Raw genomic sequence first — 54,603 nt, forward strand, 5'->3', positions numbered from 1 at the left:
GCTCAACGGTCCGCGCTTCTACGGCCTTCCGCTCAACGAAGACTTCATCGAGTTGCAGCGCGTGCCGACCACCCAACCGGAAGAGATCGCCCTGGGCAATGAATCCGTAATCCCCTTCCTCGCCGGTGAAACCCTGAACTGGTCGCTGAAAGACTGATATTTTTGTTTCGCCCTCTTGCCCCCGAGCCCGATTAACTGTATAAATAAACAGTAAATCGCTTCGGGGGCAATTATGCGTGTTGAAGTCACTATAGATAAAACCCGGCCGCTGCCGGCGGGCGCCATTGAGGCGCTGACCGGCGAACTGGGCAAGCGGGTCAATCGCCAGTTTCCAGACGCCGTCGTGCAAGTACGTTATGCCGGCGCCAACGGCCTCTCCGTGCTGGGGGGCGCCAAAACCGACCGGGATCTGATCGAGGAAATCCTTCAGGAAACCTGGGAAAGCGCGGACGAGTGGTTCAGCGCAGAATAACACTGCAATGCTGTTTTTGCCGGGGGTCGCTCTCCGGCTTTTTTGTTTCTGGCGCCCTGCCCATTCATCGCTTACCCTTACTCTGGAACAAAATGCGCCTCAGCGCTGTACTTAACGCAAAGGAGTAAGCATGGCCCCGGACAAGGTGAAATCCGAAGACGCAATGACGTTTGGCGAACTGCTGGCGCTGATAGCCGATCAGAAAAGGCGCTTGAACGTATTGGAAGTGGCTTTCTCTTATCTGGCCTTCAGCCTGGATGATAAAGCCAATCAAAGGCTGATCCACAGCCTGAAGCTGGAATCGCACAGCCAGAATCGCGACGCCGAAACGCAAAAGCATTTCGCCCATTTGGCCGAAGAGCTGGAAAAATGTCTGCATGGCGCATCGCCACCTGCCGACGCGGAATAACGCGCTGCGCGTTACTCATCCACCGCTGCACATACAAATTTGTAGAATAATTGTTCAAATAAATATTTATTTTGCAAATTTCGGTGACAACCCCCTCCACCGATGAAAGCGGATGCGTATACTGTAATTGCTCTCATGATGATGAGCCGCATTGATCCTCGTTAGTCACTCACGGTAGTTACTACTCAATAAGGGGTCTTTATGGACAGAAATGATGAAGTAATTCAGACGCACCCGCTTGTCGGTTGGGATATCAGTACTGTCGACGTTTACGACGCCATGATGATACGCCTTCATTACCTGTCTTCACTAGACCAAACGCCTGAAGAAGCCCAAGTAGACAGAACGCTTTGGCTGACCACAGATGTCGCCCGTCAATTAATCAATATCTTAGAGGCCGGCATCGCCAAGATTGAAGCTACGGATTACCAGGATCTTGATCGCAGAAAACATTGATTCATCGTCCCCTAACCCCTAAGGCGCCGTGGCCCATTCCCGGCGCCTTTTTCTTTGCCTTTCGCCGTTCAATCAGTGCATTGCGCTCGGCAACCTTTTATCATGGGGCGATAAGAAATCGCTATCAGAGAGGGTGGGCACGTGGAATATGATTTGATTGTGGTGGGCAGCGGTTCAGTCGGCGCGGCGGCAGGGTATTACGCTACCCGAGCCGGCTTGAAAGTGCTGATGATCGACAGCGCCATTCCCCCGCACCGCAATGGCAGCCATCACGGCGACACCCGCATCATCCGTCATGCTTACGGCGAAGGTGAAAAGTACGTGCCGCTGGTGCTGCGCGCGCAGGCGTTGTGGAATGCGCTGATTCAGCAATCCGGCGAGGAACTGTTCCAGTCGTGCGGCGTGCTCAATTTGGGGCCGCTGCACTCCGAATTCATTCGTAATGCTCAGCAGAGCGCGCAGAAATTCCGCCTGAACGCGCAAACCCTCAGCGCCGAACAGATCGCTCAACGCTGGCCGGAATTCCGTGCGCCGGATGGTTACGTCGGCGTTTTCGAGCCGGACGCCGGCTTCCTGCGCGCCGAGCTGGCGGTTGCCAGCCTGATCAAGCTGGCGAAAGAGGCCGGCTGCAGCCAGCTGTTCAATTGCCCGGTCAGCGCGGTGGAACCTATCGATGGCGGCGTTGCAGTCGTCACCGGCGAAGGGCGTTTCACGGCGCGAAAAGCCGTGGTCACCGCAGGCACCTGGGTGAAAGCGCTGTTGCCGCAGTTGCCGATCGCGCCATTGCGCAAGGTATTCTCCTGGCATCAGGCGGACGGCCGCTACAGTGTGAACAACCGCTTCCCGGCCTTTACCGTCGAAGCGCAGGACGGCACGCACTATTACGGCTTCCCGGCGGACAACGACGGCCTGAAAGTGGGCAAACACGATGGCGGCCAGCCGATGGATGCCCCCGAGCAGCGCAAGCCCTTCGGCAGCTACGCCAGCGACGGCACCGAAGTCTTCACCTTCCTGCGGCAGTTTTTGCCAGGTGTAGGCGTATGTTTACACGGCGAAGCCTGCAGTTATGACATGAGCCCAGACGAAGACTTTATTATCGATACCCTGCCGGAGTGCGATCGCCTGATGGTCATCAGCGGATTGAGCGGCCACGGCTTCAAGTTCGCCAGCGCGCTGGGTGAGATTGCCGCGCTGTTTGCGCAGGACAAAGCGCCGCCGGTCGATGTCGCCAGCTTTGGTCTGAAACGATTTAGCTAAGCGAAGGATTTCGCTGTCCAGGTTGCCACCGCGCCCTGGACAGCGAATTTGGCGGTTACAATTCATTAACATGCTAACTCTTTTAAATACCAAGTAAAAATTCTGATAACGGAAATTTCTTGTATTCAGCATTTGAATTTCCGAATTGAACACTTGCAGTGTAAGTCCTATTTTACAGAAGATATGCTCCATCGGCTTTCAACAAGGACGTCACCATGAAACTACTTGTCGTGGACGAATGCTGCTTCACCCGGGTCGGTATAGCCAGCTACTTTGCTGATAGTGGGATTACGACGATCAAGTGCTGCCACAGCATTGAGTACGCTACGCCACTGTTGGCCAGCTTTCAGCCGAGCCACATTCTGGTGAACCTCAGCAACCAGTGCCGCTATAACGAAGCGGACGCACAGCTGCTGGCGTTTATGGAAGCCAGCCAGTCTGCTTTGCTGTTTATCTATCTCGACACGCCTTACCCCTACAGCGAAGCGCCAATGCGCATCGCCGATAACGCGTTTCTGTTCAATAAAAGCATTCTGCCGCTCACCTTGCGCACGCTGCGCGAAAATCCGCTGGCGCTGGCCGATGACGGCGAAGAGCGTTCCCTGTTCAGCCCGCAGGAACTGACGGTGATGAAATATTGGATGGCGGAAATGCCCAACTACCGCATCGCGAAAAAGCTGCAGATCAGCTCGCATACGGTGTACGTGCACAAGCGTCACATCACGGAGAAGATCAACGCGCGCAACCGGCTTGAGTTCTACTCGCTGTATAACGTGCTGCGTTATTTCTACCCGCCAAGCGCACCAACGAATTCGACGCCGCTGGCGCTGCTGGCGGTGTAATATCAAGCCTGCGATAACGCAGGCTTTTTTATCGCCACTCTTCCAGCGCTCACGCGCGGCGCGCTATAAAAGACGCCAAGAAAAGGACTATAATCAAAGGTCTCTTTCTTCAGGCGGCTGAAATGTTAAACCGAATACTGGCGGCTATCGTCAACAACGTGCGTGAGCACCTGGTGCTGTACCTTTGCCTGTGGCTGATACTGCTGGCGCTGGATGTTTATTTTTTCTTCGTGATGTAACCCATGCCGTCGTCATTTCCCCGCTTGAGCTTCAGCCGCTTCGGCGATCCCACCCAGGTGCTGGCGCTGCAGCAGGTGAACAGGCCGACGCTGCGCCCCGGCCAGCGGCTGCTGCAGATGCGCTATGCCCCGATCAACCCTTCTGACCTGATCCCGATTCACGGCCAATACGCGCACCGCATCGCCCTGCCGCAGGTGCCGGGCTATGAAGGCGTAGGCGTCATCGTCGATCCGCAAAGCGGGCGCTCGACCGGCCGACGCGCGCTGGCGGTAGCGGGTGACGGCAGCTGGCAAACCTTCGTCACGCTGCCTGAGGATCGGATGGTCTGGGTGCCGGACGACATCGACGACGCCGGCGCGGCGCAAATCTATATCAACCCGCTCACCTGCTGGGTGCTGCTGACGCAATGGCTGCCGCTCAACGCCGGCGACGTGCTGCTACTCAACGGCGGCGGCTCCGCCGTTAGCCTGCTGTTGGCGCAGATGACGGCACTGCGCGGCATTCGTCTGGCGGTGGTGGTGCGCAACGTCGCTCATCGCCCGGCGCTGCTGGCCGCCGGCGCCTGGCGCGTTATTGAGGCGCCGCAGCTGGCGCAAATGACCCACTTTGGCGCCCGCGCCGCTATCGACTGCATCGGCGGAGAAGACGGATTGCAGCTGGCGCGGGCGGTTCGCGCCGGCGGCGACTTTGTCGCGCTGGGCCTGCTGGGTGGGCGCCAGGTGAATTGGCGGCGCGTGGTGGACGAATTGAAGCTGCGCGCTTCGCTGTTCCACTTGCGCAAATGGAATGCGCAGGCGGCGCCGGCGCAGTGGCAAACGGCGTTTTATCAACTATTCCAGCTGCTGCGGCGCGGCCAGCTGGCGCTGCGCCAACCCGCCGCGATTTACCCTTTGCAACAGTACGCAACTGCTCTGCAACACGCTGCGCAGCCCGGTGTGAACGGCAAAATCTTTCTTAAGCCGACGGCATCGGAGATGGTTGCGGTGGATTAACCATTATTCAACGGAGTTCCCAATAAATAAAATGAAATGGAGGAAAAGGCGCTTTTTCCATTAATGCAAATTTATTAGTGGTGAGATGCCCTTTTATTAACACATCGGACATTCTGTATTTATCTGAATTGTCTTAATGCCATCTTTACCAAACCAAATATAACCAAGGCATAGAGAACCACAGTGAATATCAGCGTGCTGAATGTCAGTGGATCTGCGTCCATTTCATAGAAACCTGTTTGATACCTGCCAAAGAGTTGTTGAGAGGTATCGATGATGAGTGACGTTAAGCCATACAGTGGCATCCCATAGCGAGAAAAATAGAAAGCAGTAATGAAACATGCAATATACAGTACTATATTCTTAACGAGCGATGCATTTTTCAAACTTGCTCTCCCCTTGCACATCAACAAAACCATAGGTCATCAACGTACTGCGTGACCCAGGAACTCTAATAAGCTTCATTCCAAGGATGAAGCGACGAACCTTGTAAAACTCCAGACGACTCACAAACGTAATGCACCCTTCACTATAACCGCGGCCATCGGGTCTGAGCGGATGCAATCTAAAACTACCACGTGCGATCTTATTTACAAACATGCTGTCACTCATTGTTTGAGCACTGAACAGAGCTAACCAGTCGCTATGATCGTTTCCTGTGTACTGGTCAAACACCCACGAACGAACTTGATTGGCTAGACTACCTCTCGGCCTGTCAACCACCCAATAACGACCAACAGGTATTGCACTGTTCTCAATGTAGGTGCAGTTAGGATCATTTGTGTACGGCTGCCTACCAGAAAAAACGGGGAAAGTACCTAGCCCATAGACGTGGAGCTTCGCTTCTCCTCCGTTTTTTGAAAGATCGTTGTAACTCATCCTCATTATCAACATGCACATATCCTTATGCTTGGTACATTTATGTACTCTACCGCTTTTCTTGGTATGTATAACAGTTATCACTGTTCTCGTAAAAGTATTTCACTAGCTATATCATCCGTAATTCCTGTCATTAATCACTACCGCATTATATATATTGAAAATGATATGGATAAAGATAAATTTTACGAACCCTTGGATGCCGCTAATTTACCGAAGTGATATTCCTGTTGTTACCCATATAGTCTTTAGGCATAAAATAGAAAATCTTTCTGAACTTTGGGTGCTCACAAAATGAAGTGGTTGATTGAATGGCTGGGTAACTCGTTCGCTTACCTAATCCCTATCGTACTCATTATTGTCGGCGGGGTTATTTTCGTTTCAGTGTTCCCAAACTCTGGTTTTTACCTCACCCTCATCTGGGCCATTGTCGTTTGTGTCGCCTATGTAAAGTGGTCTAAGTGGTTGTAGTTTTTTACTGATTAGCCAATGCTCCCAGTCTGCACTAACAGTATAAGCGTTAAGCCACCGTTGGGTGGCTTATTCAAAACTCATTAACAACGCACGGCTCAACGTGGCTACAAAAACGCTCCTCACTCCGGCGGCGCCGGAGGCTGGCGTGGCGGGCGGCCGTCGCCCAGGATAACCGCCAGCCGATAGCCGCCCTCGGTGGTCTCCAGCGCGATGCGCGCCACAATTGTCAGCGGTACCGACAGCAGCATGCCGACCGGGCCGAGCAGCCAGCCCCAAAAGATCAGCGACAGGAACACCACCAGCGTCGACAACCCCAGCCCGCGCCCCATCACCCGCGGCTCGAGGATATTGCCGATCACCATGTTGACTGCGATAAAGCCGCCCGCCACCACCAGCGCATCACCCAATCCGTTGAACAGCAGCGCCTGAATCAGCGGCGGAATGGCGGCCAATACCGAGCCGATATTGGGAATATAGTTGAGCAGAAACGCCAGCAGCCCCCAGATAAAGGCGAAGCGCACGCCGACCGCCGCCAGGAAGATCCAGACGATCACCCCTGTGGCCAGGCTGATGATGGTTTTAATCACCAGATAACGCGTCACGCCGTCCAGCGCACGCCGCATCGCCGCGAGGCCTTCGTTCGGCTTATCCAGCGCCTCCTGCAGCTTATAAGGCAGCAGTTGCACTTCGAACAGCATAAACACCACGGTCATCAGCAGCAGGAAGACGTTGGTCATGGCGCCAGACAGGTGCCCCAGCATGCGGGTAACCAGATTCATCGCCGCGCTGGGATCGACATACTGCAGCATCGCTTCGCTGGAGAGGCTGATATTGAAGCGATCGGCGTAATGCTGCAGCTCGCGCAGTTTCTCGATCATCATGCCGCGGTACTGCGGCAACGAACGGGCGAACTCATTGAGCGAAGCGCCCAGCATGCCGATAAACAGCATCACGACCACAATCACCGCCGTCACCAACAGCGTCACCCCAAGGATGCGCGGCACCCGGCGGCGTTCCAGCATCGCCACCAGCGGGTTCAGCACCATGGCGAGGAACACCGCCAATAAAAACGGCACCACAATGTCGGCGGCGGCTTTCACCCCAGCCAGAATGATCACCAACATCGCCAGCAGGACGGCCAAACGCAGGCTGTTGTCGGTTACACGGGTTCGGCCCATCACGTTTCCTTGTTATTTCACTGGGTTAACCGGCCACAAAGAGCCGACGCTTGGCGCTAATGGTAGCAAAGTCCGCCGTTATGCCGCAGAGGGTTACGCGTAACCGTTCGAAAAAATTAATCTTTCCGCCCTGCTCTTCGCCGCGAGAAATAGGCATAAACTTTGCCAACAAATAATCCCATCGAGCAATTTATGGACGATTTACGTAAAATGACAAAAGCTGACATTAATAGATAATAAGCCTAATTTTCAACAACTAGCATAATCGTTACGTGAAAGAAATAATATCATCTTCAACGATTTATCTGATGAACCCCGAACATCTCAAACAAATTCACTGACTAATATTTCTAAGAAGTAACATAGTTAAATTTATTATTGATTTTATGTTTCCTAAAGTTTAATTATTGCAGCCAGCCAATCGGTAATCGAAGGAAACAGGATGCTCTGGAAAAATACCGCCGATCGTTTCGGCCATGTGTCAGTGTTGATCCACTGGCTGGTGGCGCTGACGGTGTACGGCATGTTCGCGCTCGGCCTGTGGATGGTCACGCTGGGCTATTACGACGTCTGGTATCATCAGGCGCCGGAGATCCACAAAAGCATCGGCGCGCTGCTGTTCAGCGTGATGGTGATCCGCGTGATCTGGCGTTTTGTCTCGCCGCCGCCCAAGCCTCTGGCCAGTTATGGTCGCCTCACTCGCGTCAGCGCCATTCTCGCGCATCTGGCGCTATATGCCGTGCTGTTCGGCATTCTTATCAGCGGCTATCTGATCTCGACCGCCGACGGCCAACCGATCAGCGTATTCGGCTGGTTCGACGTGCCAGCCACCGTAACCGGCATGGCGGAACAGGCCGATACCGCCGGTGCCATACACCTTTACCTGGCCTGGGCCGTGGTAGTGCTCTCGGTACTGCACGGGCTGGCCGCGCTTAAACATCACTTTATCGATCGTGATGTCACTTTGAAACGGATGCTGGGTAGCAGCGCCGATTAACCTTTGGATTTATGGAGATTGCTATGTTGAAAAAGACCGTATTGGGCCTGACCGCAGGCGTCCTGCTGCTGAGCGCCGGTTCCGCACTGGCGGCGGACTACAAGATCGACAAACAGGGCCAGCACGCCTTTATCGAGTTCCGCATCCAGCACCTGGGTTATAGCTGGCTGTACGGCAGCTTTAATGACTTCGACGGCGGCTTCACCTTCGACGAAAAAGATCCGTCCAAGGACAAGGTCAACGTGATCATCAATACCGCCAGCGTCGACACCAACCACGCCGAGCGCGACAAGCACCTGCGCAGCGCCGAGTTCCTGAATGTGGAGAAGAACAAACAGGCCAAGTTTGAATCCACCGAAGTGAAGAAAAGCGGCGACGGTTATGCAGTGGTCGGCAACCTGACGCTGAACGGCGTGACCAAACCAGTTACGCTGGACGCCAAACTGATTGGCCAGGGCAACGATCCGTGGGGCGGCTACCGCGCCGGCTTTGAGGCCAACGGCAAGATCAAGCTGAAAGATTTCGGCATCACCACCGATCTGGGTCCGGCGTCGCAAGACGTTGAGCTGATCATCTCCGTAGAAGGCGTGCGCGAGAAATAAAAAAAAGCCCGGCTTGGCGGCCGGGCTTCTCATTTCCTCAGGCTCAGCGGGCTGGGCCTTCTTCTTCCGGTGCCGGAATGTGCATCGTAGTCTGCAACAAGCCTTTCGACTTATTGAAGATCTTGACGCCGTTTTCACGGCCGGCACGGCGCGCGCGCTGCTCTTCACGCGGCAGCTTCAGCTCTTCGCGGCAAATCTCGCTGCAGCACCCTTCAAACTTGGCGGCGCAACTCGGGCACTGAATGAACAGCAGATGGCAGCCGTCGTTCTTGCAGTTGGTGTGGGTGTCGCACGGCGCACCGCACTGGTGGCAGTTGGCGATCACATCGTCGGAGATGCGCTCGCCCATGCGCTCATCGAATACGAAGTTTTTGCCGATAAACTTCAGCGGTAGCCCCTGTTCTTTCGCTCTGCGGCTGTACTCGATGATCCCGCCTTCCACGTGGTAGATGTTTTTAAAGCCGTTGTGCAGCATATAGGCGCTGGCTTTTTCACAGCGAATGCCGCCGGTGCAGTACATGACGATGTTTTTGTCTTTGCTGTCCTGCAGCATCTCCACCGCCATCGGCAGCTGATCGCGGAAGGTATCCGACGGCACCTCGATGGCGTTTTCGAAGTGACCGACTTCGTACTCATAGTGGTTGCGCATATCGACGAATACCGTATTCGGATCGTCGATCATCTGATTGACGCGATCGGCCTGCAGATACTCGCCGACGTTACTTGGGTCAAAGCTCTCGTCATCGATGCCGTCGGCCACGATGCGCTCGCGCACCTTGAGGCGCAGCACCCAGAAGGATTTGCCGTCGTCTTCGAGCGCAATATTCAGGCGTACCTGATCCAGCGCCGGGTGCGAGGCGAACAGCGCGGCTTTGAACGCGTCGAAATTATGCTGCGGCACGCTGATCTGCGCGTTGATGCCCTCTTTCGCCACGTAAACACGGCCGAACACCTTCAGTTTTTCGAACTGAACGTACAGGCTGTCGCGAAACGCCTTGGGATCGTCAATGGAGAAGTATTTGTAAAAAGAAACTGTGGTGCGCGGCTCGGTTTCCGCCAGCATGCGCGCCTTCAGTTCCTCATTAGAAATTCGGTTATGTAACACTGGCATGGTGTACTTTCCTGTCTTTCGGGAGGTGACTGATTTACCGCACGCGGCCTGCCGGCCCGCGCGCGGCGCATATCATACCCGAAAAACCGCCGCCGCGCAGCCCTGGCGCAAACGCCCCGTTCAGCCTCCGCCGCCTTCGGTAAACGCGGAAGCCACTATGCCGAGCGCCATCATCACGCCGGCGAGCGCCAATATCGCGTTCATCTGCAAATGCGCGCCGACGCTGCCGACCGCTGCGCCCAAAACCAGCAGCCCCGCACTGATCCATGGTGCCAAAATATTTACCCTCTGAATAAGTACCAGCAATAATATCGCCATTATCTTTGGCAGGAAAGATTGTGGAAAAATTCGGCATTCGATGCATATTTAACGCCCAAAAAGGGATTTTAATGCGTTGTGTTTTCCCGGATCGCCAGAAAAATGCCACAATAGTCGCAAACAAACGGCAGAAACGAACCTTGCCGCCGATCTCACCCGGCTGCCAGACCATGCGATGACTCTGTCATTACACTTAAACAACCGTATTCAAACAGAGAACCCATGACTCAAGTTCCTACTTTCAATCGTTCCTTATTGCACCCGCGCTACTGGTTGACCTGGGTCGGCATCGGCTTGCTGTATCTGCTGGTGTTGCTGCCTTACCCCGTCATCTACTGGCTCGGCACCTCGATTGGGCGATTTTCCATGCGCTTTCTCAAGCGACGCGTCGCTATCGCCCAACGCAACCTCGAGCTCTGTTTTCCCGACATGCCGCAGGCCGAACGCGATGCGCTGGTGGTAAAGAATTTCGAATCGGTCGGCATGGGGCTATTTGAAACCGGCATGGCGTGGTTCTGGCCCAACTGGCGCATCGAGCGCTGGTTCAAGGTCAGCGGCCTGGAGCACATCCAAAAAGCGCGCGACAACCGGCAGGGCGTGTTGTTGATTGGCCTGCATTTTTTGACGCTGGAGCTGGGTGCGCGCATCTTCGGCATTCATAACCCGGGCATCGGCGTTTACCGCCCGCACGACAACAAGCTGATGGACTGGCTGCAAACCTGGGGCCGCATGCGTTCCAACAAATCGATGCTGGACCGCAAAGACATCAAAGGCATGATCCGCGCCCTGAAACAGGGCGATATCATCTGGTATGCCCCGGATCACGACTACGGCCCGCGCAGCAGCGTTTTCGCGCCGCTGTTCGCGGTGGACAAAGCCGCCACCACCACCGGCAGCTACGTGCTGGTGCGGATGGGCAAACCGGCGATCATTCCGTTCACCCCGCGCCGCCTGCCGGACGGCAAAGGCTATGAGCTGATCATGCAGCCGGCGGTGGAAAACTTCCCGCTGGATAACGAACTCGACGCCGCCGCCTTTATGAACAAAGTGGTGGAGAAAGAGATCCTGATGGCGCCGGACCAATACATGTGGCTGCATCGCCGCTTCAAGACCCGCCCGGAAGGCGAGCCTTCGTTGTACTGATCAAACCAACCCGCCGCCGGCGGGTTTTTTTATTGCGCGCCCCTTGAGAATCGACGGCGAGGGTGGGATGGTAAAGCCTTTACCGCCACCCCCGGAGCCGCTATGTACATTGTCAGCCTGACCTACCATCGCCCCATTGCCGACGTCGACAGCCACCTTGACGGGCACATCGCCTGGCTTAAGAAATATTTTCAGGACGGCACCTTCATCGCCTCCGGCCGCAAGAATCCCCGCACCGGCGGCGTGATCCTGGCCAAAGGCATTGAGCGTGCGCGGCTGGACGCCATCCTGGCCGAAGATCCGTTCAACGCCGTGGCCCACTACGAGGTCACCGACTTTAGCGCCACCACCACCGCCACCGGTTTCGAGGCGCTGGCCGGCTTATAAAACGCTGTAAATTCCGCGCGCTAAGCGCGGAATAAGGTTTAAACGCCATTTTTAAAACTTTATTTCATTTTTCTCCCTATTTCCGTCCCCTGGTTTGCCGTTGCCACGCAGGCGGCGCATACTTATCAGGCTAACCTTCACGTTTTGCCCCTTCATCTTGCCGCCGGCAAAACGCGTCACCTTTCGGCAGTGGACATTTATGGCTTCGGCAGCAGAACCCGTTAACTGGAAACGCAACCTTTTCGTCGCCTGGGTCGGGTGTTTTCTCACCGGCGCCGCCTTCAGCCTGGTGATGCCGTTTCTGCCGCTGTACGTAGAGACGCTGGGCGTAACCGGCCATCAGGCGCTCAACATGTGGTCCGGTTTGCTGTTCAGCATCACCTTCCTGTTTTCCGCTATCGCCGCGCCGTTCTGGGGTGCCCTGGCCGACCGACGCGGCCGTAAACTGATGCTGCTGCGCTCCGCCCTGGGCATGGCGATCGTCATGGTGCTGATGGGCATGGCGCAAACGGTCTGGCAGTTTCTCGCGCTGCGAGCGGTGCTGGGGCTGCTCGGCGGGTTCATACCCAACGCCAACGCGCTGATCGCCACTCAGGTGCCGCGCAACCGCAGCGGCTGGGCGCTCGGCACCCTGTCTACCGGCGGCGTCGGCGGCGCGCTGATCGGCCCATTGATCGGCGGCCTGCTGGCCGATCTGTACGGCCTGCGCCCGGTGTTTTATATCACCGCCGCAGTGCTGTTCGTCTGCTTCGTGCTGACGCTGCTGTATGTCAAAGAGCAATTCACCCCGGTGCAAAAGCGCGACATGTTGCACGCACGGCAGGTGCTCGCCTCGCTGAAGAACCCGAAGCTGGTGCTCAGCCTGTTCGTGACTACCATGATTATCCAGATCGCCACCGGCTCGATTGCGCCGATCCTGACGCTGTATGTGCGCGATCTGGCCGGCGCCACCCATAATCTGGCGTTTATCAGCGGGCTGATCGCCTCGGTGCCCGGCGTCGCGGCATTGATGAGCGCCCCAAGGCTGGGCAAGCTGGGCGATCGCATCGGCCCGGAGCGCATTTTGATATGTATGCTGATCGTCTCGGTGCTGCTGCTGATCCCGATGGCGTTCGTGCAAACCCCGTGGCAGCTCGGGGTGCTGCGTTTTCTGCTGGGGGCGGCTGACGGCGCGCTGCTGCCGGCGGTACAGACGCTGTTGATTTACAACTGCACCAATCAGGTGGCCGGCCGAATTTTCAGCTATAACCAATCGTTCCGCGACGTCGGCAACGTCAGCGGCCCGCTGCTTGGCGCCGCGGTCTCCGCCGGCTACGGTTTTCGCGCGGTCTTCGCCGTCACCGCTTTGGTGGTGCTATTCAACGCCGGTTATTCCTGGTGGTGTTTGCGGCGGCGGCCGGGCTACATGCGGGAAGACACGCTGCAGGAAGAACAATAGCTGCATTTATCGCCAATTTCCGCGATTGGCCGGATCAACGCCGCGTTTCCCCTACTTTTAATAATGCTTCCTTCGGGCCTGCGAATTTTCGCGCCAGTCGGAACATTCCTTTTCCAACATATTGTTTATCAACAATTAATTAACCTTCAGCGCATAAAACCCGCTGTCAATCATATTCCTGTCATAACCAACAGAAAAACCAGAAAAGGAGATGCTTGTCGACTTTTCGTCTAAAAAATGGGATACAGGTACTAGACAAAACCAACGACCAGTTATCAAATGGTTAAATAATATCACGCCAGATGTGACCCATCGGCCAAGTGAAAAAAGGTCAGCACGCTTTCCACGGTTTATCAGCGTTGCAGCCGCGGTTTTGTCGGGTAATCCGCATTGGGCGGATCGCCTTCATTAAATACACATACAACCACAGTACGGGCTGCAGCCATGCAGCGCCTTTTTATTGGGAAATCGTTATGCAATCCTCTGTCAATAAGTCAGAAAGCCGGACCTTCTTCGGCCATCCCTATCCGCTGGGTTCTCTGTTCTTCACCGAAATGTGGGAGCGTTTCTCGTTCTACGGCATCCGCCCGCTGCTGATCCTGTTTATGGCCGCCACCGTGTACGACGGCGGTCTGGGTCTGGCGCGCGAGAACGCGTCGGCGATCGTCGGCATCTTCGCCGGCAGCATGTACCTGGCGGCGCTGCCGGGCGGCTGGCTGGCGGACAACTGGCTCGGCCAACGCAAGGCCGTCTGGTACGGTTCTATCCTGATCGCCCTCGGCCACCTGTCGATCGCCCTGTCCGCGGTGATGGGCACCAACCTGTTCTTCATCGGCCTGATGTTCATCGTGCTCGGTTCCGGCCTGTTCAAGACCTGTATCTCGGTGATGGTCGGTACGCTGTACAAGAAAGGCGATGCGCGCCGTGACGGCGGTTTCTCGCTGTTCTACATGGGCATCAACATCGGCTCGTTCATTGCCCCGCTGATCTCCGGCTGGCTGATCAAGTCACACGGCTGGCACTGGGGCTTTGGCATCGGCGGTATCGGGATGCTGGTGGCGCTGGTGATCTTCCGGGTATTCGCCGTACCGGCGATGAAACGCTATGACCGCGAAGTGGGCCTGGATTCCACCTGGAACAGCCCGGTCGCAAAGAAAAAAGGCGTCGGCGCCTGGCTGCTGGCATTGGCGGTAGTCCTGGCTGCGGTCATCGTGCTGATCGCTCAGGGCACCATCGTCATCAACCCGGTTGAGGTAGCCAGCGTGCTGGTGTACGTCATCGCCGCCTCGGTCACCCTGTATTTCATCTACCTGTTCGCCTTTGCCGGCCTGAGCCGCAAAGAGCGTGCGCGCCTGCTGGTGTGCTTCATCCTGCTGATCTCCGCCGCGTTCTTCTGGTCGGCGTTTGAACAGAAGCCGACCTCGTTCAACCTGTTCGCCAACGATTACACCAATCGCATGGTCGGCGGCTTCGAGATCCCGGCAGTGTGGTTCCAGTCGATCAACGCCCTGTTCATCATCCTGCTGGCCCCGGTGTTCAGCTGGGCCTGGCCTGCGCTGGCGCGCAATAACGTGCGCCCGAGCAGCATCACCAAGTTCGTGATCGGTATCCTGTGCGCCGCCGGCGGTTTCGGCCTGATGATGCTGGCCGCGCAGAATGTGCTGAGCAACGGTGGCGCCGGCGTATCGCCGATGTGGCTGGTGGGCAGTATCCTGATGCTGACGCTGGGTGAACTGTGCCTGAGCCCGATCGGGCTGGCCACCATGACGCTGCTGGCGCCGGAGAGAATGCGCGGGCAAATGATGGGGCTGTGGTTCTGCGCCAGTGCGCTGGGCAACCTGGCAGCCGGTCTGATCGGCGGTCACGTCAAGGCCGACCAACTGGATATGCTGCCGGATCTGTTCGCTCGCTGCTCCGTCGCGCTGCTGATCTGCGCCGCCGTGCTGATCGTGCTGATCGTGCCGATTCGCCGCATGCTGGAAAATACCCAGTCCAAGAGCGCGCAAAAACCGGCGAACAACGCCTGACGGATAACCCGTTTATCTTGCAAACCGGCGCTCGATGCGCCGGTTTTTTTATGCCTGCCAGGCCTGATGTTGCAGGACCACCCGGTAGCCGTCAGGATCTTCAAAGGTTTGCCCCGCCCGATCCCAATAGGGATTATAGGCAGTGACCGCCAGGAATCCCGCCGCCCGCATCCGCTCACACGCGGCTCGCCATTCGTTCTCATTCGGCAGGTAAAACACCAGCAGATGATCCTGCGTCGGCGCCTGCCCGACCCGCACCCCGCGATGCTGCGTAAACTCCAGATGGTAGGCATGCTGCGGATGCCCGATCATCATGCCGTCAAACCCCTGATGATCGACAAACTCGCCCAGTTTTTCGAAACCCAGCCCGCGGCAATACAGCGCGGCAATCTCTTGCAACCTATCGGTCGGGCGCGCAATGCGCAGCACCGCCTTGGCTATCGACATGAACGCCCCCATCTCATGATAATCTCATACAGCGCCATGCCCGCCAGCATGGCCAGCAGGAACGGCCATACCCGTTGTATCTCCGCCCCCGCCAACACCCAGGCCGGGCCAGGGCAAATGCCCGCAATGCCCCAACCAATGCCGAACAACGCGCTGCCCACCAGCAAACGGCGATCCACACGCCCGGCGGCCGGGATCTGCAGCGGTTCTCCCAACAGGCTCCGCTGGCGTCGACGCGCCCACATAAAGGCCGGCGCCGCTACCGCAATCGCCCCAACCATCACCAACGCCAGCGAAGGATCCCACTGGCCGGTAATATCGAGAAACGCCAGTACCTTAGCCGGATTGGCCATGCCGGCGATAATTAACCCCAGGCCGAAAATCACGCCGCTCAGCAGCGCCAACAGAGACTTAAGCATCTTCACCCTCCCAGCAGATGGCGCATCAGCCACACGATCGTAAAGCCCAGCAGCATAAACACCGCCGTGGCGGCCAACGATCGCGGCGCCAACCGTGCGACGCCGCACACGCCGTGCCCGCTGGTGCAGCCGCTGCCCAATCGAGTACCCACCCCCACCAACAGCCCCGCCATCGCCAGCCCGCCGCTGCCGGCCGCGATCTCACCGGACGGCAAAGCCGCAGCGGCGGCATACAGCCAGGGGGAGAGCAGCAACCCGCCAATAAATGCGGCGCGCCAGCCCCGCTCCCGGCCGCCCGCGCTCAATAAGCCGCCGGTAATGCCGCTGATACCGGCGATGCGGCCGTTGAACAGCAGCAGCAACGCCACCGCGCCGCCGATAATGGCCCCGCCCGCCAGCGCGGAATAAGGCGTGAAGTGTTGCCAGTCAATGGTCATCGCGGCTCTCCGGCTGTGGGCAATACAGTTGATACAGGGTATGGAGCAGCGTCAGCGCTTTGGCATCGGCCACCGCATAGTAAATCTGCTTGCCGGCGCGTCGGGTGGAGACCAAGCCCTCCTCGCGCAGCACGCCAAGCTGTTGGGACAACGTCGGCTGGCGGATAGCCAGCGTCTGCGCCAGCTCGCTCACCGCCATTTCGCCCTGGCTGAGCCGGCACAGCAGCAGCAGCCGATCTTCGTTGCCCAGTGCGCGCAGCATCGCACCGGCCTGCGCCGCCGCCTTGCGCATCGCGTCAATATCCATTGCCCCCCATCAATTTACAAAATTATATAATATCATTTTATAAACTATCTTGTCGTGCCACGCCACAGACTGGTGTGAAACAGCGCCGCATGGCATGCTGTCCTCCCCCTTTTGCCGCGCGGAGCCTGCTTACGATGCTGTTGTTTCACGACGTTCTGCCGCCCGAACAGCCTGTCCGGCCATTAGCCAGGGATTATCACCACGGTGACAGCGAGCCGGACCACTACCATAATTGCGCGCAGCTGATTCACAGCCTGAGCGGCGTGGTGCAGGTCACGACCCGGCTCGGCAGTTGGGTGGTGCCACCCGGCCGCGGCGTCTGGGTACCGGCGAAAATGGTGCACAGCCTGCGCATCACCGGCCAGGTAGCGGCCAGGACGCTGTTCGTCGATCCGCTGGCGCGTGCCGATCTGCCGGCCCAATGCCAGGTGGTACAGGTGTCGCCGCTGCTGCGCGAGTTGATTATCTGTGCGATGGAGATTGCGCCTGACTATCCAAGCGGCGGGCGCGATGAGCGCGTGATGGAACTGATCCTGGATGAGTTGAGAATGCTGCCGATTCTGCCGCTGCATCTGCCGGAACCGCGCGAGGCCTCTCTGCTCGCCCTGTGCCGCCATATTCAGGCCACGCTGGCACAGCCCTGGACGCTGGAACAGGCGGCCGCTCATCTCAGCGTCAGCGGGCGCACCCTGTCGCGGCGCTTCCAGCGAGAAACCGGGCTGCATTTTAGTGATTGGGTGCGGCGCGCCCGTTTGCTGGCGGCGTTGAACGCGCTGGCGACCGGCCGCTCGGTGTTGGAAGTGGCGCTGGATCTTGGCTATGACAGCCCCAGCGCGTTCAGCGCCATGTTCCGCCGGTTATTGGGGGTTGCGCCCAGCGACTATTTCAGCCGGACCGCGCCGACGACAGATAGCGCCCGGCAACGTTGAACAGCGCCTGCAGCGAAGCGCTGGCGGAGTCAACGTCGATGCCAACGCCGTAGGTCGCCTCACCTTGCGGCAACGTACAGCGGATATAGGCCACCGCTCGGCTGTCGCTCTGATGCCCCAGCGTATGCTCGTGGTAATCCTCGATCGCCAGCGGCAAGCCGAAGCGTTGGCGCAGCGCATCCACCGCGCTGGAAAGCAGGCCGTTGCCGGCGCCCTGCAGGCGCAGTGGCACTCCCTCGCAGGCAACTCGCGCGTTGAAGCTATAAGCCTCTACCCCGTGACTTTCCGTCTGGTAGCTTAACAGCTGCAAACGCGGCTGCTCCACCAGCCCGTAGGTATCGCGGAACAAGCGCCACAGCTGCGCGCCGCTCATTTCCTTGCCACTGCCGTCGGTCGCCCGCTGTACCACCTGACTGAAATCGATCTGCAAGCCGCGCGGCAACGCCAGCCCATGATTCTGTTCCAACAGCCAGGCGGCGCCGCTTTTGCCGGACTGGCTGTTGACCCGGATCACCGCCTCATAGCTGCAGCCGACATCGGCGGGATCGAGCGGCAGGTAAGGCACCTGCCACCAGCCATCCTGTCGCTGCCGTTGCGCAGCGAAGCCTTTTTTGATCGCATCCTGATGCGAACCGGAGAAGGCGGTAAACACCAGCTCACCGGCATAAGGATGGCGAGGATGCACCGGCAGCTGATTGCACAGCTCCACCACCTCCACCACCTGCTTCAGGCGGCTGAAGTCCAGGCCCGGCGCTACGCCCTGGGTATAGAGATTCAACGCCAGCGTAACCAGATCGACGTTGCCGGTGCGCTCTCCGTTGCCGAACAGGCAACCTTCGACCCGATCGGCGCCGGCCAACAGCGCCAGCTCCGCGCAGGCCACGCCGGTACCACGATCGTTATGCGGATGCACGCTGATCGTCACATCGGCGCGGCGGCTGAAGTGGCGACAAAACCATTCGATCTGATCGGCATACACGTTGGGCGTACTCACCTCCACCGTCGCCGGCAGGTTGATGATCATCGGCCGCTGCGGCCCCGGTTGCCACACCTCCGCCACTGCTTCGCAGATCTCCAGCGCGAACTCTAATTCAGTAAAACAGAAGGTTTCCGGCGAATACTCAAAGCACCAGGTGGTATCGGGCTGTGCCTCGCACTGCCGGCGGATGCGCCGCACGCCGTTCCCCGCCAGCGCCACGGTGGCGGCCTTATCCTGGCGGAACACGATATCGCGAAACATCAGCGCCGTGGCGTTGTACAAATGCACGATAGCCCGCGGTGCTCCCTGCAGCGCCTCGAAGGTGCGATCGATCAGATCGTCGCGCGACTGCGTCAGCACTTGAATAGTGACGTCGTCCGGGATCAGCCGCTCGTCGATCAGCGTGCGCACAAAATCGAAATCCGTTTGCGATGCCGAAGGAAAAGCCACCTCGATCTCTTTGAAACCGCACTGCAACAGCAGTTGATAGAATTCGCGTTTGCGCGCGTTATCCATCGGCTCCGCCAGCGCCTGGTTGCCGTCGCGCAGATCGCTGGAGCACCAGCGCGGCGCCTGCCGCAGCGTACGCGCAGGCCACTCGCGGTCCGGTAACGCCACCGGCGGGAACGGTCGGTATTTGCTTGAAGGGTCGATTAACATGGGCTTCTCCTGACGCCTGAGTGAACGATAGCGCCATTATTTCCCGCCATCGCCGCCTCTTCTCCCGCTTTGCGGACAATCATCGTCGCAAAGCGGACAACAAAAAAATTTGCATCCTGCGCCAGTGAGACAACAATTAGTTTTGACGTTTTCACCCACGCGACGGCAGCACCGCCGGGCGCTTTACTCTCATCGTCAACGGAGGCAAACATGAGCCTGTATGCAACCCTGGAAGAAGCCATCGAGGCCGCACGCGAAGCGTTTATCGACACCGCCGAAGGCGGCAGCGGTGACGAACCACCGGTGCCGCAACAGTTCAATCTGCAAAAGTACGTGATGCAGGATGGCGACACGATGTGGCAGGCGGAGTTCTTCGAAGAAGAAGGTGAGGCGGTGGAATGCCTGACGCTGCGCAGCGGTGCGGCGGCGCAGGCGATCTTCGACGGTGACTACGACGAGGTGGAAATTACCGCAGAGTGGATAGACGAAAACACCCTGTACGAATGGGAAGAAGGTGACTTTCAGCTCGAACCGCCGCTGGATACCGAAGAAGGCCAGGCCGCGGCCGATGAATGGGATGAGCGTTAACCCGCACCACGCTTTCATCGCCAAGGAGGCAGCATGATCATTCGCCGGGCCCGCCCCACCGACTACCCTGCCATTTTGCAGCTGCAGGGGGAAAACGTGCCGGAAGCGCTCGACGAGCGCCAAAAACGGCAGGGATTTATCGTATCGCGCATGAATGAGGCACAACTGACGGCGATCAACCGCGGCATCGGCATACTAGTGGCCGAACAGGAGAACCAACTGGCAGGGTTCGTTTGCTTGATGCCCGCCGACGTGCACCCGAGGCCGCCGGTGGTGGACGCGATGCTGGCGACGCTCGCCACGCAATCCTTCACCGGGCGGGCGCTGAGTGAACAGCGGGTGTTTCTCTACGGCCCGGTTTGCCTCGACGCCGCCTGGCGCGGCAAAGGTGTGCTAAAGCGCCTTTACGCCGCGGTCAAAGCGCACACCCGTCATGACTACGACGTGGGCGCGCTGTTTATCGACGACGACAATCCGCATTCGTTGGCGGCTCACGTGCAAGGGTTGGGCATGACGGCGCTGGCGCCTTTCCATTGTGGGCAGAAAGGCTATCAGCTGGTGGTGTTCGCCACCCGCTGAACGGGTTTATTCATAGGGGCCATGCTGCGCATCGAATGGCAGCATAAAGGTGTCCACCACCATCGACAGCGGCACGTCTATCACCGTGACGTAGCGCCAGGGCGTATCGCGCAAATCCCACTGCACGCCGGGATAGTACTGGTGGCCATGCCCCGCACCGGGCACGGTGCGGCTGATGATGCTGCCGCAACCGGTTAAGACCATCACGCCGGCCGCCACGCAGGCCAGCCGAAGGTAGGAAGAGAGCTTCACGACATTGACTCTGAGCAAAGGGTTGTTTCGCGAGTGAACAACGCATCGGCCGCAGTCTACCACAGTTCCCTTTTTCTGCCGGCACCGGCGCACGTAAGCAAAAGGTAAAAAAAACGGGGAACGCGCCATGCGCATTCCCCGTCTGAGCGTTGCCGTTCAGCGATTAACGTCGGCCCGTTGGGTGTGCCAGCGGGTTGTGCGGCAACTGCTGATAGTGCTCACGCCAGGCGGCGCCTTCCGGCAGCAGCCAGACGCGCTGGTGCAGACGAGCCAGCGTGACCGGATCGCTCAGCAGCTCCAGACGTTTGCCCTTCACCAGCTTCTCCGGCCCCAGCTGCAGCGCTTCGTTCACCCGCTCCTCGCGGTTGCGATCGAGGGTAGCGCGCAGATGGTGACGCGCCGTCGCCAACGCCGTCGCCAGCGCGTTGAAAGACGGGTTGACCACCGCGTGCATAAAGCCGTTGGTCAGCGCACGGTTGCGGTTGAGATGCAGGTACTCTTCCGTCGCCAGCAGTTCACGCGGCGGGTTGTACTCTTCCGGGATCAGGAACAGCTTGGCGCGCTTGCTCTTCATGCCCAGCGTCGCGCGGCTCGACAGCACCGACACGAACGGCGACAGGATCAGCGAGAACACGATCGGCGCCAACCACCACAGGAAGCGCAGATCCAGCCACGCCATGCCGCCGGCCCACACCAGGCCCAGCAACATCTGCGAGCCATGGCGGCGGAACGCTTCGCCCCAAGGCGTATCGTCATCGTCACGCTGCGGCGAATTCCACACCACTTCCCAACCGAGGAAGGCGCTCACCACGAACACGGTATGGAACAGCATGCGCACCGGCGCCAGCAGCACCGAGAACAGCATTTCCATCAGCATCGAAATGAACAGACGGAACGCCCCGCCGTACTCTTTCGCGCCCTTGGCCCAGATCAGCACGATACTGAGCAACTTCGGCAGGAACAGCAGCACCAGCGTGGTGGAGAACAGCGCTATCGCCAGCTCGGGCCGCCACTGCGGCCAGACCGGGAACAGCTGCCGCGGCTGCAGGAAGTATTGCGGTTCCATCAGGGTGTGCACCACCTGCAACGCGGTGGAGAGCGCCAGGAACATGAACCACAGCGGCGCCGACAGGTAGGACATGACGCCGGTCAGGAACACCGCGCGGTGCACCGGGTGCATGCCTTTCACCAGGAACAGGCGGAAGTTCATCAGGTTACCGTGGCACCAGCGACGGTCGCGTTTCAGCTCGTCCAGCAGGTTTGGCGGCAGCTCTTCGTAACTGCCCGGCAGATCGTAAGCGATCCACACGCCCCAGCCGGCGCGGCGCATCAGCGCCGCTTCAACGAAGTCGTGCGACAAGATTGAACCGGCGAAGGAGCCTTCGCCCGGCAGCGGCGCCAGCGCACAGTGCTCGATAAACGGCTTCACGCGGATGATGGCGTTATGGCCCCAGTAGTGCGATTCGCCCAGTTGCCAAAAATGCAGGCCGGCGGTGAACAACGGCCCGTAAACGCGGGTGGCGAACTGCTGCACGCGCGCATACAGGGTATCCATACCGGACGCCTTCGGCGCGGACTGGATGATGCCGGCGTTCGGGTTGGCTTCCATCAGACGCACCAGCCCGGTGAGGCATTCGCCGCTCATCACGCTGTCGGCGTCCAGGATCACCATGTAGCTGTACTCACCGCCCCAACGACGGCAGAAGTCGTCGATGTTGCCGCTCTTGCGTTTTACGCGGCGGCGACGGCGGCGATAGAAGATGCGGCCGTGGCCGTCGACATCGCGGCACAGCTCCATCCACGCCTTTTGCTCCGCCACGCAGATGTCCGGATCGTAGCTGTCGCTCAGCACGTAGATATCGAAGTGCTCCAGTTGACCGGTGGCGGCGACGGACTCATAGGTCGCACGCAGGCCGGCGAACACGCGTTCGACGTCTTCGTTGCAGATCGGCATGATCAGCGCGGTGCGGTGCGCCGGGTTGATCGGCTCATCGCCCTTGATGGTGGAGGAAATACTGTATTTGTCTTTACCGATCAGCAACTGCAGGAAGCCCATCAGCGCGGTCCAGAAACCGGCCGAGACCCAGCAGAACAGCACGGCGAACAGGATCAGAATGCCGGTTTGCAGCACATACGGCAGCAGCTGCAGCACCGACTGCATCAGATCCTGATCCAGCATGGCGATAGGATCGATCAGCGCCCAGCCCTGATAAGGCAAGATGGTTTTCATGTACCAGGTGGCGATGCCGGTCTGCACCAGCATCAGCACCAGCAGCACATAGCGGCGCATGGAGCCGACAACGCGCCAGCGGTTCTCAGCCTCGGCCTCCTCTTTGGTGGCGTGCCGATTGTGCGGCGAACGCCCCAGCAGAGAATCCCAGAAGCGCGCCACCGGGTTGGTGCGCCAGGCTTCCGGGAACATGGTGGTTCGTTTGATCGGCGGCGTCGCCTTCAGAATGGCGCGCCCTTCGGCGTCGGTATCGAAGTCGTCATCGCTGACCGCATCCGGCCAGGCGTTTTCGATGCGCGGTTTGACCGAGGCCAGCGCCACGTCATCCGCCGACAGGCTATTGACGTTGGCGTCGGCGGCGCCCATCTGCCGATGGAGCGCCTCCAGTGCCTGAGCGTCATCCGCCGTTTGAGGGTTGAGCGCCTCCGACCGCTCGGCGGTCAGAGGCAGCGCCGCAAGATAATCCTGGGCGGGTTGAGTAGGCTTATTCATTGGCAGGTAGCTGATAGCTCCAGGTTTCCGACAGAGTCTTATCGCCATTGACCAGCGCCGCGCGCATTTCTACCGGCTTCTTGTCGTCTTTCACTTTCAGACGCACCGTCAGGCGCCAGCCTTTGGTCACTGGGTTATAGCGGACGTTGTTTTCTACCATTTCACCGTTGTCGCCGATGCTGATCTGAGAAGCGACCGGGGTATTGGCATCCAGCCCTTTCAGCACCGGACCGACGAAGTCGACCAGGAAGGCCACGCTGCCGTCTGGCTCGCGAATCAGGTTGGACTGCTTCACGTCACCGGTCGAACGCATGGTCCGCGCCACATAGGCGATGTCTTGCGAATGCAGTTTGTCTTCATCGCGGGTGAAGTTCAGACGGTAGCTCAGCGTCAGCGGCTTTTTGGCTTCCGGCAAGGTATCCGGCGTCCAGAACGCGACGATGTTGTCGTTGGTTTCATCCGCCGTCGGGATCTCCACCAGCTCGACCTTGCCTTTGCCCCAGTCGCCCTTCGGTTCGATCCAGGCGCTAGGGCGCAGATCGTAACGATCGTCCAGGTCTTCATATTCTTTGAAGTTGCGACCGCGCTGCAGCAGACCGAAGCCTTTCGGATTCTCGACGGTATAGGTGCTGACGGACAGGTGTTTAGGATTGTTCAGCGGACGCCAGATCCACTCGCCGTTGCCGGCATGGATAGACAGACCGTTGGAATCGTGCAACGCCGGGCGATAGTTCAACGTCGGCGACGGCTGGTTCGGCCCGAACAGGTACATGCTGGTCAGCGGCGCCAGGCCCAGTTTGCCCACCTTGTCGCGCAGGAACACTTTAGACTCGACGTCCACGGTGGTGTCGCGGCCCGGGATCACCGTGAAACGGTAAGCGCCGGTGGCGCGCGGGGAATCCAGCAGCGCATAGATCACCAGATGCTTGTCGCCCTGCTTCGGACGCTCAACCCAGAATTCGCGGAAACGCGGGAACTCTTCGCCGGACGGCAAAGCGGTGTCGATAGCCAGGCCGCGAGCGGAAAGCCCGTAAACCTGCCCTTTACCCACTACGCGGAAATAGCTCGCGCCCAGCAGGCTCATGATCTCATCGTTTTTGTCGGCGCTGTTGATCGGGTAAAGCACCTTAAAACCGGCAAAGCCGAGGTTTTTCACCGATTCTGGGTCGTGTTTGACCGAACCGAAGTTGAAGTAATCCGGGCTGTACTTGATCTGTTTTACGCTGGTAGAGGTGACCTCGTTGATTTTCACCGGCGTGTCGAAGTACATCCCCTGATGATAAAACTCAAGCTTGAAAGGGGTTTTCAGCTTGCTCCAATAGGCTTTATCGTGATTGAACTGAATCTGCTGATAGTCTGCGAACTTCATCTCGCGGAACTGAGAAGGAAGGTTGCTCTTCGGGGCTTCGAAACCTTTCGCCGCCAGATCCTGCGCCTGCTTGGCCACATCATCAATAGAAAAGGCCCAAGCCGGCGAACTGAACAGCGTGAACAATACGGTAGCACCTAACCAACGAACGCTCGCGGCGCGTGGTTGTCCGGATAATATATTAACTAGCACATCCCCCCCTATTCGTGTGCTCAAATCATTTAAATCCATATTAATGGATTACTCAGCTTTCCGACAACATGATAAATGGATGGTTCATGTTTACGGCTCATTGTTTAAGCAGCTGATGGAACACCAGCGTAGCAAGCCGCGCAACAAGACGCTATGGAAAAATGCGGGGGGCTATAGTAGGGTTCCGGATAACAATTTAACGTTTGACGACTTATTAAGCGTGTTAATGAACTCTCGATTAAATCACCAGCGGTAATCTATGACTAAAGGCAGCAAACAGCGCGAGTTTTTTCTCGATTCGATCCGAGCCTATTTGATGTTGCTCGGGATTCCGTTTCACCTCTCCCTGATTTATTCCAGCCATGCCTGGGCGGTGAACAGCGCGTCGCCCTCTTTCTCGCTCACGGTGCTGAACGACTTCATTCACGCTTTCCGCATGCAGGTGTTCTTCGTGATATCCGGCTACTTCTCCTACATGCTTTACGAGCGCTACGAGCGCCACCAGTGGCTGAAGGTCAGGCTGGAGCGGGTGGCGATCCCGCTGCTGAGCTCCATCCCGCTAATCACGGTACCGCAGTTTTTCATGCTGAAATACTTCACCGATAAATTAAACGGCTGGGATGAATTTTCTCTCTATCAGAAAATAAATGTAACAGTTTGGGAATTGGTTTCTCATCTCTGGTTCTTATTGACACTGTCATTGTTAACCTGCGCCTGTTTTTATCTGTTCCGCAAAATCAAGCATCAACCCCGTGAGCCTATTCCGGCGTTAATAAACCGAATGCACGGATTAGGAAACATCTCACTGTATTTCTTTATTTATGCGGTATGCTATTCGGCCGCGCACCGCATTATTTTAATTTTCGCCCCGCAGCTATTATCCAACGGCCTGTTCAATTTCGTGGTGATGGAGACGATGTTCTACCTGCCGTTCTTCATCCTCGGCGCCTATGCGTTTAAGTACGTGTGGCTTAAGGAGATTTTTCTGCGCCGCTCACCGCTGGCGCTGCTCGGTTCGCTGCTGCTGTTTATCGCATATATGCTGAATCAAAAGCTGTTGGCGCACAGCAGCTATATGTTCGAGGTAGAAGTGGTGATCAAAACCCTAATGGGGATCCTGATGACCAACGTCGTGTTCTCTTTCGGGCATAACTTGCTGAATTATCACTCGCCGCGCATCACCTATCTGGTCAACGCCTCGCTGTTTATATATCTGGTGCACCATCCGTTGACCCTGATATATGGCGCTTTCGTGACGCCTTATATCGGCAACAACCTGTTGGGATTCTTGCTGGGCCTGCTGTTTGTGTTCTCGCTGGCCTTCGCGCTATATGAACTGCACAAGCGTATTCCGGTACTGCGCTTCCTGTTCTCCGGCAAGCCGCAATAACCTTCCGCCCCTGTAAACCCGAACGTTTGCAGGGGTTTCCCGTCATCTTGCCGTCGTGCAATAAGCCTATACTGGTGGTTTGCATGCAGAGCACACATTGCTCAGCCTGGCGTCGCCCGTTAGGGCAAAGTGATACGGCTGCATAGATAACCTAGCCGTTATAACTGCAATGCATAAGTAGAAATCCGGATCCCTGCCTTACGGTAGTGATTGGGCTCAACACCCCCGAAGGGCTGCGCGATCGTTGAATTTATTCGATGGCGTTAGCTGCATCTCCCTTCCGTCACGACAGAGAGGATTTTGAATGACCGATAAGCACACCCCGGCTCAGGAAGCCATAGCGGAAAACGCCACCCTGCTGAAGATCCTCGGCAGGTTGCTGTCCGCACTGGACGCCTCAATCAGCGGCAAAGAACGCAGCGTTTTGGTCGCTGAGCTCTCCAACTTCAATCTCGACGGCATTTCCGAAACGGAAAGCAAGTTGGCCAACGAGCTGATCAAACGGGCGCTGGAATCGCTCGACCACTAACCCTACCGCGTCTACAAACCATTAAGCCTGCCAGCGCGGGCTTAATGGTTTTTCCCTCCGCCACGATCGGAAATTGTTGCCAAAGCAGAAATACAGCAGCCTGATAATGTTGGATAAAAGGCAGGATTCTCTCTCTTCTCCTCACTTTCTTCGGTTAATCGCATCAAAGGGCAATAATTGATCGGTTGTTTTCGCAATCAGCCTTGGCGTTTTACCCACTAAACACGCTATCATCGACACACGCGCAGTGCCCCACCGATTCCCAGCCTCAGGAGAGCAATATTTTGGATGCCAGCACCATTAACAGTTTGTTCGTCATCGGTGCCGTGCTGGTGGGGGCAAGTATTCTGCTCAGCTCATTTTCTTCCCGGCTCGGCATTCCGATCCTGGTGATCTTCCTGGCGATCGGCATGTTGGCCGGCGTCGATGGCCCCGGCGGCATCGTCTTCAGCAATTATCCTGTCGCTTATCTGGTCAGCAACCTCGCGTTGGCGGTGATCCTGCTCGACGGCGGCATGCGAACCCGGGTCAGCTCATTCCGCGTCGCTCTGTGGCCGGCGCTGTCTCTTGCCACCATCGGCGTGGTGATCACCGCCGGCCTGACCGGCATGGCCGCCGCCTGGCTGTTCAACCTCGATCTGCTACAGGGGCTGCTGATCGGCGCCATCATCGGTTCCACCGACGCCGCCGCGGTCTTCTCGCTGCTGGGCGGCAAAGGGTTGAACGAACGCGTCAGCGCCACGCTGGAGATCGAATCCGGCAGCAACGATCCGATGGCGGTGTTTCTCACCATCACGCTGATTGCGATGATCGCCGCCGGAGAAACCGCGCTGAGCTGGACCTTCCCGCTGCATCTGATGCAGCAGTTCGGCATGGGTATCGTCTTCGGTCTGGGCGGCGGCTGGCTGCTGCTGACGCTGATCAACCACATCAAACTGGCGGACGGCCTCTATCCGCTGCTGGCGGTGAGCGGCGGTATTCTTATTTTCGCGCTGACCACTGCGCTGGACGGCAGCGGCATTCTGGCGGTGTACCTGTGCGGCCTGCTGCTGGGCAACCGGCCGATCCGCAACCGTCACGGCATCGTACAAACCTTCGACGGCCTGGCTTGGCTCAGCCAGATCGGCATGTTCCTGGTACTCGGCCTGCTGCTCAACCCGCACGAGCTGCTGCCGATCGCCATCCCTGCCCTGCTGCTGTCGCTGTGGATGATCCTGTTCGCCCGCCCGCTGTCAGTGTTTATCGGCCTGCTGCCGTTCCGCAGCTTTACCCTGCGCGAACGCGGCTTTATTTCCTGGGTCGGCCTGCGCGGCGCGGTGCCGGTGATCCTGGCGGTGTTCCCGATGATGGCCGGGCTGCCCAACGCCCAATTGTTCTTCAACGTGGCGTTCTTCGTGGTGCTGGTCTCCCTGCTGCTGCAAGGCACCACGCTGTCGTTTGCCGCCAAAAAAGCCAAGGTGATCGTGCCGCCGGCGCTGACGCCGATCTCCCGCGTTGGGCTGGATGTACACCCGGAGAACCAGTGGGAACAGTTCGTGTATCAGCTTTCGGCGGAAAACTGGTGCGTCGGCGCGGCGCTGCGTGAGCTGAAAATGCCCCCCAACACCCGCATCGCCGCCCTGTTCCGCGGCAAAGAGCTGCTGCACCCTAGCGGCAGCACCCGGCTGCGGGAGAACGATATTCTGTGCGTCATCGGCCATGAGCACGATCTGCCGATCCTCGGCAAGCTGTTCAGCCAGGCGCCGGCCGTGACGCTCGACGAACGCTTTTTCGGCGACTTTATCCTGCAATCCGACGCCCGTTTAAGCGACATTTCTCAGCTTTATGGCCTCAACCTTCAAGACGACGTGGACGAGCAGCAGACGCTTGGCCAGTTCGTCATTCAGCTGATCGGCGGTGAACCGGTGATCGGCGACCAGGTGGAATGGGACGGCCTGACCTGGACCATCGCCGAAATGGACGGCAACCAAGTCAGCAAGATAGGCGTGCGGATCGTAACCGACTGACGCTGCCGCACTGGCTGCGTTATCAGACGAGGGAACTTCTGGCCTTAAGAACGTTCTTAATCACTATCATGATGCATGAAGTACGGCGCCGCTGAATTATATCCATTTGATATAAAAACAATTTAGCAGTGGCGCCGTCAGGGATTAGGGATGTGAACGGCAAGACTCGATTTCTTTCGGTGATGATGCTCATGGCCCTGGGCGTAGCGGCAGCCGATCTCGGCATCGCCGGTTTGGTCCATAGACTTTTAATTGGATAATTTTAACGTGACGCAGCAGGAACAAGAAAAAGACATTCTGGGGAAAATACTGGTGACGGTGTCCGCGCTTTGCCTGATTCTGGTGGCGGCGTTCCTGATCTGGGGATTCGTGCTGGATTGATATCGCACGACACTCAGACATAAAAAAACCGCCGCGGCGGTTTTTTTTATGGGTCAGGCGATCAGATCTTGCAACCTTCGCAGTCCGCTTCGTCCTCGAGGAACTCAGGGACCTCTTTTACCTTCTGCGCCGCTTTTTCTTCGGCTTTCGCCAGTTCGGCATCGATATCAAAATCGAAAATATCATCACTCATCGCTTGGTCCTCATTCTGCTTCGTGTTCAAACGCTGAGTATAATCGACAAGCCGCCGGCCGGAAACCTTTCAGTTTGCCGCCGCCAACTGCGGTGGCTCATCCTGCGGCTTTTTTCCGTAGGCCATGTCGTACACGTCGTAGAAGTCGATTTCGCCCTTATTGCCGATGATCACGCGCATCTTCTGTTTCAACGCGGCGCCGATAGACGGCTCATCCAGCAGTTGCTGCACCGCATAAGGCGACAGCGCGCGGGTAAAGTACCACTCGCCGTTGTAGCAAACCCGCAGATCCAGCACCCCGATGTCCTCGAAGCGGTATACCGGCCGGATCTCTATCAGCAGCATGGCGAACATAAACAGTACGAAAGCGGTGAAGCCCAGGAAGGCATATATCCCCATGTACGGCACCTGGTACATCACGGCGATCACCGCGAAATAACCGGCGAACATGGCAATGCACAAATAGCGGTGAGTGCGGGCGAATTCGCTGTTGAAGCGCGGCTTGCCGTCCCGCCCTTCGCGCCGATTGATCTGTTCAATCTCTTTAACCAAGATGCTTTTAATCGCGTCCATCGTTACAACCTTATGCTGGAAACAGCATTGCCATCAAATCTCACCGCTAAAAGTAACACAAGTACAGTTTCGCCGGGTAGATCAGTTAGCCAACTTAATGGCGGCAACTGTTATAGTTCGGCTTCAACGCGGCTGGGCGGCCTTGCCTTGCGCAAACATGAACATGCGCTGGGCCACATCGTCGGCCTGTTTGATTTTCTGCTTTTGCGGTTCGTTGCTGCGATGAATGGCGCGGGCGTAAGCGATTTCGTGGGCCTGATCGATCATCGCAATGATCCGATCTCGTTCGGTCTTCTCCATATTGCCCAACATGGTGGTGATAATCGCCTGATAAGCATTGGACGCGGCGCTCAGCGCTTTCTCTCTCGCCTCGAGGGCGGCGACGCGTTGCAAGAGTTCCTGCAGTTGCTCGGAGTGAGACATATCGACCTCCTGTTGCCGGGCAGCAAGCCTGCCTGATTACAGTTTAGCAAAGGATCGAAAGAGAAAGAGGAAGGAAAGCCAGCGGTTACGGTAAAGCACACCCGAAAATCCCAACGAGGAGCCGATAGTGCAAATCAACCCGGGTGCGCTTTACGGTAAGCGCGGTGAGATGAAGGGAAGAAAGCTGGCGCGCTATGCAGGACTCGAACCCGCGTCTATCAATTTTCAAGCCAAAACAAGCCATTATAAAACCAATCACTCTGCCAACTGAGTTAATAGCGCGTTCCTTCGCTTCGGGGCGCCATTATCCATAACAACATTATGGACTCAAGCTTTTTTAGCATAATACCCTGAATTTACAGATAAGTCTTAGGTTATCGATAGCGTTATGGCATTACGGCAGCTCAATAATCCGGTAATCGCCGGCGATGAGCGGCTTGCACAAAATCTTGTAGCCATCGCTGTCAAAGTGGCTGGCCGCACTCTGCAGCCGCTGCGCCTGCGCCAGGGTGCTGACCGAACCCAGATAAAACCAATTGTGAATCACATGGTACTGGCGCAGCGTTTCGCCCTGCTCTTCCAACGCCACGCGCCCGGCGAACGGCCAACAGGCGATGCGCAGCTGTTCAAGCGCCGCGCCGAGCCGCCGCGCATGTTCCTGCGCCGACTCCACGCCGCAGCAGGCACCGGCGCACTTGCGCAGGCTGTAGCGGAAGCAGGCTCGCCCGGCGGGCAGCTTGTCGATCCCCAGCTTGCCGTAACATAAACGATGCTCGTCGGCGATGGCGCGCAGTTTTTCCAGCGCGGCATGGCGATTGGCAAACAGCCCGTAAAGATGAGGCGTGACGGCGAAATCGATCTCTTTGGCATGGGCAATCGTCACCCTGTCCGCCTGCAGACGCAGTGCGCACAGCTGTTTCGAGCGCCGCAGGCGTTTGTTAAACAGTGGCTGTTGTTGCTTGATCAATTGCGCCTCAAGCAGCAGTGCCCCCAACTCGCCGGCGGTCTCGATAAAACTGATGCGCCGGGTTTGCCGCAGCATTTTTGCCTCATCCTGCGCGCGAAAATGCGCCATCACCCGGCTGCGTACGTTGACGCTTTTACCGATGTAAAGCGGCAGGCTGTCGCTCTCGCCGTGGAACAGATAGACGCCAGGCCCCTTGGGCAATGGCGCCAGGCAAGCGCGCAGGTGATCCGGGTAGTGGTAAATGTCGAGTTCCGGCTCGAGGCGGTTTGGCATCATGGCGGCGGCGTTATCCTGCGGATGAATGAATACTGGTTTTTTAGCCAGTATAACGCGCCGCGCAGCCGGTTGCACACTCGAAGGATAATAACTCGCCGTGATCTTTAGCGGGAAAGCCTTTACTATCCCCTTTCCAGCGGGAAAGCGCCTCACGTTTAGCGCCAGTTCAAGCTGGCGCTGCCATGATGGCAGACTGCAACCGCCGCTTTTATCGTTATGGAAAACCTGGGCATGCCATCACTGAAACTCACACCCCGTCATCTGGCGTTGATCGCCGTCATCGTTTTCATCGCCGTCGCCATCGCGCTGGCCCTCTATTGGCAACGCCCGCCGCAGCAGGATTACGTTACCGCGCCGGCCCGTCTGGGCGATATCGAGAACGCCGTGCTGGCCACCGGGCGGCTGGATGCCGTCGAACGCGTTAACGTCGGCGCGCGGGTCTCCGGTGAAGTCAAATCGCTGAAGGTCAAACTGGGCGATCGCGTCACCAAAGGGCAGCCGATCGCCGACATCGACGATCTGCAACAGCGCAACGATCTGCGCAACGCCGAAGCGGCGCTGAACGTCATCAAAGCCGAACTGCAGGCCAAACAGGCACAGCTTAAGCAGGCCGAGTCGCGTTTCAAACGCCAGCGGCGCATGCTGAACGACGAAGCCAGCTCGCGTGAAGACTTCGAAACCGCCGAAGCCACGCTCGCCACCACCCGCGCCGAGCTGCTTTCGCTCAATGCGCGCCTGGTGCAGGCGCAGATTGAAGTCGACAAGAAAAAGATCGATCTGGGGTATACCCGCGTGGTCGCGCCGATGGACGGCATCGTCATCGCCGTGGTCACGCAGCAGGGGCAAACGGTCAACTCAACCCAAAGTGCGCCGACCATCGTCAAGCTGGCGCGTCTGGATATGATGACCATCAAGGCGCAGATCTCCGAAGCCGACATCACCCGCATTTCGCCGGGGCAAAAGGCTTACTTCACCATTTTCTCCGATCCGGATAAACGCTACGACGCCACATTGCGCACCATCGAACTGGCGCCGGAATCGGTGATGAAGGACGACTCGCTCGCCGGCACCAGCTCCGCGTCCGGCTCCGGCACCTCGAACGCGTCGGTCTATTACAACGCGCTGCTGGACGTGCCCAACCCGGAAAACCGCCTGCGCATCGCCATGACCGCGCAGGTTTCCTTGCTGCTCGGCGAAGCGAAGAATGCCCTGCTGGTGCCTATCCAGGCCGTGCATAAAACCGAAGGAAAAGGGCAACAGGTGCAGGTACTGACCCAGGATCAGCGGCTGGAAACGCGCGACGTGACCACCGGTATCACCAACAACGTCGACATTCAGATCCTCAGCGGCCTGAAAGCCGGTGAAACCGTGGTGCTGTCGCAGCCTGCCGCCAAGTCGGCTGAGGATGGCATCTTCCTGTGAACGCGATCATCGAGCTAAAAGGCATCAGCCGGACCTACACCAACGGCGGTCAGGCGCTGACGGTGTTGAAAGACATCGATTTGACCATCGCCGCCGGTGAGCTGGTGGCGATCATCGGCGCCTCCGGCTCCGGCAAATCGACGCTGATGAACATCATGGGCTGTCTCGACGTACCGGATCGCGGCGACTACTACATCAGCGGCCAGAACGCCGCCCACCTGTCGCCGGACGAACTGGCCCGCCTGCGCCGCGAGCACATCGGTTTTATCTTCCAGCGTTATCACCTGATGCCCGACCTCAGCGCGCTGGGCAACGTCGAAATTCCGGCCATCTACGCCAACGCCCGGCGCGATCAGCGGCGGCAGCGGGCGGCGCAACTGCTGGCGCGGTTGGGCCTGGAGGGACGCGAAGACCACAAGCCCGGCCAGCTTTCCGGCGGCCAGCAGCAGCGCGTCAGCATCGCGCGCTCACTGATCAACGGCGGCGAAATTATCCTGGCGGACGAACCGACCGGCGCGCTGGACACCCAATCCGGCCAGGAGGTGCTGGCGATCCTGAGCGAACTGAATCAGCGCGGCCACACCGTGGTGATCGTCACCCATGATATGAACGTGGCGCAACATGCGCAGCGCGTCATCGAGCTGCGGGACGGCGAGATCATCGCTGACAGCGGCCGCCAATCGGCGCCCGTCGCAGCGCTGCCGCCGCCGAACCGCAGCCGGCAAAGCGGCTGGCAAAGCCTGATCGACCGCACCCGCGAGTCGCTGCACATGGCGCTGAAGGCGATGAACGCCCACCGCCTGCGCACCGCGTTGACCATGACCGGCATCATCTTCGGCATCGCCGCCGTGGTCACGGTGGTGGCGCTGGGCGAAGGCGCCAAACAGCGCACGCTGGAAAACCTCAAAGATCTCGGCACTAACGTGGTAAGCATCTATCCGGGCCGCGATTTCTTCGACGACGCCATCGACAGCATCCGCACCCTGGTACCGGCCGATGCCGACGCGCTGGCGCAGCAAAGCTTCGTCGACAGCGTCAGCCCGGAAGTAGACGCTTCCGACAGCATCCGTTTTCGCAGCAAATCTGCCACCGCCTCGATCACCGGCGTCGGGCGCGACTATTTCCGCGTTAACGGCGTCGAGCTGTTACAAGGCGTGACTTTCCGCGACGATCGTAATGCGCTGCAGGAAGTGATCATCGACGACAATGCACGCCAGGCGCTGTTCGGCGATTTCGGCGTCGAGCCGCTCGGCCAGATCGTGTTTCTCGGCTCGGTGCCGGCCCGGGTGATCGGTGTGGCTAAAAGCAATCGCAACTACGCGCCCAATCGCATCACTGTATGGATGCCCTACAGCACGGTGATGTATCGCATGGTAGGCAAACCGACGCTCAGCGGCATCACCGTTCGGCTAAAGGACAATGTCGCCAGCGAATCGGCCGTCACCGCTATCACACAGCTGTTGACCCAACGCCACGGCGTAAAAGATTTCCGTTTGTACAACTTCGATAAAATCCGAAAGTCCATCGAACGCACGTCAATGACTTTTAGCCTGCTGATCCTGATGGTGGCATCCATCGCGCTGGTGATCGGCAGCCTGGGCGTGATGAACATCATGCTGGTCTCGGTTACCGAACGCACCCACGAAATCGGCGTGCGCATGGCGGTCGGCGCGCGGCGCGGTGACATCATGCAACAGTTCATGATCGAGGCGGTGCTGGTTTGTCTGATCGGCGGCGCATTGGGCATCGCGCTGTCGTTCGCCGCCGGGTCGCTGTTCACCTCGCTGGCGGGCGGCATGTTCACCGCCATCTATTCCTGGCAAGCCGCCGCGACGGCGTTTTTCTGTTCAACCTTAATCGGCATGATCTTCGGTTATCTCCCCGCCCGCAAAGCGGCAAGGATGGATCCGGTCGTTTCATTGGCCAGCGAGTAACCCATGAAAATTTTCTCTCCCCTGGCATTAAGCCTCGCCGCCCTGCTCACAGCCGGCTGCGGCAACGCCCTGAAAAGCGACTACCGGGCGCCACAGGTCAACTATCCGACGAGTTGGCAGCACGCCGCCGAAAACGCCACGCCGACGCCGTTCGACTGGCGCGATTTCCACGATCCCGAGCTCGACCGCTGGCTGCAACAGGTGATGGCCAGCAACAACGATCTGGCCGTCGCCGTGTTGCGCGTCTACCGCGCGCGCCTCGAGGCGGAACGCGTCGGCATCAGCACCGCGCCCGACGTCAACGCCTCGTTGAACAGCAACATCAATCGCCCGCTGTCGGAGTCCTCCGCCTGGAATAAAACCAGCGGCGCAACGCTCTCTACGAGCTATGAAGTCGATCTGTGGGGCAAATTGGCGCGCCAGCGCGACGCCGCCGAGTGGGCCAGCCAGGCTTCCGAGCAGGATCTGCAGACGGCGCACCTGACGTTGCTGGCCAACGCCGCCACGAATTACTGGCGCATCGGCTTCCTCAATCAGCAGATCGGTGTCAGCCAAGCGAGCATCGACTATGCCAAAGAGACGCTGCGGCTGGCCAACGCCCGCTATCGGGCCGGCAGCATCTCGGCGCTGGACGTGGTGAACGCGGAACAGAACGTGCTGACGCAGGAAAGCCGGCTGCTGACGTTGCAACACGAGCGTCAACAGGCGTTGAACGAACAGGCGGTGCTGTTGGGCGCGCCTTCAGGCCAGGCCACCATCACGCCCGCACGTTTGCCGACGACGGCAATGCCGCAGATCAGCACCGGCATTCCCGCCAGCGTCTTGAGCCGTCGCCCGGATCTCAGCGCCAAAGAGCTGCGGTTGCGCGCCGCGCTGGCCAACGTCGACGAAAAACGTCTGCAATACTACCCCGCATTCAGTCTGACCGGCTCGCTGGGCGCCAGCAGCAGCGCGCTGCTGGAGTTTCTGCGCAACCCGACCGGCAGCCTCGGTGCCGGGCTGACGCTGCCGTTCCTGCAATGGCGGCAAATGGGCGTGGATATCAAGATCGCCCGTAATGACTACGAACAGCAAGTGCTGGAATTCAGGCAGGCACTGTACAAGGCGATGGGCGATGTGAATAACGCCCTGTCGCTGCGTGCGCAGCTGCTGGCGCAAGAGACGCAGCTGCAGGCCTCGCTGGCGCTGGCGCGCAAGTCGGAACGGCTGAACGAGGTGCGTTATCGGCAGGGCGCCGTCACCATTACCGACTGGCTAAATGCTCAGGAGCAGCGCCGTCAGGCGGAGTTGGCGGTGGACGAAAACCGCTTCGCGCAGTACCAGAACCTGGCGAAACTCTATCTGGAATTCGGCGGTTCGCCGGTACCCTAAACCAAAAGGCCTGGCCATTAGGTCAGGCGTCTTTTTGGTGGCGAATACATCAATTTTCCCTGTTTTATCTCCCGCACTCTCTATACTTGAAACATCATCAATGAGACGAAAAATCGTCAAATTGCGCATTTATTAGACCATTATCGCACCAAATCGGTGCAAACACTTAAGTTAAACTGCTGGATTTGATCGGCGCAAGATATAACGTTAAGCTATAGATGCAAAATAATTAGTCACCTAAATGACATAACCTTGGCATAAAAGACGATATTTTGTGATCCACATCCCAACTTAAATGTGGATAATGAATCGTCTTGAACCGCGATTCGATTAGCCGATTTGATAACTCGAAAACAACAGTGAACGGAGATTACGCTTTCACGAACAACGAATAATTCATTAAGGGATGATTATATGAAGTTAAGAAAAAAACGACATAAACCGATGCACATTAACGACATCACCATCATCGATGACAGCAAACTCAAGAAGGCGATCACCGCGGCAGCCCTGGGCAACGCGATGGAGTGGTTCGACTTCGGCGTATACGGCTTTGTCGCCTATGCGCTTGGCCAGGTCTTCTTCCCCGGCGCCTCGCCCGGCGTGCAAATGATCGCCGCGCTGGCGACCTTCTCCGTGCCCTTCCTGGTGCGTCCGCTCGGCGGTCTGTTCTTCGGCGCCATGGGTGACAAGTTCGGCCGTCAAAAAGTCCTCTCGGTCACCATTATCATCATGGCGGTCAGCACCTTCTGTATCGGTCTGATCCCGTCTTATGCGTCGATCGGCATCTGGGCGCCGATCCTGCTGCTGCTGGCCAAACTGGCGCAGGGCTTCTCCGTCGGCGGTGAATATTCCGGTGCGGCAATTTTCGTCGCCGAATACTCGCCGGACCGCAAACGCGGCTTTATGGGCAGTTGGCTGGACTTCGGCTCCATCGCCGGCTTTGTGATGGGTGCAGGCGTGGTGGTGCTGATCTCCAGCATCGTCGGCGAAGCCAACTTCCTCGACTGGGGCTGGCGCATTCCGTTCTTCATCGCCGCGCCGTTGGGCCTGATCGGCCTCTATCTGCGCCATGCGCTGGAAGAAACCCCGGCGTTCCAGCAGCACGTGGACAAGATGGAGAAAGAAGACCGCAACGCCATCGAAAATCCGCCGAAAACCTCGTTCAAAGAGATCGCGGCCAAACACTGGAAAAGTTTGCTGGTGTGTGTCGGTATCGTGATTTCCACCAACGTGACCTATTACATGCTGTTGACCTATATGCCGAGCTACCTGTCGCATAACCTGCACTACTCGGAAGATCACGGCGTTCTGATCATCATCGCCATCATGATCGGCATGCTGTTCGTGCAGCCGGTGATTGGCCTGACCAGCGACCGCATCGGCCGTAAGCCGTTTATCATCGGCGGCAGCATCGGCCTGTTAGCGCTGGCGATCCCGTGCTTCATTCTGATCAACAGCAACGTGATTGGCCTGATCTTCGTCGGTCTGCTGGTGCTGGCGGTGCTGCTCAACTCCTTCACCGGAGTGATGGCTTCCATCCTGCCGGCGATGTTCCCGACGCACATTCGCTACAGCGCGCTGGCGATTTCGTTCAACATTTCGGTGCTGATCGCCGGTGCGACGCCGACCGCCGCTGCCTGGCTGGTCGAAGCGACCGGCAACCTGTACATGCCGGCCTACTACCTGATGGTGGTGGCGGTGATCGGTCTTATCACCGGTCTGTACATGAAAGAGACCGCCAACAAGCCGCTGCGCGGCGCGACGCCGGCGGCATCTGACCGCTCAGAGGCGAAAGAGCTGCTGCAGGAGACCTACGACAACATCGAACAGAAAGTCGAGGACATCAACGCGCAGATCGCCGAGTTGGAAAAGAAAAAACAGATCCTGATCGACCAGCATCCCAAGCTGGACTGATCGGCGCTGAAAGGCAAAAGCCACCCGATTGGGTGGCTTTTTTATTTTGATTTCAAACGAAATAATGCGCAGCGCATTTTATGACCATCGGGATTGGTGGTACGCTTTGCAGCACACGCTTTATTGATGAAGAACATGATCATGAGCAAAATGGATCTTCCCGTCATCATCGGCATCCTTGTTATGCTCGCCCTCTGGTTTGGCGCGTTCTTCAACATTGGCGATATCACCTTCAGCATTTCACGCCTGTTTCACTGGATTGAGAGCCAACGCAGCTAACCCCACGCCGACGCAGGCGGTGGAAAACATCGGCTATGATTAAAAGACGTTACCGCCATTTTCCACGATTATCGCTCGCGATAAGGGGACTGCATCATGACCGATTATACGTTCTACAATCAGATCCTGACCCGACTGGCCGCCAATCACCCCGGCACGCTGGATGAAAAAAACTACGAACTGTGGAAACAAGACGCCACTAGCCCGCATGCCTTCGCCGATCCCTTCGCCTATCTCAAAACCAAAGGGCTGATACAGGCCTATGTGATGAGCGACATCGATGAGAACAACTATGATATCGACCCGCATCAAACGCGGATCACCGCCGCCGGTCTCGAGTTCATTCGCAACGGCGGGTTTAAATAAGGACGACACGCGCCAACAAAAAAACCGCCAGACGGCGATTTTTTATCCCAGAAGCAGGCGAACCAACTCAGGCGGGGAAAGGCCGATAAAAAATGCGCAGCACTTCGTTGTCACCCTGGCGTAAAAAACCGCCTTCCGGCTGCCAGCGCAGATCGCGCGCCAGATTGAGATTTTCCCAACCGACCGCGCCCCCCACGCCGATGCAAAGATTTTTATTGCCGGCGGCAAATCCTGCACCGGTGCCGATCATGGCATGCAGCAAACGGGGCGCCGCCGCGTCACGCAGGGAGAATATGCCGATAAAACATCCCTGCGGCGCGCGCAGCATATCCGCCATGGTGCGGATCTCGTTATCGTCAGGGCTGACGAAATGTTTGTATTGCTTATCGAACACCGTCTGCCACAGCTGCTTGTATTTCGCCTTACTGAGCGCGCCTGAACGGTGAGCGCAAAGCACCACCGCATCCCAGCACATCTCCCCGCTAAGCGAAAGATACTCTTCCGTATCGGTTTGCGGCTTATCGGCGTAATGCCGCGCAAATTCAGCCGCATTCAAATGCGGCGGCACGGCCTGTTTAGCAACGTCACTCTTGTAGCGCTTGAAATTCAACCAATGCATGGGAAGTCTCCTCTTCACCCGGTAGGTTAACAATCCGGCAGCCGTGGATGAAACGCGCCATCAAATCCAGGGCATCGTCAGCAGCGGCGATTTCGTCGTCATTCAGCCCCTGCTCCATCGACCGCTCGATCGCGTTCATCACCCCCGGAGCGCTGGTTTCTTCCCCCTGCGCCACCACGTCTAATACGGCTTTGCCGATCGCCAGACAAAGCTCATGATCAAACTCAATCTCTTTATACGGCTGCATAATCACCCCGATAAATTTTTACCCAAGAATACTAGACCACAATGGTGTATCGCGCCTGTCATCGTAGCGCAGCAAGGTATGCAGCCGAAGAGAATTGCATCGGGCCCCGGGTTGATAGCCCGAAGCCCGACAAAAAGCAGATTATTGCGGTGCTTGTTCGGTAGGGCGAATGATAAAACAAGTGGCGGTTGCCGAAGCCAGCAGCTTCCCTTCCGCCGTTTTGAGCGTGCCTTCAGCGAAAGCGACGTTCTTCGCCGCATAGACCAGACGCCCCTCGGCGATCAGGTCAGTTTCCTTCGGCACAGGGCGCAACATTTTAACCTGCAGATCGACGGTGCCATAACCAATCCCCGCGCCCAGCGTACTGTGCACCGCGCAACCGGTCACCGAGTCCAAAACCGTGGCGGCAAAGCCGCCATGAACGCCCCCCAGCGGATTCAGGTGGCGCCCGTCGGCTCGCGCCACGATGCGGATATACCCCTCTTCCACCGCAACCGGTTTCATGGGCACGGTTTCAGCGATCGAGGCCGGTGGAATTTTACCGGCCATCGCAGCCTGTAATAGCGCCAGTCCTGTCATTTTTGTCGGATCCATTGATCTCTCCTCTGGTGATAAACCCGTTATATAGGAGAGGTCTGACCTCTTGACTTGTTTTTTCGTGCTGATGTCGTCAGCCGCCTGCTCTTCAGATTCTCTGAACGTGACCGTCATCACTCTTTAGCGCTAATAACCCTAATTTTTTAGCGCCTTTAGATTTAAAACAACTTTCTGCTGCCAGCGCAGCCGGAAACTGAACGCAGTTAAGTTCAACATTATTAAGGCGTATCTATCATGGATTTCTTTCTGCAATTAGCGGTGATATTGGCATGCCTGCTGTATGGGGCGCGTAAGGGCGGCATTGCGCTGGGGTTACTGGGTGGGATCGGGTTGATGATCCTGGTGTTCGGCTTTCACCTGCAGCCCGGCAAACCGCCGGTGGACGTGATGCTGGTGATTATCGCGGTGGTGGCGGCTTCCGCCACCCTGCAGGCCTCGGGCGGGTTGGACGTCATGCTGCAGATCGCCGAACGGATGCTGCGACGTAACCCGCGCTATGTCTCGATCATCGCACCGTTCGTGACCTGCATTCTCACTATTCTGTGCGGCACCGGGCACGTGGTGTACACCATCTTGCCGATCATTTATGACGTGGCAATCAAAAACAACATTCGCCCGGAGCGACCGATGGCGGCCAGCTCGATCGGCGCGCAGATGGGCATTATCGCCAGCCCGGTTTCAGTGGCGGTAGTCTCACTGGTGGCGATGCTCAGCAGCTACACCTTCAATGGCCGCCATCTGGAATTCCTCGATCTGCTGTCTATCACCATCCCGTCTACCCTGTGCGGCATTCTGGCGATCGGCATCTTCAGTTGGTTCCGCGGCAAAGACCTGGACAAAGACCCGGAGTTCCAGAAATTCATCTCGGTGCCGGAAAACCATCGCTACGTTTATGGCGATGCCGCCACCTTACTGGACCGGATTCTGCCACGCAGCAACTGGATCGCCATGTGGATTTTCCTCGCCACCATCGCACTGGTGGCGGTACTGGGGGCGTTTTCCGATCTGCGGCCCAGCTTCGGCGGCAAGCCGCTCTCCATGGTCCTGGTGATCCAGATGTGTATGCTGATGGCCGGGGCATTGATCGTCATCATTACCCGCACCAACCCGGCGTCTATCTCTAAAAACGAAGTGTTCCGCTCCGGCATGATCGCCATCGTGGCGGTGTATGGCGTCGCCTGGATGGCGGAAACCATGTTCGGCGCGCATCTGGTGCAGATCGAAGCCACGCTGGGCGTGCTGGTGAAAGAATACCCCTGGGCCTATGCGCTGATCCTGCTGCTGGTGTCGAAGTTCGTCAACTCGCAGGCCGCCGCGCTGGCGGCACTGGTGCCGGTGGCGCTGGCGATCGGCGTCAACCCGGCCTATATCGTCGCTTCGGCGCCGGCCTGTTACGGCTATTACATTTTGCCAACCTACCCCAGCGATCTGGCGGCAATCCAGTTCGACCGATCCGGCACCACCCGCATCGGCCGCTTCGTGATCAACCATAGCTTTATTCTGCCCGGCCTGATCGGCGTCAGCGTCTCCTGCGTCTTCGGCTGGATCCTCGCCGCGGCGTTCGGTTTCTTATGAGTTGTATTTCGGAGCCCTGAGGGGCTCCGTACAGGCAGGGTGGCAGCACGACAAGAAAGGATGCAGGTATAATACGAATTTCAGGCACAAAAAAACCGCCTCTCGGCGGTCTACGACATTACTACTTATTGCTTTGATTATTCGGTATTTTCATTCCCTGGTACCCGGGGCGGGACTTGAACCCGCACAGCCATAAGCCGAGGGATTTTAAATCCCTTGTGTCTACCGATTTCACCACCCGGGCTCGGGAAAGTTGGAGGCGCGTTCCGGAGTCGAACCGGACTGGACGGATTTGCAATCCGCTACATAACCGCTTTGTTAACGCGCCTTTATTCTGTTTGCCTTTTCAGGCCAAAGCCGGTGATTCACCCACTTCGTTTTGTTCTTTTGATCCGCGATGTTGAAATCACTTATCTTAATCATCTGATTCTTAAGTAATTTATTTCGTTACCGCCGAATCGATGGACTGCATTATGGACTAAACCCCCCACCTTGGCAACCCCCCGAAATAGCAAAAAGTTCTCTAACGCTTTCAACTGCTTATTTTGTGGGCGCACTGTTCACAATGCCAACGGAAAGGCAAGCGGAATGTTGATTTTATATGCATCGGCTCAGGGATTCACGGGCGAATCGGATCTTTTTTCTTGGCAGGAATCACTTACCCGCGCCCTCTGCGGGTTTCATTTGCTTATGATGATGGGGTACCGTGCAAAACATCATTATGGGTGACATCGCGCAATCTCCGCGCCGCTAGCTGACCACGCACGTATAACAGCAGAAACCACCGTAATCGGCGAATGCCAGGAAGAGCGATTTCGACGATAGCTCCCACCAAACATACCGGCAGAAAACCGAGCACCGTTCCGAAAGTGGGATATCACTCCCCCAACCCAACGTCGCCGCCCTGAATAGCCAACGGAACTGCAGAGGTAGAGACTGATGTCAGGCCGTACACCGCACGGGAGCACCGGCACAATATCCAATCAAATGTGCCTGATTACACCATGCAACGGATGCATCCTGCGGTATGAAAACGACAGGATATACAGAGGCAATAATCGATGTATCACGTTGAAGAAAGGTTTCGCCGGACGGCAAAGGATTAGAAAACGAAAAGGGGCCGAAGCCCCTTTTCGTTTACCTGCCGAATCACGGGGATCCAACAGGCCAATGTTTGGAGCGGGAAACGAGGCTCGAACTCGCGACCTCAACCTTGGCAAGGTTGCGCTCTACCAACTGAGCTATTCCCGCATTACCAGAACTGACTGATTTATTTGCTATCTTTTGGCAATTCATCGTTGTCGTCTGATGCGATGCATTCTACTTACCTGACGTGATGAGTCAATAAAATTGTTGGCTCATCACGATCGTTTGCCGATTTTTGCAGCGTATCGATCACGGTTCCAGCAGATCGTTGCGTGCCGCGTTCAAATATTGGAACATCGACCAGAAAGTCAGCACCGCTGCGATATACAGCAAGCCAATCGCCACATACTCTACGGAGCGATCCGGGCGCCACAGCAAGCCCACCAGCGACATCATCTGCGCCATGGTTTTCACTTTGCCGATCCAGGACACCGCCACGCTGCTGCGTTTGCCAATTTCCGCCATCCACTCGCGCAGCGACGAAATGATGATTTCACGGGCGATCATGGTGGCCGCCGGCAGCGTGATCCACCAGCTGTGGTAGTGTTCCGCCACCAACACCAGCGCCACCGCCACCATCACTTTGTCCGCAACCGGATCCAAAAACGCCCCGAAGCGCGTCGTTTGTTTCCAGCGGCGTGCCAGGAAACCGTCAAACCAGTCGGTGACGGCGGCGAACACAAAGATAACGGCGCAAACCATCGGAGCCCAGTTGAACGGCAGATAAAACGCCAGCACAAAGAATGGGATCAGAACTACGCGAAACAGGGTAAGCCAAGTCGGTATATTCAATTGCATAATGCTACGGTAACTATCTGGCTAGAGTGGAAATTAAGAGTATGTTGCTACATTGCCCTCAGTGTTTCAATGCATTGTAGATCTTTTCTGCCAATGCTTGTGAAATACCCGGCACTTTTGCAATTTCCTCCACGCTGGCGTTCAACAAAGGTTGCAGTCCGCCCATATACTTCAACAGCACCTGGCGCCGTTTCGGCCCTACGCCTTCAATCAACTCCAATGCGCTGGTATTTCTGACTTTCGCCCTTCTCTGCCGGTGGCCGGTAATCGCATGATTGTGTGAATCGTCACGGATGTGTTGGATCACATGTAGCGCCGGCGAATCCGGCGGCAGCGAAATCCCCTCGCCTTCCGGCACGAAGAACAACGTTTCTAACCCGGCCTTGCGATCGGCGCCTTTGGCGATGCCAATCAGCAGCGGCTTATTCTTGTCCCAGGTAACGTTCAACGATTTGAATACGTCGATCGCCATGCCGAGCTGCCCTTTACCGCCGTCGATGAAAATGACATCCGGGATCTTTTTCTCTTCCAGCGCCTTGCCGTAACGGCGCTTCAGCACCTGCGTCATCGCCGCGTAGTCATCGCCTGGAGTGATGCCGCTGATATTGTAGCGCCGATACTCCGCGCGCACCGGGCCGTTACCGTCGAACACCACGCACGAAGCCACGGTCTGCTCGCCCATGGTATGGCTGATATCGAAGCACTCCATACGGTTGATTTCCGTCAGGTTCAGCACTTTGGCCAATTCCGCCAGCCGCTGATGAATAGTCGACTGTTGCGAAAGCTTGGTGGTCAACGCCGTTGCCGCGTTGGTGCGCGCCAGCTTCAGATAACGGGCGCGGTCGCCACGCGGTTTGCTTTGAATTTGGATCTTGCGCCCCGCCAACCCGGAGAGCGATTCTGCGAGCAGGTCTTTTTCCGGCAGGCTGAAATCCAGCAGGATCTCGCCGGGCAATGTGCGCGCCTGGCTGCCCTGCAGATAGAACTGGCCGACAAAGGTCTGCACCACTTCGCCCATATCCGTGCCGCCCGGTACTTTAGGGAAATAGCTGCGGCTGCCCAGCACCTTGCCCTGACGGATGAACAGCACGTGCAGGCACGCCATACCGGCATCGAACGCTACGCCGATCACGTCCAGATCGTCGCTGTCGCCCGACACAAACTGCCGCTCGGTGACGCGACGCACGGCCTGAATTTGATCGCGAATGCGCGCCGCCTCTTCGAAATTGAGCAGTTTGCTGGCTTCTTCCATACGCGCAATCAGCTGGTGCAATACCTGCTGATCTTTACCAGAAAGGAACAGCCGCACGTAGTCCACCTGCTGCTGGTATTCTTCTTCGCTCACCAGGCCGGCAACACAAGGCCCCAGACAGCGGCCGATCTGATACTGCAGGCACGGACGAGAACGGTTGCGATATACGCTGTTTTCGCACTGACGAATCGGGAACAGCTTCTGCAGCAGCGCCAGCGTTTCGCGTACGGCATAAGAGTTGGGAAAAGGCCCGAAATATTCGCCCTTGGCGTGTTTGGCGCCGCGATGTACCGCCAAACGGGGATGGGTATCCGCACTGAGAAAAATCAGTGGGTAAGATTTATCGTCTCGCAAAAGAACATTATACCGCGGTTGGTACAATTTAATGTAGTTATGTTCCAACAGCAGCGCTTCTGTTTCGGTGTGGGTAACCGTTACGTCTATTTGCGCGATATTTTTAACCAGCGTCTCGGTTTTACGGCTGCTGACCTGCTGCCGAAAATAGCTGGCGAGACGCTTTTTCAGGTCTTTGGCTTTACCGACGTAGATCACCGTGCCCGTGGCGTCGTACATGCGGTAGACGCCGGGCTGGCTGGTGACGGTACTCAGGAAGGCTTTGGCATCAAAACGGTCATTCACTGCTTAACAATGTCTCCGCATTGAACAATCCATGTCGGATGGCCAGGTGAGTCAATTCGACGTCGCCGCTGATATTCAGTTTGCTGAACATGCGGTAACGGTAGCTGTTCACCGTTTTCGGGCTGAGACTCAGTTGCTCCGAGATCTCATTCACTTTTTTGCCTTTGGTGATCATCAACATGATCTGTAACTCGCGTTCAGACAGGCAGCTGAACGGCGTTTCGGCCTGCGGTTCCAGCTGGCTCAGAGCCATCTGCTGGGCGATATCAGACGCGATATAACGCTGCCCCGCATGCACGGAACGCAAGGCATTAATCACTTCCTGCGGCGCGGCGCCCTTGCTCAGGTAACCGGCGGCACCCGCCTGCATCACCTTCGCGGGCAAAGGATTTTCAGTATGGATGGTCAACATGATGACTTTGACGTCGGGTGCATAACGCACAATCTTGCGCGTGGCTTCCAGCCCGCCAATGCCCGGCATATTCATGTCCATCAGCACGATATCGACAGCGTTGCCACGGCACCATTTTACGGCGTCTTCACCGCACTGAGCCTCACCGACAACTTTTATACCTTTGATATCTTCAAGAATGCGTCGTATCCCTGCGCGCACCAGTTCGTGGTCATCAACAAGAAGAACGCTAATCAAGGAAAAATCTCCAAAAAAAGGGAGTAACGCAATCGGCCTCTGTTTTCGCCAGAGATATTACTTGTTTTTCAGACAAGAATGAACACAGATTAATACATACTTCCGAATAACTTTGCGGAGCAGAGCTGATTTTTCAATTTTAGCCGTCTATGCCGCCGATAAATCGTCACGTCGGAAAAGATCGGACGCCGAAAATAATTCCGCGGCGCTGTACCAGACACAGGATAGCGCGATAATCATGCTACGAGAGAGAAATCTGTGTAAGCAATCACGACATGAATAATATTAACACGGCCGTTGGTTGTTTGTAATCATTTGATATTTAAAGGCGTAACAAAATCCGCTGCCAACCTGTGTCTGGCAACCCGCGGTCGAAACTATTATTCCCGGCAAACGCCGGTAAAATCGGTGTCCCCCACCCCAAATAATTATAATAACCCCCATTGTTCAACAATAACGTGCCGGACAAATACTTGTTAACCACCTCGAAATAACTTGCCACGAGTAGATGATTCAGACAAGCAATGAGCGAACGTTGCCCACCCGCGTGACCTGAGCAAGCCCGGTGCAGATGACAGGCGCATGCTATGCTATACTCCGCGCCCAGTTAAATTCGCCGCCGCGCGCGGGGCAACCTTTTAGTAGCCCGCGTGCGGTGCGCCAAAGCAGCTTGTATCAGGCTACGGCCTCAAAAAATCAGGAGAGAAAATGAGCAACGTTGATTTCACTACGTCTGCAAACCCGGAAATCTTGGCGACCGAGGTTGCCTGCCTCAAAGCTACGCTGACGCTGATCTTGAAATCGATCGGCCAGGCCGACGCCGGGAAAGTTATCATCAACATGGAACGTTTCATCGCTCAGATTGAAGATCCCACCCAGGCGGAAATCTTCAAGAACAGCATTCAGCAAATCAAGCACGCTTACCGTCAGTAAGCGTTGCATCCCAGACCCGCACTTATTGTGGGTCTGCTTTTCACCGCGCTACACCACACCCCATTGATCTTGCACGTGCTTTCGGGCAGTGTGTTGACTTTCCCCCACACCCGAGACCGTTATGGGCATCCTTGTCAAAGCGCTGATCGGCGCGCTGGTCGTGGTTCTGATCGGCCTGTTGGCCAAAACGCGCAACTATTATATCGCCGGTTTAGTCCCGCTCTTTCCCACTTTCGCCCTGATTGCGCATTACATTGTCGGCAACGAGCGTTCCATCGCGGCGCTGAAAACTACGCTGATTTTCGGCATGTGGGCGGTGTTGCCCTACCTGGTATATTTGATCTCGCTTTATTTCCTGATCAACAGTTTGCGGCTGTCGTTGGCTCTGGGGGCGGCGGTATTGTGCTGGATTGCGGCAGCGTGGCTACTCATTACGCTGTGGGGGTGGTGGCAAGGGCGTTAACGCCCTTGCCAGGGCAGATTAAGGTCGCCCCGCCTGCAAAACGAAACCACGCTGCCGATCACCGGCGATACGCAGATAGCGGCTTTCACCGGCGCGCAGCGTCATCGGTATACTGCCGCCGGTCTCACGCCAAATACACAGGTTATTCTCGATCATATCTTGCCCGATACTGACCGTAATATTGCCTGGCGGTACGCGAAATTCTGCTTTCTCTTTCGACGCCAGTGAAGCGGCGAACTCCCCATTCACATAGACGCCGGTGCGGCAACTGCCCGCCAGCATTCCGCTATCGCGCACCACCACCACCGTGGCGTAAGGCGTATCCGGGATATTCTGATAAAGCATCAGACGGCTTGGGGGCGGCAATTCAGCCTGTTGCGGCGGTACGGCTTGAGTCGCACACCCCGTCAACAGTGCAGAGGCAAATAATAGCGCGGCGTAATGCTTCATCCTTAGCTCCTGAAGAAAATAATGCTTATCGTAACAAGAGATAGCTGTCTCCAGTAGCATTCATACCGCAGAGATGAAAAAATCGGATAACTTCCCACTCCCCCACAAACCTGCAGAAATAAGAAGATTCTGCATTAAAGCCCTTGAAATAAAGGCGATTCTTGCAGATTTAAAACTTGACCATGCCACGTTGGATATCTGCCGCAAAAGCACCACTGACGTAACTGAAACCATCCTGCGTGACGTAAACCCTGGTATGACCGGTCTCTGATAACACCGCCACCATATATCCCAAGCTGATCATTTCATGTGACGGAACGTTCATCGGGGTTAGAAATCCGCGCCCACGGCACCACTGATAAAAACGAGTTCGCCCATATCCCAACACGGCACCCACATCGGAGAGGTGCTTAAAAGTATCATAATCCTCTGATGATGAAGGTAAACCGTCATGACTTTCAGGCGTTTTCTTTATCCCAGACAAAATAAACTCCTTTTTGACTTTGTCGCATACGGTTATCCTTTCTCTAAAATGAATTTAAAAAATCCAAATTTAAAATGCAAATGAATTCCCTGTAACAAAAAATACTTTCACGGAAAAACCTGAAAATAAAACCCCAATAAAAAAACAGAAATAAAAAAATAGGGTATTAATACCGAGTATTAAATCCTTGGCATGGGTAAATATCCTAAATAAAAATAATAGTCAGACCAGATAAGAATATACTTAGCTTGCGTATTATTTACCTCATCAAAACGATGCAATTGCGATCGGATCATTGCGGCATAAAGAGAACGAATAAAACCAGCGCCACATCGCCCCCTTTCTTCGTGAGGCCGCAGATCTCTACAGACTTCCCTCAATGTGCCACATCCTCTCTCAGCGCGGTACTTCCTCAATCATACCTAAACAATAACTATTATCATTTCCAATTGTTCCGCCAGTTTATTACACTTTCCTACCTCGCCAGTTAGGAAAATTCCTAGGCTGCGAGCCTCAGGATAGAGAAAGAGCTAGGGACACTATGAAGAATTGCCGTTGTTTGATTGTTTTGCCGTTATTGATGTTGACCGCCTGCACTCAATGGGAAAGGCCCGGCGCGGTTGAGAGTACCCGGGATGCCGAATATGCCGAATGCCGTAGCCGCGGATACGATCGTTTTCCGCCGGACGTAGTGCGGGACGTGGAGTTCAGCTACGAAAACAAATACATGCCTTGCGAGAAGAATAAGAAAGATTGTCCATCGGGATACCGCTACGACAAGGAGCCGTCGATTAAAACAGTGCAGACCGATCGCAATCAGTCCGCCCGGGACGCCATCATCGAAGCCTGTATGTACGGCAAAGGCTGGCGAGAGAAAACCTACTATTGGCCGCAATGGTGATGTGGCGGCATTTGCCTGGGGGCGAAATGCCGCTAACCCATTCAACCGTCGTCATCACATCGGTTCAGCCCCAGTGCAACCAGCGTTTCTGTCCTGACCGGCGTTAAAGGCACACGCGGCGACGGTAAAGGCCAGCCCAAAAGCTGCCTCGCCGCCGCCGCACAGATTTTTCCCTGGCATGCTCCCATACCACATCGGCTGCTCAGTTTAGCCGAGTTCCAATCCGGCTGATGGCGTACCTGTTCCAACGTAACGTCTTCGCAGCGGCACAGTAACGTTTGCGGTTTGGCCAGCGAATTCAAGCGCTCATCGAGAGCAAAGGTACTTGCCGTCGCCGTGGCGAAACGCCGCCACCGCCGCCGCTGCGCCACCATGCGCTCTGCCTTTTCCCGCTGCCCGGTGGCAGCATAACCGGCAATGGCGCCTTCGGTGAGCGCCAATTCACTGCCGCCAATGCCGGTACACTCCCCGGCGGCATAAATTTGCGCCTGGCTGGTTTGCTGAAAATGATCCACCGCTACGGCGTCGTGTTCTATCCGGCACCCCAGCAGCATCGCCAACTCAATGTTCGCCACCAGACCAAAACCGCAGGCTAACCGGTCACAGGCGATCGTTCTTTGCCGCCCGCCGTTATTGACGTGCACCGAGGTTAAACGTTCTTGCCCCAACGCCGCCAGCACCCGGTTACCGGCACGATAACGATGCGGCATCAGAGAAAACGCCTGACGCAGCTTGGCTGGCCAGCGCCACAGGCCGCCGGCAAACGCCGCCAACCGCCAAAGCGGCGCCTGCTCAGCCACCAGCACCACCTCACCGCCGGCCTGTTTCACGCTGTCCGCCACCGCCAACAGCAGCGGACCACTGCCGGCTATCACCACTCGCTCGCCGCGGATCGCCAACCCCTGCTTGATTTGCGCCTGTAGACCACCGGCGCCGGTCACCCCCGGCAGCGTCCAGCCGGGAAACGGCAACAACAGTTCACGCGCGCCATTGCATAAAATCAGCTTCTGATAGCGAATCACGCCGCAGCCTTCGGCGTCTTCATAGGCCAATCGGTTAGCGCCACACTGCGCCACCAGCTTGCAGCCGGACTGCAGCGCAATATTTTCCCTCGTCGCCACCGCCTGCCGATAGCGGTTCGCCGTTTCAGGCAACGCCACCTGCGGTCCATCGCGCCAGATTTGCCCACCGGGATGCGGATTATCATCAATCATTCGCACCTGGCCACCACTTTCCGCCGCGGCCAGCGCCGCCGCCTGGCCGGCCGGACCGGCACCGACGATCAGCACCTCACAATTGAAGTTACTCATCATCGCTCCTCTCAATGCGCATGCCGGCTTGGCACAGCGTTTGGCACGCCAGGCGACGCAGACCGTTAATGGTCACCCGGCACTCCTGACAAACGCCCATGCCGCAAAAGGGGGCGCGCGGTTGGTGTGAAACAGATAACCGACAACGATCGTCACCGCACAGGCTGAGTGCCGCAGCAACGCTGAGCCCAACCGGTACCCGCCGGTGCTCGCCATCGATACTCAACGAGAGCGTATTTTGTCTTTCATTCATACAGGCAGCTCCTTGGCGGCTAACACCCGCGCCGCCAAATACGGGGAAACGTCAATTTCCGGCGTTTGCCGGCCGATCTGCGCAGTAATCAGCGCGGCGCTGCCGAGGGCAGTCGTGACGCCCAATCCCTCGTGCCCCAGCGCCAGCCACAGCCAGGAATGCTGCGGATGCGCGCCTAACAGCGGCAGCCCGTCAGCAGAGGCGGCGCGCAGCCCGGTCCAGCAGCGAATGATGTTCATCTGCGCTAATGCGGGCAAGAAATGCTGCGCACGCGTGAGCATTGCCGCCAACAGCGGCATGTCCAACGCCGAATCGACGGCGTCGAACTGGCGGGAAGAACCGATCAGCCATTGCCCGGTGGGCCGCGCCTGTACATTGAATGCCACCGACGTGCCGTCGCTGGCATGCGCGCTGGCGCCATATCCCAGCTCCACCAACTGATGACGCACCCGAGGCGGGTAGCGATCGGTAATCGCCAGATGGCCCTTCTTGGCGTGAAGCAAAGTCTGCGGCAATAGGCTATTGGCCCTAAGGCCGCAGGCCAGGACTACCCGCGGCGCAGCCAGGTGCCTGCCGTCCACCAGCCGCACTGCCCCTTCATCCAGCACTGCCGCCTCGCCATGCACCACGTCGATCGCCGCACCACCGTCGGCCAACAGCCAGCGAGCCGCGAGCGGCGCATACAGAATGCCGTCGCCCGGCACCCGCAACCCACCGGCCAGGCCGTGCCGCAGCATCGGCTCCATCGCGGCGATCTGCTCCGCCGTCAGCAGCTCCGCAGCCACGCCCTGCTCCGCCAGCCGCGTCCGCTTTTGCTCGGCGATGGCCATTTCATCCGCTTTATCCGCCAGCCATAGCGTTCCGCAGCCGCGCCAGGCACACGCTTGCGGCATGCGCCCCGTCACTTCACGCCATAACCGCAGCGAATAAGCGCTCAACGCCAGCTCGGCCGGATTGTCGTCCATGCACACCAGATGCCCCATGCCAGCGGCGGTGGCGCCGGCGCGGCGATCGTCCACTACCGAAACACGATACCCTTCCCGCGCCAGCCGCCAGGCACAGGCAGCGCCGATGATGCCGGCGCCGATCACGATGACATCGGCTCCCCGCTCGGCGCCCATCAGCGTATTCCCCAAACAAAGGGATCGCGTTCGTCGAGCAGCAGTTGGCTATCGGCGCACACATAGGCCTGCCCGCGAATAAAGGGGGTAATGCGATCGCCATTCCGGTGATAGTAGGCCTGAAATTCGCTGCCGATCACGCTGGCCTGCCGCCACTGCGTGTCCGGCGGCAGCTTGTCGTCCGCCGCCAGGCACGCCAGTTTGGCGCTGGTGCCGGTGCCGCACGGAGAACGGTCATAGGCTTTGCCGGGGCACAGCACGAAGCTGCGGCTGTCGGCCTGCGGATCGTCACCGAACAGTTCGATATGGTCTATCACCCCGCCGTCTTCACCGCGGATGCCCGCCTGATCCAACGCCTGCCGCACCGCCCAGGAGAACGAGGTCAATGCCTCCAGATTTTGTTTATCGATGGGCAACGGCGACTCACCGATCAGGAAGAACCAGTTACCGCCCCAGGCGATGTCACCCGTCACCGGTCCGTAACCCGCAACCTCAAGCCGCACCTGGCGGCGGTAACGATAAGCCGCCACGTTCTCTACCGTGACGCTGCCGTCGTCATGCAGCGTGGCGTTTACCGGGCCGACCGGGGTCTCGATCAGATGGCGACCGGCGTGGATGCGCCCCAGGTGCGCCAGCGAAGCAATCAGCCCGATAGTGCCGTGCCCGCACATGCCCAGATAGCCGCTGTTGTTAAAGAAGATCACCCCAGCGGTGGCCTGTGGCGAACAGGGGCGACACAGCAACGCCCCCACCAGCACGTCATTGCCGCGCGGTTCGAGCATCACCGCGCAGCGCCAATCGTCATAATGTTGCGCGAAACACGCCCGCCGTTCCGCCATGCTGCCCTCGCCGAGATCGGGAAAACCTTCCACGATCAGACGGGTCGGCTCTCCGCCGGTATGAGAATCGATCGCCCGCAAAGCGGTGATATGCGCAGAAAGTGCCATCGGCGTCTCCTGAGTTAATGAGATGTTACCAATGGCATTAGCCTGAACGAATGTGAGCATAACGGCTTGATGCGTTTCGGCGCGGCGAATGAAGAAATCAGCACAGTGACAAAAGTCAGGCCTGACGCGTCGCGGGTATGTGCTTAGCGAATGCCATAACAATGACTTATTTATCATATTGTTATTTTCATGCTAAACCTTTGTGTAGCGAGAAACGCCGCAGTTTTCAAGCAACTGCCAAACTCCGCCCGGCAAAAGTATGCGGCAATCCGCATATTTGGCAGCCGGCCGGAAATAGCGCTTGCTTCGTTACATAAAAGTTAATATTGATGCGAAAGCGCCAACCTGGCCCGCCTGTTTTTCCGGCTAACGACCGAAAAGGGACTGTTATGCGATCCACTTCAGACTATCAGCCTCCGGTTTCTCTCTCGCCGCCTTCGCTTGTGGGACTGCCGGAGCAAGAGGACGTTTTTGCCGTCGAACATCTGTCGCGCCTGTGCGACGGACTGGCGCAGCAGCGCCCGAATAACCTGCACGATCTGCTGAATACGCTGGCGCTGATCGCGCCGCTGCTGAACGCGATTCCCAACGTGGTGTTCTTTATCAAAGACGCCCAGGCTCGCTACCTGCTGGCCAACCTGACGCTGGCCAGGCGCTGCGGTTTCAAAACCGTCACGCCGCTGCTGGGCAAGACCTCCGCCGACGTTTTTCCCGCTCAGCTTGGATCCGGCTACACCGAGCAGGATCTGCGGGTATTGCGCCACGGCGTGCTGATCCAGGATCAGCTGGAGATGCACCTGTACAATGGCCGAGAAACCGGCTGGTGCCTGACGCAAAAGCTGGCGCTGTATGACGCGCAGGGAAAAATCATCGGTATGGCGGGTATTTCTCACGATCTGCAGGAGGCCAGGGCCAATCACCCGGCCTACCAACGGCTGGCGGCGATCGACGTGCACATCCGCCGCCACTATGCCCGACCGATCGCGCTTGAAGAGCTGACGGCGCTGACCGGGTTGTCGGTGGCGCAGATCGAACGCTACTGCAAACGTATCTTCCACCTCACCCCACGGCAGATGATCCATAAAGTGCG

At 57.4% G+C, this 54,603-nt stretch carries 61 protein-coding genes and 4 tRNA genes (2 of these 65 running past the window's edge); 32 read left to right on the plus strand and 33 right to left on the minus strand.

Going from position 1 to position 54,603, the window contains the following annotated elements:
* The 8 genes from pyrC to ACYF6X_RS10950 all read left to right on the plus strand — a co-directional run.
* A protein-coding gene (pyrC, locus tag ACYF6X_RS10915; protein ID WP_130018734.1) for a dihydroorotase crosses the window boundary here: on the plus strand, positions 1–157 show its 3' end. 890 nt of this gene lie to the left of the window's left edge; 157 of the gene's 1,047 nt are visible here — the last part of the coding sequence; the start codon falls outside the window, past its left edge; its stop codon occupies positions 155–157.
* Positions 158–232: 75 nt separating this feature from the next.
* The gene (gene dinI, locus ACYF6X_RS10920; protein ID WP_038875499.1) at positions 233–472 is read left to right on the plus strand and encodes a DNA damage-inducible protein I; all 240 of its coding nucleotides are present in this window, start codon (positions 233–235) and stop codon (positions 470–472) included.
* Positions 473–602: 130 nt separating this feature from the next.
* A complete protein-coding gene (locus tag ACYF6X_RS10925) occupies positions 603–881 on the plus strand; it encodes a hypothetical protein (RefSeq protein ID WP_004927809.1) in 279 nt (92 codons plus the stop codon).
* A gap of 201 nt (positions 882–1,082) precedes the next feature.
* The gene (bssS, locus tag ACYF6X_RS10930) at positions 1,083–1,337 is read left to right on the plus strand and encodes a biofilm formation regulator BssS (RefSeq protein WP_004927812.1); all 255 of its coding nucleotides are present in this window, start codon (positions 1,083–1,085) and stop codon (positions 1,335–1,337) included.
* Between the two features lie 141 nt (positions 1,338–1,478).
* Positions 1,479–2,594, plus strand: a complete 1,116-nt coding sequence (gene solA, locus ACYF6X_RS10935; protein ID WP_063989521.1) for an N-methyl-L-tryptophan oxidase — start codon at positions 1,479–1,481, stop codon at positions 2,592–2,594.
* Between the two features lie 215 nt (positions 2,595–2,809).
* Positions 2,810–3,436: a LuxR C-terminal-related transcriptional regulator gene (locus ACYF6X_RS10940; protein WP_063989520.1), complete on the plus strand. Its 627-nt coding sequence runs from the start codon at positions 2,810–2,812 to the stop codon at positions 3,434–3,436.
* A 122-nt stretch (positions 3,437–3,558) separates the two neighbouring features.
* Entirely contained in the window at positions 3,559–3,675 is a 117-nt protein-coding gene (locus ACYF6X_RS10945; protein ID WP_074181193.1) for a DUF2770 family protein, read from the plus strand.
* A gap of 3 nt (positions 3,676–3,678) precedes the next feature.
* Positions 3,679–4,668 carry a zinc-dependent alcohol dehydrogenase family protein gene (locus ACYF6X_RS10950; RefSeq protein ID WP_130018733.1) on the plus strand — a complete coding sequence of 330 codons (990 nt, stop codon included), beginning with the start codon at positions 3,679–3,681 and terminating at the stop codon, positions 4,666–4,668.
* A gap of 363 nt (positions 4,669–5,031) precedes the next feature.
* Here the strand turns inward: ACYF6X_RS10950 and ACYF6X_RS10955 are convergent, their stop codons facing one another.
* Together ACYF6X_RS10955 and ACYF6X_RS10960 are read right to left on the minus strand one after the other, a co-directional pair.
* Positions 5,032–5,547, minus strand: a complete 516-nt coding sequence (locus ACYF6X_RS10955) for a DUF2778 domain-containing protein (protein ID WP_242512587.1) — start codon at positions 5,545–5,547, stop codon at positions 5,032–5,034.
* A gap of 593 nt (positions 5,548–6,140) precedes the next feature.
* A complete protein-coding gene (locus ACYF6X_RS10960) occupies positions 6,141–7,199 on the minus strand; it encodes an AI-2E family transporter (protein ID WP_063989517.1) in 1,059 nt (352 codons plus the stop codon).
* Between the two features lie 442 nt (positions 7,200–7,641).
* On the opposite strand from ACYF6X_RS10960, the gene ACYF6X_RS10965 reads away from it, so the two are divergent.
* Both ACYF6X_RS10965 and ACYF6X_RS10970 read left to right on the plus strand, forming a co-directional pair.
* A complete protein-coding gene (locus ACYF6X_RS10965) occupies positions 7,642–8,196 on the plus strand; it encodes a cytochrome b (protein ID WP_063989516.1) in 555 nt (184 codons plus the stop codon).
* Positions 8,197–8,219: 23 nt separating this feature from the next.
* On the plus strand, positions 8,220–8,798 hold the full coding sequence (locus ACYF6X_RS10970) for a YceI family protein (protein ID WP_130017678.1): 579 nt from the start codon (positions 8,220–8,222) through the stop codon (positions 8,796–8,798).
* 43 nt (positions 8,799–8,841) lie between these two features.
* Here ACYF6X_RS10970 and trhO read toward each other — a convergent pair whose 3' ends face one another.
* Together trhO and ACYF6X_RS10980 are read right to left on the minus strand one after the other, a co-directional pair.
* Positions 8,842–9,909: an oxygen-dependent tRNA uridine(34) hydroxylase TrhO gene (trhO, locus tag ACYF6X_RS10975; protein ID WP_063989515.1), complete on the minus strand. Its 1,068-nt coding sequence runs from the start codon at positions 9,907–9,909 to the stop codon at positions 8,842–8,844.
* A 120-nt stretch (positions 9,910–10,029) separates the two neighbouring features.
* Positions 10,030–10,215 carry a histidine kinase gene (locus tag ACYF6X_RS10980; protein ID WP_242512533.1) on the minus strand — a complete coding sequence of 62 codons (186 nt, stop codon included), beginning with the start codon at positions 10,213–10,215 and terminating at the stop codon, positions 10,030–10,032.
* Between the two features lie 234 nt (positions 10,216–10,449).
* Here ACYF6X_RS10980 and ACYF6X_RS10985 point away from each other — a divergent pair, with 234 nt between their 5' ends.
* The 4 genes from ACYF6X_RS10985 (at position 10,450) to ACYF6X_RS11000 (ending at position 15,222) form a co-directional block, all read left to right on the plus strand.
* Positions 10,450–11,370, plus strand: a complete 921-nt coding sequence (locus tag ACYF6X_RS10985) for a Kdo(2)-lipid IV(A) acyltransferase (RefSeq protein ID WP_063989514.1) — start codon at positions 10,450–10,452, stop codon at positions 11,368–11,370.
* A 102-nt stretch (positions 11,371–11,472) separates the two neighbouring features.
* Positions 11,473–11,757, plus strand: a complete 285-nt coding sequence (locus ACYF6X_RS10990; protein ID WP_063989513.1) for a YciI family protein — start codon at positions 11,473–11,475, stop codon at positions 11,755–11,757.
* A gap of 199 nt (positions 11,758–11,956) precedes the next feature.
* Positions 11,957–13,195 carry a multidrug efflux MFS transporter MdtG gene (gene mdtG, locus ACYF6X_RS10995; protein ID WP_130017677.1) on the plus strand — a complete coding sequence of 413 codons (1,239 nt, stop codon included), beginning with the start codon at positions 11,957–11,959 and terminating at the stop codon, positions 13,193–13,195.
* Between the two features lie 473 nt (positions 13,196–13,668).
* Positions 13,669–15,222 carry a peptide MFS transporter gene (locus tag ACYF6X_RS11000; protein ID WP_130017676.1) on the plus strand — a complete coding sequence of 518 codons (1,554 nt, stop codon included), beginning with the start codon at positions 13,669–13,671 and terminating at the stop codon, positions 15,220–15,222.
* Positions 15,223–15,270: 48 nt separating this feature from the next.
* Here the strand turns inward: ACYF6X_RS11000 and ACYF6X_RS11005 are convergent, their stop codons facing one another.
* From ACYF6X_RS11005 to ACYF6X_RS11020, 4 genes are read right to left on the minus strand one after another with little or no spacing between them, the layout of a single operon-like run.
* Positions 15,271–15,669, minus strand: coding sequence for a VOC family protein (locus ACYF6X_RS11005; protein ID WP_063989511.1), 399 nt, complete (start codon positions 15,667–15,669; stop codon positions 15,271–15,273).
* The gene (locus tag ACYF6X_RS11010) at positions 15,660–16,088 is read right to left on the minus strand and encodes a YeeE/YedE family protein (protein ID WP_130017675.1); all 429 of its coding nucleotides are present in this window, start codon (positions 16,086–16,088) and stop codon (positions 15,660–15,662) included. The genes ACYF6X_RS11005 and ACYF6X_RS11010 overlap by 10 nt, the downstream gene beginning before the upstream one ends.
* A gap of 2 nt (positions 16,089–16,090) precedes the next feature.
* Positions 16,091–16,525 (minus strand): YeeE/YedE family protein, encoded by a 435-nt coding sequence (locus ACYF6X_RS11015; RefSeq protein ID WP_130017674.1) that lies wholly within the window; start codon positions 16,523–16,525, stop codon positions 16,091–16,093.
* Entirely contained in the window at positions 16,515–16,832 is a 318-nt protein-coding gene (locus ACYF6X_RS11020) for an ArsR/SmtB family transcription factor (protein WP_063989508.1), read from the minus strand. Before ACYF6X_RS11020 ends, ACYF6X_RS11015 begins: the two co-directional genes overlap by 11 nt.
* Positions 16,833–16,966: 134 nt before the next feature.
* On the opposite strand from ACYF6X_RS11020, the gene ACYF6X_RS11025 reads away from it, so the two are divergent.
* Positions 16,967–17,761 carry an AraC family transcriptional regulator gene (locus ACYF6X_RS11025; protein WP_130017673.1) on the plus strand — a complete coding sequence of 265 codons (795 nt, stop codon included), beginning with the start codon at positions 16,967–16,969 and terminating at the stop codon, positions 17,759–17,761.
* On the opposite strand, the gene leuA is transcribed toward ACYF6X_RS11025, so the two are convergent.
* Together leuA and ACYF6X_RS11035 are read right to left on the minus strand one after the other, a co-directional pair.
* Positions 17,718–19,400, minus strand: coding sequence for a 2-isopropylmalate synthase (gene leuA / locus ACYF6X_RS11030; RefSeq protein ID WP_406880048.1), 1,683 nt, complete (start codon positions 19,398–19,400; stop codon positions 17,718–17,720). The genes ACYF6X_RS11025 and leuA overlap by 44 nt on opposite strands.
* Complete coding sequence (locus ACYF6X_RS11035; protein WP_063989505.1) at positions 19,394–19,612, minus strand: hypothetical protein; 219 nt, start codon at positions 19,610–19,612, stop codon at positions 19,394–19,396. The genes leuA and ACYF6X_RS11035 overlap by 7 nt, the downstream gene beginning before the upstream one ends.
* Here ACYF6X_RS11035 and ACYF6X_RS11040 point away from each other — a divergent pair.
* Both ACYF6X_RS11040 and ACYF6X_RS11045 read left to right on the plus strand, forming a co-directional pair.
* Entirely contained in the window at positions 19,611–19,988 is a 378-nt protein-coding gene (locus ACYF6X_RS11040; RefSeq protein ID WP_063989504.1) for a MysB family protein, read from the plus strand. The genes ACYF6X_RS11035 and ACYF6X_RS11040 overlap by 2 nt on opposite strands.
* 33 nt (positions 19,989–20,021) lie before the next feature.
* A complete protein-coding gene (locus ACYF6X_RS11045) occupies positions 20,022–20,567 on the plus strand; it encodes a GNAT family N-acetyltransferase (protein ID WP_107226980.1) in 546 nt (181 codons plus the stop codon).
* 6 nt (positions 20,568–20,573) lie between these two features.
* Here ACYF6X_RS11045 and ACYF6X_RS11050 read toward each other — a convergent pair whose 3' ends face one another.
* From ACYF6X_RS11050 to mdoG, 3 genes are all read right to left on the minus strand, one after another.
* The gene (locus tag ACYF6X_RS11050) at positions 20,574–20,771 is read right to left on the minus strand and encodes a YceK/YidQ family lipoprotein (RefSeq protein ID WP_046688460.1); all 198 of its coding nucleotides are present in this window, start codon (positions 20,769–20,771) and stop codon (positions 20,574–20,576) included.
* Between the two features lie 211 nt (positions 20,772–20,982).
* Positions 20,983–23,541: a glucans biosynthesis glucosyltransferase MdoH gene (mdoH, locus tag ACYF6X_RS11055; RefSeq protein WP_063989502.1), complete on the minus strand. Its 2,559-nt coding sequence runs from the start codon at positions 23,539–23,541 to the stop codon at positions 20,983–20,985.
* The gene (mdoG, locus tag ACYF6X_RS11060) at positions 23,534–25,102 is read right to left on the minus strand and encodes a glucans biosynthesis protein MdoG (RefSeq protein ID WP_025302384.1); all 1,569 of its coding nucleotides are present in this window, start codon (positions 25,100–25,102) and stop codon (positions 23,534–23,536) included. The genes mdoH and mdoG overlap by 8 nt, the downstream gene beginning before the upstream one ends.
* Positions 25,103–25,361: 259 nt before the next feature.
* Between mdoG and mdoC the strand changes: the two genes are divergently transcribed.
* From mdoC to ACYF6X_RS11080, 4 genes are all read left to right on the plus strand, one after another.
* A complete protein-coding gene (gene mdoC, locus ACYF6X_RS11065; RefSeq protein WP_063989501.1) occupies positions 25,362–26,492 on the plus strand; it encodes a glucans biosynthesis protein MdoC in 1,131 nt (376 codons plus the stop codon).
* Positions 26,493–26,796: 304 nt separating this feature from the next.
* On the plus strand, positions 26,797–27,021 hold the full coding sequence (locus ACYF6X_RS11070) for a hypothetical protein (RefSeq protein ID WP_063989500.1): 225 nt from the start codon (positions 26,797–26,799) through the stop codon (positions 27,019–27,021).
* A 284-nt stretch (positions 27,022–27,305) separates the two neighbouring features.
* The gene (locus ACYF6X_RS11075) at positions 27,306–29,027 is read left to right on the plus strand and encodes a potassium/proton antiporter (RefSeq protein WP_060387562.1); all 1,722 of its coding nucleotides are present in this window, start codon (positions 27,306–27,308) and stop codon (positions 29,025–29,027) included.
* 252 nt (positions 29,028–29,279) lie between these two features.
* The gene (locus tag ACYF6X_RS11080) at positions 29,280–29,408 is read left to right on the plus strand and encodes a hypothetical protein (RefSeq protein ID WP_016928228.1); all 129 of its coding nucleotides are present in this window, start codon (positions 29,280–29,282) and stop codon (positions 29,406–29,408) included.
* Between the two features lie 61 nt (positions 29,409–29,469).
* Here ACYF6X_RS11080 and ACYF6X_RS11085 read toward each other — a convergent pair whose 3' ends face one another.
* From ACYF6X_RS11085 to cho, 5 genes are all read right to left on the minus strand, one after another.
* Positions 29,470–29,601 (minus strand): hypothetical protein, encoded by a 132-nt coding sequence (locus ACYF6X_RS11085; RefSeq protein ID WP_015377413.1) that lies wholly within the window; start codon positions 29,599–29,601, stop codon positions 29,470–29,472.
* 69 nt (positions 29,602–29,670) lie between these two features.
* The gene (locus ACYF6X_RS11090) at positions 29,671–30,174 is read right to left on the minus strand and encodes a YlaC family protein (RefSeq protein WP_130017671.1); all 504 of its coding nucleotides are present in this window, start codon (positions 30,172–30,174) and stop codon (positions 29,671–29,673) included.
* Between the two features lie 123 nt (positions 30,175–30,297).
* Positions 30,298–30,597, minus strand: coding sequence for a sigma-S stabilization anti-adapter protein IraP (locus ACYF6X_RS11095; protein WP_063989499.1), 300 nt, complete (start codon positions 30,595–30,597; stop codon positions 30,298–30,300).
* Positions 30,598–30,782: 185 nt separating this feature from the next.
* A tRNA-OTHER gene (locus ACYF6X_RS11100) sits at positions 30,783–30,879 on the minus strand.
* Between the two features lie 112 nt (positions 30,880–30,991).
* Positions 30,992–31,840 (minus strand): excinuclease Cho, encoded by an 849-nt coding sequence (gene cho / locus ACYF6X_RS11105; RefSeq protein ID WP_063990325.1) that lies wholly within the window; start codon positions 31,838–31,840, stop codon positions 30,992–30,994.
* A gap of 231 nt (positions 31,841–32,071) precedes the next feature.
* On the opposite strand from cho, the gene etsA reads away from it, so the two are divergent.
* From etsA to ACYF6X_RS11135, 6 genes are all read left to right on the plus strand, one after another.
* Positions 32,072–33,262 carry a macrolide efflux RND transporter periplasmic adaptor subunit EtsA gene (etsA, locus tag ACYF6X_RS11110; protein ID WP_458334872.1) on the plus strand — a complete coding sequence of 397 codons (1,191 nt, stop codon included), beginning with the start codon at positions 32,072–32,074 and terminating at the stop codon, positions 33,260–33,262.
* The gene (locus ACYF6X_RS11115; protein WP_063989498.1) at positions 33,259–35,196 is read left to right on the plus strand and encodes a MacB family efflux pump subunit; all 1,938 of its coding nucleotides are present in this window, start codon (positions 33,259–33,261) and stop codon (positions 35,194–35,196) included. Before etsA ends, ACYF6X_RS11115 begins: the two co-directional genes overlap by 4 nt.
* Positions 35,197–35,199: 3 nt before the next feature.
* Positions 35,200–36,567, plus strand: a complete 1,368-nt coding sequence (gene etsC / locus ACYF6X_RS11120; RefSeq protein WP_130017670.1) for a macrolide efflux RND transporter outer membrane subunit EtsC — start codon at positions 35,200–35,202, stop codon at positions 36,565–36,567.
* 414 nt (positions 36,568–36,981) lie between these two features.
* Positions 36,982–38,484, plus strand: a complete 1,503-nt coding sequence (gene proP / locus ACYF6X_RS11125) for a glycine betaine/L-proline transporter ProP (RefSeq protein WP_063989496.1) — start codon at positions 36,982–36,984, stop codon at positions 38,482–38,484.
* Positions 38,485–38,625: 141 nt separating this feature from the next.
* Positions 38,626–38,763: a hypothetical protein gene (locus ACYF6X_RS11130; RefSeq protein ID WP_165384368.1), complete on the plus strand. Its 138-nt coding sequence runs from the start codon at positions 38,626–38,628 to the stop codon at positions 38,761–38,763.
* Between the two features lie 96 nt (positions 38,764–38,859).
* Positions 38,860–39,129 (plus strand): hypothetical protein, encoded by a 270-nt coding sequence (locus tag ACYF6X_RS11135; RefSeq protein WP_130017669.1) that lies wholly within the window; start codon positions 38,860–38,862, stop codon positions 39,127–39,129.
* Positions 39,130–39,196: 67 nt separating this feature from the next.
* Here ACYF6X_RS11135 and ACYF6X_RS11140 read toward each other — a convergent pair whose 3' ends face one another.
* The 3 genes from ACYF6X_RS11140 to ACYF6X_RS11150 form a co-directional block, all read right to left on the minus strand.
* Complete coding sequence (locus tag ACYF6X_RS11140; RefSeq protein WP_107226986.1) at positions 39,197–39,748, minus strand: hypothetical protein; 552 nt, start codon at positions 39,746–39,748, stop codon at positions 39,197–39,199.
* The gene (locus ACYF6X_RS11145; protein ID WP_130017668.1) at positions 39,714–39,995 is read right to left on the minus strand and encodes a hypothetical protein; all 282 of its coding nucleotides are present in this window, start codon (positions 39,993–39,995) and stop codon (positions 39,714–39,716) included. The genes ACYF6X_RS11140 and ACYF6X_RS11145 overlap by 35 nt, the downstream gene beginning before the upstream one ends.
* A 141-nt stretch (positions 39,996–40,136) precedes the next feature.
* Positions 40,137–40,706: a PaaI family thioesterase gene (locus ACYF6X_RS11150; protein WP_242512532.1), complete on the minus strand. Its 570-nt coding sequence runs from the start codon at positions 40,704–40,706 to the stop codon at positions 40,137–40,139.
* A gap of 120 nt (positions 40,707–40,826) precedes the next feature.
* Here ACYF6X_RS11150 and ACYF6X_RS11155 point away from each other — a divergent pair, with 120 nt between their 5' ends.
* Complete coding sequence (locus ACYF6X_RS11155) at positions 40,827–42,167, plus strand: anaerobic C4-dicarboxylate transporter (RefSeq protein ID WP_130017667.1); 1,341 nt, start codon at positions 40,827–40,829, stop codon at positions 42,165–42,167.
* Positions 42,168–42,325: 158 nt separating this feature from the next.
* Here the strand turns inward: ACYF6X_RS11155 and ACYF6X_RS11160 are convergent.
* The 6 genes from ACYF6X_RS11160 to uvrY all read right to left on the minus strand — a co-directional run bounded on the left by ACYF6X_RS11160 (position 42,326) and on the right by uvrY (position 46,651).
* A tRNA-Leu gene (locus tag ACYF6X_RS11160) sits at positions 42,326–42,411 on the minus strand.
* A 10-nt stretch (positions 42,412–42,421) separates the two neighbouring features.
* Positions 42,422–42,495 (minus strand) — tRNA-Cys (locus ACYF6X_RS11165).
* Positions 42,496–43,342: 847 nt separating this feature from the next.
* Positions 43,343–43,418 (minus strand) — tRNA-Gly (locus ACYF6X_RS11170).
* A 144-nt stretch (positions 43,419–43,562) separates the two neighbouring features.
* Positions 43,563–44,111: a CDP-diacylglycerol--glycerol-3-phosphate 3-phosphatidyltransferase gene (gene pgsA, locus ACYF6X_RS11175; protein WP_004927937.1), complete on the minus strand. Its 549-nt coding sequence runs from the start codon at positions 44,109–44,111 to the stop codon at positions 43,563–43,565.
* 58 nt (positions 44,112–44,169) lie between these two features.
* Positions 44,170–46,002, minus strand: coding sequence for an excinuclease ABC subunit UvrC (gene uvrC / locus ACYF6X_RS11180; RefSeq protein ID WP_063989492.1), 1,833 nt, complete (start codon positions 46,000–46,002; stop codon positions 44,170–44,172).
* Positions 45,995–46,651 (minus strand): UvrY/SirA/GacA family response regulator transcription factor, encoded by a 657-nt coding sequence (gene uvrY / locus ACYF6X_RS11185; protein WP_004927947.1) that lies wholly within the window; start codon positions 46,649–46,651, stop codon positions 45,995–45,997. Before uvrY ends, uvrC begins: the two co-directional genes overlap by 8 nt.
* 708 nt (positions 46,652–47,359) lie before the next feature.
* Between uvrY and ACYF6X_RS11190 the strand changes: the two genes are divergently transcribed.
* Together ACYF6X_RS11190 and ACYF6X_RS11195 are read left to right on the plus strand one after the other, a co-directional pair.
* On the plus strand, positions 47,360–47,584 hold the full coding sequence (locus ACYF6X_RS11190) for a DUF2594 family protein (protein ID WP_004927950.1): 225 nt from the start codon (positions 47,360–47,362) through the stop codon (positions 47,582–47,584).
* Positions 47,585–47,705: 121 nt separating this feature from the next.
* Positions 47,706–48,047 carry a GlpM family protein gene (locus tag ACYF6X_RS11195; RefSeq protein ID WP_038875376.1) on the plus strand — a complete coding sequence of 114 codons (342 nt, stop codon included), beginning with the start codon at positions 47,706–47,708 and terminating at the stop codon, positions 48,045–48,047.
* An 18-nt stretch (positions 48,048–48,065) separates the two neighbouring features.
* Here ACYF6X_RS11195 and ACYF6X_RS11200 read toward each other — a convergent pair whose 3' ends face one another.
* Both ACYF6X_RS11200 and ACYF6X_RS11205 read right to left on the minus strand, forming a co-directional pair.
* Complete coding sequence (locus tag ACYF6X_RS11200) at positions 48,066–48,497, minus strand: hypothetical protein (RefSeq protein ID WP_063989491.1); 432 nt, start codon at positions 48,495–48,497, stop codon at positions 48,066–48,068.
* A gap of 169 nt (positions 48,498–48,666) precedes the next feature.
* Positions 48,667–48,981, minus strand: coding sequence for a hypothetical protein (locus ACYF6X_RS11205; RefSeq protein WP_130017666.1), 315 nt, complete (start codon positions 48,979–48,981; stop codon positions 48,667–48,669).
* Between the two features lie 541 nt (positions 48,982–49,522).
* On the opposite strand from ACYF6X_RS11205, the gene ACYF6X_RS11210 reads away from it, so the two are divergent.
* The gene (locus ACYF6X_RS11210) at positions 49,523–49,882 is read left to right on the plus strand and encodes a hypothetical protein (protein ID WP_063989490.1); all 360 of its coding nucleotides are present in this window, start codon (positions 49,523–49,525) and stop codon (positions 49,880–49,882) included.
* A 41-nt stretch (positions 49,883–49,923) separates the two neighbouring features.
* Here the strand turns inward: ACYF6X_RS11210 and ACYF6X_RS11215 are convergent, their stop codons facing one another.
* The 4 genes from ACYF6X_RS11215 to ACYF6X_RS11230 are packed head-to-tail and all read right to left on the minus strand — an operon-like array spanning position 49,924 to position 53,513.
* Complete coding sequence (locus ACYF6X_RS11215) at positions 49,924–51,192, minus strand: NAD(P)/FAD-dependent oxidoreductase (protein ID WP_130017665.1); 1,269 nt, start codon at positions 51,190–51,192, stop codon at positions 49,924–49,926.
* Complete coding sequence (locus ACYF6X_RS11220; RefSeq protein ID WP_074181190.1) at positions 51,185–51,445, minus strand: (2Fe-2S)-binding protein; 261 nt, start codon at positions 51,443–51,445, stop codon at positions 51,185–51,187. The genes ACYF6X_RS11215 and ACYF6X_RS11220 overlap by 8 nt, the downstream gene beginning before the upstream one ends.
* Positions 51,442–52,566, minus strand: coding sequence for an NAD(P)/FAD-dependent oxidoreductase (locus tag ACYF6X_RS11225; RefSeq protein ID WP_063989488.1), 1,125 nt, complete (start codon positions 52,564–52,566; stop codon positions 51,442–51,444). The genes ACYF6X_RS11220 and ACYF6X_RS11225 overlap by 4 nt, the downstream gene beginning before the upstream one ends.
* Entirely contained in the window at positions 52,566–53,513 is a 948-nt protein-coding gene (locus tag ACYF6X_RS11230) for a 4-hydroxyproline epimerase (RefSeq protein WP_130017664.1), read from the minus strand. Before ACYF6X_RS11230 ends, ACYF6X_RS11225 begins: the two co-directional genes overlap by 1 nt.
* A 389-nt stretch (positions 53,514–53,902) precedes the next feature.
* Between ACYF6X_RS11230 and ACYF6X_RS11235 the strand changes: the two genes are divergently transcribed.
* Positions 53,903–54,603: the 5' portion of an AraC family transcriptional regulator gene (locus ACYF6X_RS11235; protein ID WP_063989486.1), read on the plus strand. It continues 154 nt past the right edge of the window; the window shows 701 of its 855 coding nt (coding positions 1–701); its start codon is at positions 53,903–53,905; its stop codon lies beyond the right edge, outside the window.

The organism is Serratia sp. ID 25-353 (assembly GCF_054792795.1).

Excerpts from the sequence above, each read along its gene's own strand:
- dinI (WP_038875499.1), top strand. The coding sequence starts at position 233 with ATGCGTGTTGAAGTCACTATAGATAAAACCCGGCCGCTGCCGGCGGGC.
- ACYF6X_RS10925 (WP_004927809.1), top strand. The coding sequence starts at position 603 with ATGGCCCCGGACAAGGTGAAATCCGAAGACGCAATGACGTTTGGCGAA.
- bssS (WP_004927812.1), top strand. The coding sequence starts at position 1,083 with ATGGACAGAAATGATGAAGTAATTCAGACGCACCCGCTTGTCGGTTGG.
- ACYF6X_RS10940 (WP_063989520.1), top strand. The coding sequence starts at position 2,810 with ATGAAACTACTTGTCGTGGACGAATGCTGCTTCACCCGGGTCGGTATA.
- ACYF6X_RS10945 (WP_074181193.1), top strand. The coding sequence starts at position 3,559 with ATGTTAAACCGAATACTGGCGGCTATCGTCAACAACGTGCGTGAGCAC.
- ACYF6X_RS10950 (WP_130018733.1), top strand. The coding sequence starts at position 3,679 with ATGCCGTCGTCATTTCCCCGCTTGAGCTTCAGCCGCTTCGGCGATCCC.
- ACYF6X_RS10955 (WP_242512587.1), bottom strand. The coding sequence starts at position 5,547 with ATGAGTTACAACGATCTTTCAAAAAACGGAGGAGAAGCGAAGCTCCAC.
- ACYF6X_RS10960 (WP_063989517.1), bottom strand. The coding sequence starts at position 7,199 with ATGGGCCGAACCCGTGTAACCGACAACAGCCTGCGTTTGGCCGTCCTG.
- ACYF6X_RS10965 (WP_063989516.1), top strand. The coding sequence starts at position 7,642 with ATGCTCTGGAAAAATACCGCCGATCGTTTCGGCCATGTGTCAGTGTTG.
- ACYF6X_RS10970 (WP_130017678.1), top strand. The coding sequence starts at position 8,220 with ATGTTGAAAAAGACCGTATTGGGCCTGACCGCAGGCGTCCTGCTGCTG.
- trhO (WP_063989515.1), bottom strand. The coding sequence starts at position 9,909 with ATGCCAGTGTTACATAACCGAATTTCTAATGAGGAACTGAAGGCGCGC.
- ACYF6X_RS10985 (WP_063989514.1), top strand. The coding sequence starts at position 10,450 with ATGACTCAAGTTCCTACTTTCAATCGTTCCTTATTGCACCCGCGCTAC.
- ACYF6X_RS10990 (WP_063989513.1), top strand. The coding sequence starts at position 11,473 with ATGTACATTGTCAGCCTGACCTACCATCGCCCCATTGCCGACGTCGAC.
- mdtG (WP_130017677.1), top strand. The coding sequence starts at position 11,957 with ATGGCTTCGGCAGCAGAACCCGTTAACTGGAAACGCAACCTTTTCGTC.
- ACYF6X_RS11000 (WP_130017676.1), top strand. The coding sequence starts at position 13,669 with ATGCAATCCTCTGTCAATAAGTCAGAAAGCCGGACCTTCTTCGGCCAT.
- ACYF6X_RS11005 (WP_063989511.1), bottom strand. The coding sequence starts at position 15,669 with ATGTCGATAGCCAAGGCGGTGCTGCGCATTGCGCGCCCGACCGATAGG.
- ACYF6X_RS11010 (WP_130017675.1), bottom strand. The coding sequence starts at position 16,088 with ATGCTTAAGTCTCTGTTGGCGCTGCTGAGCGGCGTGATTTTCGGCCTG.
- ACYF6X_RS11015 (WP_130017674.1), bottom strand. The coding sequence starts at position 16,525 with ATGACCATTGACTGGCAACACTTCACGCCTTATTCCGCGCTGGCGGGC.
- ACYF6X_RS11020 (WP_063989508.1), bottom strand. The coding sequence starts at position 16,832 with ATGGATATTGACGCGATGCGCAAGGCGGCGGCGCAGGCCGGTGCGATG.
- ACYF6X_RS11025 (WP_130017673.1), top strand. The coding sequence starts at position 16,967 with ATGCTGTTGTTTCACGACGTTCTGCCGCCCGAACAGCCTGTCCGGCCA.
- leuA (WP_406880048.1), bottom strand. The coding sequence starts at position 19,400 with ATGTTAATCGACCCTTCAAGCAAATACCGACCGTTCCCGCCGGTGGCG.
- ACYF6X_RS11040 (WP_063989504.1), top strand. The coding sequence starts at position 19,611 with ATGAGCCTGTATGCAACCCTGGAAGAAGCCATCGAGGCCGCACGCGAA.
- ACYF6X_RS11035 (WP_063989505.1), bottom strand. The coding sequence starts at position 19,612 with ATGTTTGCCTCCGTTGACGATGAGAGTAAAGCGCCCGGCGGTGCTGCC.
- ACYF6X_RS11045 (WP_107226980.1), top strand. The coding sequence starts at position 20,022 with ATGATCATTCGCCGGGCCCGCCCCACCGACTACCCTGCCATTTTGCAG.
- ACYF6X_RS11050 (WP_046688460.1), bottom strand. The coding sequence starts at position 20,771 with ATGGTCTTAACCGGTTGCGGCAGCATCATCAGCCGCACCGTGCCCGGT.
- mdoH (WP_063989502.1), bottom strand. The coding sequence starts at position 23,541 with ATGAATAAGCCTACTCAACCCGCCCAGGATTATCTTGCGGCGCTGCCT.
- mdoC (WP_063989501.1), top strand. The coding sequence starts at position 25,362 with ATGACTAAAGGCAGCAAACAGCGCGAGTTTTTTCTCGATTCGATCCGA.
- ACYF6X_RS11070 (WP_063989500.1), top strand. The coding sequence starts at position 26,797 with ATGACCGATAAGCACACCCCGGCTCAGGAAGCCATAGCGGAAAACGCC.
- ACYF6X_RS11085 (WP_015377413.1), bottom strand. The coding sequence starts at position 29,601 with ATGAGTGATGATATTTTCGATTTTGATATCGATGCCGAACTGGCGAAA.
- ACYF6X_RS11090 (WP_130017671.1), bottom strand. The coding sequence starts at position 30,174 with ATGGACGCGATTAAAAGCATCTTGGTTAAAGAGATTGAACAGATCAAT.
- ACYF6X_RS11095 (WP_063989499.1), bottom strand. The coding sequence starts at position 30,597 with ATGTCTCACTCCGAGCAACTGCAGGAACTCTTGCAACGCGTCGCCGCC.
- cho (WP_063990325.1), bottom strand. The coding sequence starts at position 31,840 with ATGATGCCAAACCGCCTCGAGCCGGAACTCGACATTTACCACTACCCG.
- etsA (WP_458334872.1), top strand. The coding sequence starts at position 32,072 with ATGCCATCACTGAAACTCACACCCCGTCATCTGGCGTTGATCGCCGTC.
- etsC (WP_130017670.1), top strand. The coding sequence starts at position 35,200 with ATGAAAATTTTCTCTCCCCTGGCATTAAGCCTCGCCGCCCTGCTCACA.
- proP (WP_063989496.1), top strand. The coding sequence starts at position 36,982 with ATGAAGTTAAGAAAAAAACGACATAAACCGATGCACATTAACGACATC.
- ACYF6X_RS11130 (WP_165384368.1), top strand. The coding sequence starts at position 38,626 with ATGAGCAAAATGGATCTTCCCGTCATCATCGGCATCCTTGTTATGCTC.
- ACYF6X_RS11135 (WP_130017669.1), top strand. The coding sequence starts at position 38,860 with ATGACCGATTATACGTTCTACAATCAGATCCTGACCCGACTGGCCGCC.
- ACYF6X_RS11140 (WP_107226986.1), bottom strand. The coding sequence starts at position 39,748 with ATGCATTGGTTGAATTTCAAGCGCTACAAGAGTGACGTTGCTAAACAG.
- ACYF6X_RS11145 (WP_130017668.1), bottom strand. The coding sequence starts at position 39,995 with ATGCAGCCGTATAAAGAGATTGAGTTTGATCATGAGCTTTGTCTGGCG.
- ACYF6X_RS11150 (WP_242512532.1), bottom strand. The coding sequence starts at position 40,706 with ATGACGGTCACGTTCAGAGAATCTGAAGAGCAGGCGGCTGACGACATC.
- ACYF6X_RS11155 (WP_130017667.1), top strand. The coding sequence starts at position 40,827 with ATGGATTTCTTTCTGCAATTAGCGGTGATATTGGCATGCCTGCTGTAT.
- pgsA (WP_004927937.1), bottom strand. The coding sequence starts at position 44,111 with ATGCAATTGAATATACCGACTTGGCTTACCCTGTTTCGCGTAGTTCTG.
- ACYF6X_RS11190 (WP_004927950.1), top strand. The coding sequence starts at position 47,360 with ATGAGCAACGTTGATTTCACTACGTCTGCAAACCCGGAAATCTTGGCG.
- ACYF6X_RS11195 (WP_038875376.1), top strand. The coding sequence starts at position 47,706 with ATGGGCATCCTTGTCAAAGCGCTGATCGGCGCGCTGGTCGTGGTTCTG.
- ACYF6X_RS11200 (WP_063989491.1), bottom strand. The coding sequence starts at position 48,497 with ATGAAGCATTACGCCGCGCTATTATTTGCCTCTGCACTGTTGACGGGG.
- ACYF6X_RS11210 (WP_063989490.1), top strand. The coding sequence starts at position 49,523 with ATGAAGAATTGCCGTTGTTTGATTGTTTTGCCGTTATTGATGTTGACC.
- ACYF6X_RS11215 (WP_130017665.1), bottom strand. The coding sequence starts at position 51,192 with ATGAGTAACTTCAATTGTGAGGTGCTGATCGTCGGTGCCGGTCCGGCC.
- ACYF6X_RS11220 (WP_074181190.1), bottom strand. The coding sequence starts at position 51,445 with ATGAATGAAAGACAAAATACGCTCTCGTTGAGTATCGATGGCGAGCAC.
- ACYF6X_RS11225 (WP_063989488.1), bottom strand. The coding sequence starts at position 52,566 with ATGGGCGCCGAGCGGGGAGCCGATGTCATCGTGATCGGCGCCGGCATC.
- ACYF6X_RS11230 (WP_130017664.1), bottom strand. The coding sequence starts at position 53,513 with ATGGCACTTTCTGCGCATATCACCGCTTTGCGGGCGATCGATTCTCAT.